The following is a 56135-nucleotide window of genomic DNA, read 5'->3' on the forward strand; positions in this document are numbered from 1 at the left end:
ACCCTCGGCCTCGGGATTGGGCGAGAGGCTCTGCATCCGCAAAGAGAGTTTCAATCGTGACCTCTGCAATGCGATCGAGCATTTCGCCGAGGCCAGTCGGTTGCCGCCAGCTTATTTCGCTCGGCTCATCTGGCGCGAAAGCACCTTTCGCCCCGACGCGGTCAGCTTCAAGGGAGCGCAGGGCATTGCGCAGTTCATGCCTGGAACGGCGAAACTTCGCGGCCTCGAAGACAGCTATCAGGCGCTGGAAGCCTTGAGGAAATCGGCGCAATATCTTGACGAACTGCGCAACCGTTTTGGCAATCTCGGCCTTGCCGCCGCCGCCTATAATGCCGGCGAAAACGGTCTTGCGACTTATCTTACGTCAGGGAGGTTACCCTACGAGACGCGGGGCTACGTGATGGCGATCACCGCACACACAGTCGAGGAGTGGAAGGACAATCCGCCTGAGGATGCGGCCGTCCCGCTCGACAAGGACAAGCCCTTCCTTGACGGCTGCGTGGCGCTTGCCGAAAGCCGAATATTGAAGGACACGCCCTGGCGTCAGGAGGGCATTTGGGCTCCCTGGGGCATTCAACTTGCGGCGAATGCCGATATAGCGGTGGTCCGGCGGATGTTTCGCGATGCCGTGCAGGATCTACCGGCGCCATTGAATGCGGAGCAGCCGTTGATCTTGCGCCAGCGCGATCGCAGCTTCGGCTTTCGACCGCGTTATGCCGCCCGTATCGCCCGGCAGACACGCATGGAGGCCAACGACCTCTGCAATCAGATCCGCAAGCATGGCGGCACCTGCCTCGTTTTCAGGAACCAATAGCGGGCCTGCCCCCTTCGCAGCGAAAAGTCTGCTTGCAGGATCGCTGGACGGCGCAGCATAGTCGCAGCGCGTCATGCCATTGGGAGGGAAGATAATGCGCGTTTTGGTCATCGGGGCAACGGGCCACGTCGGAACCTATCTCATTCCCCGTCTGGTGGAGGCGGGTTACGACGTCGTCACCATCAGCCGCGGCGCGGCAAAGCCTTATACGGCAAACCGCGCCTGGGGCTCCGTCGATCAGCGACAGATGGATCGGGTAGAGATGGAGCGGAAGGGTGATTTCGGTCCGGCCTTGCGGGGAGTGAAAGCCGATATCGTCATCGACATGATCTGCTTCACGCTGGAAAGCGCCGAGCAGCTGGTGACGGCGCTGTCAGGGCATGTCGGCCATTTCCTGCATACCGGCACGATCTGGACACATGGATATCCGGTGGCCGTGCCGACACGGGAGGAAGCGCCGAAGTCTCCGTTCGGTGACTATGGCATCCGAAAGGCGGCGATCGAGACCTATCTGCTGCAGCAGGCAAGACTCCGGGGCTTTCCGGCGACCGTCATCCATCCCGGCCACATTGTCGGCACCGGATGGGCGCCGCTCAATCCGGCCGGCAATTTCAATCTGCAGGTCTTTTCGACCCTTGCCCGCGGAGAGGCTCTGGCGCTGCCCAATTTCGGTCTGGAGACCGTTCATCATGTCCATGCCGATGATGTCGCAGCGATGTTCATGGGTGCGATCGCCCATTGGAACGCATCGATCGGCGAGAGTTTCCATGCGGTTTCGGAACAGGCGTTGACGCTTCGCGGCTATGCGGAGGCGATGTCGCGATGGTTCGGGCATGAGCCGAAGCTCACCTTCTCGCCCTTCGACCGCTGGGCCGAAGGCCAGACGGCCGAGGATGCGGAAGCGACATGGGAGCATATCGCCCGCAGCCCGAATTGCTCGATTGCCAAAGCCGGGCGCCTGTTGGGCTACGCACCGAGATATACCTCCCTACAGGCGGTGCAGGAATCAGTCGGCTGGCTGGTCGGGCAGGGGCGGATCAAGACCTGATCGCCGGTTAATCGTTCATGGGCTTTAACGGATGAGGATCGCTCGGAAATCGTTGACGTTGGTTCCGGTCGGACCGGTCTCGAAGAGATCGCCGATCGCCTTGAACGCTGAGTAGCTATCATTGCCGTCGAGCAGCCGGCGCGGATCGAGCCCGGCGGCGCGAAGACGTTTCACCGTCCCGCCATCGGCAAAGGCGCCGGCATTGTCTTCCGAGCCGTCGATCCCGTCCGTGTCGGCAGCCAGCACATCGATGTCGTCCTGTCCATCGATCGCAATCGCCATGGCAAGGGTGAATTCGCCATTGCGTCCGCCCTTCCCGCCCTTGGCTCTCAGCGTCACCGTCGTCTCGCCGCCGGACAGGATGACGACCGGCTTTGAGAATGGCCTGTTCCGCCCCAGGACCTCGCGGGCGATGGCCGCATGCACCAGCGCCACGTCACGCGATTCGCCTTCGATGGCATCCGAGAGGATTGCCGGCGTGATCCCTTGCAATTTCGCCTCGGCGGCGGCCGCCGCCAGCGAAACGCCGGCAGAGGCGATGATGTGATGCTCGTGCCGCAGGAATACCGGATCGTCCGGCCGCGGCGCATCGGCTTTCGGCGAGTTCAGGTGGTCGAGCGCGGCCTGCGGCAGCTGCAATCCATATTGCCTGATAATCTCGAGCGCGTCGTGCCGCGTTGATTCATCAGGAACCGTCGGCCCGGAGGCGACATGGGCCGGGTTGTCGCCAGGAATGTCTGAAACAATCAGGCTGATGACTCTCGCTTTGGTCGCCGCCGCCAGCCTTCCGCCCTTGATGGTGGAGAGATGTTTGCGCACCACATTCATCGCCGAGATCGGCGCTCCTGAAGCAAGCAGCATTTCGTTAAGCGCAATTTCGTCTTCGAGCGTCAGCCCCTCCGGCGGAGCGGGCAGCAGCGCCGAGCCGCCGCCGCAGATCAGTGCGATCACCAGATCGTCTTCCGTCAGCCGGTTCACCGTTTCGGTCAACCGCTTGGCCGCAGCGAGCCCCGCAGCGTCAGGCACCGGGTGGGCTGCCTCGACGATCTCGATGAAGAGCGTTTCGCAGCCATAGCCGTATCGGGTGACCACCAGGCCCTCGAGCGGTCCCTTCCATGCACTTTCGAGCGCCCGCGCCATCTGCGCCGCGCCCTTGCCGGCGCCAATCACGACGGTTCTTCCCTTCGGTTTCTCCGGCAGGTGCGATTTGATGCCGGTCAGCGGATCGGCGGCGCGAACCGCCGCGTCGAACAGGCTTTTCAGGAAATCGCGGGGAGCGGTTATCGTCATCGTTGGTCTCTGCTGCCTCAAGGTGTCGATCATGATGGGACTGTCGACGCATCGGCGTAGCGACGTCAAGGCCGAAGATGCGGTGATCTGACGGCAGTGACGCAGAGTCTCGCCATTGAAACAGGCGAACGAATAGAAAGCATTAACCATCCTCCCGTAGACAACATATAGGATCAAAGGAAACCTGTGTTCGATGGCCACTGAAACGACCCGCCGCCCCGCCGCCTCTCACGAAGGCAAGGTTATTGCCTTTCCCTCCGCAACCGGAACCGCCAATATCGAGCGCTGTGCCCGGGAACTCGGCCGCCGGCATGGCGCGGACGCGATCGAATTCTGGAAGGCCGAGTGCCGCAGGCTTGCCGATCAGCTTCTAGCCGCGGGAATGCCAGAGAGCGATGTCGGTCAGCGGGTGATGGAGTTTCAACAAGATGTCCAGATCGAACTGGTCCTCAGCCACCAGAAGCAGGCCGTTGCCAAATCGCGGAAACGCTGATTCATCAGGTTGAATCCGACGCGTCCGACCTGCAATCTCATGCATTGAGCAGACGGTCCGGATCGACCTCGACCGCATGAGGAACTTCCGCCCGGATCTGGAGTTGATGTTGTCGATTGACAGCATTGATGCTGCGGGAGCCTTCTCGAATGTCGAACAAATCCAATTTCTTCTCTTCTTTCGCAACCGCCGTCGCCGAGCTGTCGGGAAGGCCGTTCACCTTCATCGCAGCTCTGATGCTCGTCCTCCTCTGGGCGATATCAGGCCCTTATTTCGATTATTCCGAAACGTGGCAGCTTGTGATCAACACGACGACCACCATCATCACCTTCCTGATGGTGTTTGTGTTGCAGAACAGCCAGAACCGTGACGGAAAGGCTCTGCAGGCCAAGCTTGACGAGCTCATTCTGACGAGCCAAGCCGCCAATAAGTTCGTCGGCATCGAAAAGCTGGACGAGGGCGAGCTCAGGGAAATGAGCAAGACGCTTTCAGAAAAGGCTGAAAGCGTCGAGGAAAAGGCCGAGGAGAAATCCGCCGCAGAGGCGTCCGGCTAGCGTATCGGCCCGTCCGAAAGGGCGCACGGCGCTCTAATCGCGGTGCACTGCTTCATGCGCGCTTCTGCGAAATCTGGTCTTGATGCTGCTGGCGCATGGCTTCAATGGCGCCGACATCCTTCTTCTCCGCCGCAATCCAATGGTTTCCCGCCTCACTTGATCGGATCAGTTCGTCGAGCTTGGTGTGGAGTGCCTTCACGTCCCGATTTTGGGTGTGCTGCACCAGCAGCAAAATGAAGAATGTAATGAGTGTCCCCACCATGTTGGTCAGCAAGAACCACTGCCGGGGAAAGGAAAAGATCAAACCCACCGCGGTCCATATAGCTGTGAACGCGATCAGCGCGGCAGGAAGCACATGATGCCCTGCCCATGATACGGCGAGGTCAGAAATCTGTTGAAAGCGCCAGCGCATACGGCTCTCCACAGCCCGTACAAGGGAAGATGGAGCAGATCGGGGCCGTGTCCATCAACCAAGGCGCGTTGCATGTCGTTACCGCAAGACGCGGCCTGGTTTTGCGCGGCAGTTGCCCGGATGGTCGCGGATAATCCAACTTCGGGAAAGCCGGGATATCCAACTGAGGGGCGCAGCATTCAGCTTGCGCCCCATGGGTGCATCCATCAGATCCGGGAAGTGACGACGAGATCTTCCTCTGCGTCGCGTTGCGAACCTCCCAGGGCCGCGGCCGCAGCGGCTATGAAAGCGCCGACCAGAAGCGATAAGGATCCAAGCAATGCCGTGGTCGCGGCGGCTTTTCGTGCCTCGTCGGCAGCCTTCTGGGTGGCGGCCTTGGCGTCGTCGATACGTTTCAGCACCGTATCGACGCGGGCGCGCGCATCGGCTTCGGAAAGACCGGTCCGCGCAGAGACGATGGTGGCAAGATAGGCCTTGTCGTCATCCGGAATTTGTCCTTCGGCAGCGCCATTGAGGAGGATGCGGGAGACCTCCGATGTTGCCGCAGCATCATTGGATGTCGCTGCCGCACGCGCCTGGTCAGGACGCAGCAATGCATCGGTAAAATAGGCGGTGGAAAGATCCAGCGGCGAAGTTGCCGACGATGCCGCTGCCGTACCGGCGGCCGAGCCTACGGCTTGCGCGGTCGACCCCACCGCCTGTGCACCGGCACCGGCAAGCGATGTCAGCGACGATGCAAGAAAGCCGGCGACGAAGATCGTTGCCAGAGCCCAGCTTATGAAACCGTGCGCGGTGTCGCGGAAGAAAACCTCATCGGTATGGACGGCGGCCCATTTTGTGCGCAGACGGCCGGTTACATAGCCTCCGAGTGCGGAGGAGAGCCATTGCACGACGACGAGCCAGATCGCCGCTGTGATGCCGAGCGTGCCGAGCGAACTGCTTTGTCCTGACCAGGGCGACACCATCGTCAGCCCAAGCCCGGATCCCAGAAGCAGAAGGATGAGGGTCACTCCGATCGCGGCGGCTGCGCCACCGAAGATGGGTCCCCATGTCATGGCGGATTTGGAGGATTCGACCGGAGCAGCAACCTGTCCGGAATCTGTCATTGAAACCGACATGATCCGTTCCTATCGCATAAACAGAGCCAGAAGAATGATGATAGGCAGTGGAACACCGAGCAGCCAAAGTAGAATACCGCGACCCATGAGAGACCTCCTGTCAAAGGCGACGTTACGTGGTTGATGCCACACAACTTTTAAGCAAAGCGTTTGTTCCCGGCCGGTGAGAGCGGTCGGTTTGACGTGCACGATTTCCTGTCAATCGCGCGGCAGCATTTGAAGGAGCAGCAGATTGCCGGAGCGGTTGCCGCATCCTTGGCATTGAAGGCGTTTGGCCAGACTGGCGAGAGACAGGTTCTGGCCGCAGCGCCGGGCAATATCCCGCCGGTCGATAAACGTCTGGCGGCGACATGCGCGGCAACGGCCATAAATCACGAACCACTCCGGTAACGTCGCCAATGTTGCCTTTTCGATTTCGACGGCGTGGCGATCAGGGGGCGCGAGGCCGATACCGCGACGATGTCTCATGGCCCTTCAAAACGTGTTGTCCGTTCACATGCGATGGCGCGGCTCACGTCCTTATCTCTCAGGGCAAGCTGAAGTCGCAGATGATGGCAATCCAGCAGCAGCGTCGTAATGGCGGCACGGCTGTCCCCTTGGTGAAAAGCGACAACTGCGTCGACTTCTTCTCTCAACGTTTCTTCTGCCAATTTCTCGGCTGCCTGCGGACGCACGACCTTTATCTCCTTCAGAGCTTTCAATCCGATTTTCACCTGCCGCCTCGCCGATGTTCCTATTATGTTCTCATCGGTCTCCGAGTCAAGAATGAAGGCCTTTCCGCGGGCCGTTCGGTCAGCAACCGAGGCGGTGCGCGACGCAGGGACGTTCCTGTACGCTTTCGAACCGAAACAATCTCTAGAGGCTTTTGTTTGCTGCCTATCGGCAATGAAGCAGCGAGGAGGATATCCAATGCTTCTGAGAGTGATGGCAGTAACAGCAATCACGATTGGCCTGGCAACGTCGGTAATGGCGCAATCAGGTGGAGGCTCGGGATCGGGCAGCGGAGCTTCAGGTTCCGGCAGCGGCACCATGTCTGGTTCGGATACTGGCGGTTCCGGCAACACTAACTCCAACGGTGCCGGCGCAAATACGACTATCGGCGCCGGTGCGACCGGTGCGACCGGCTCCGGCGGCGATCCGAACGACTGTCAGCGCCAGCAGGCCGGCGGCACCGGCAACCCGGCTCCCACCTCCGGCAATAACTCGACACAACCCGATGCGGCAAATGCGTGCCGTTGAACGTTGGCGTCGCTTCGTCAATTTGCCCCGGAAATCAGTATCGCTTCCGGGGCGTCGTTTGCGTCGTGGTATCTTGTAATATCGGGGGAACGGCCAGCGATATCAGCGTATTGCACGCAAATTTATCCCGACCGGCACGAATTTTGGCGGCTGGGGCTGACGTCCGTTGAAAGGCGCGCCTATATCTTCAGGCGCAGAGCGATTTCGGAAAAGATGACCCCGGGAAACACGGCCGTGGTTCTCGAAGGAGCGGCTCTCGCTAATCGAGCGCAGCGGAATGGGAGAAGCATCCATGAGCAGATTTCGAGCATTTTTAGCAGCCGGAGCAATTGGCCTGTTGGTCATTGCCTCAGCTTGCTCGACACCGCCAAATTCATATGGCTCGGCATCGGGATACCAGCCGGGCGATTCCATGAACCCGGCCTGCGCCGACGGCTTCCGACCCGGCGACGGCCGTTCGTGCAGCTATTAGGTCAGGCGCCGCTTCAAATCTGATGCGGACACAGAACCCGATATCGAGCCCTCCGGCGGCATGAGCGATCGAGGGCGAATCCTGTCACCCGCTGCCATATGAATTTTGGTTCTGCAATGGTTGGCGACTTGCCGAAGCGGAACCCTTATCGCTCCTCTCCGTTCCTCTATCCTAACGACAGGAGGAATAAGCCATGGATTGGAACCGCGTCGAAGGTAATTGGAAGCAGGTGAAAGGCAAGGTCAAGGAGCAGTGGGGCAAGCTGACGGACGACGATCTTGACGTCATCAACGGTAAGCGCGATCAGCTCGAAGGCAAGATCCAGGAGCGCTACGGCTACGAGAAAGACCGTACCCGGCGAGACATTGATGATTGGTACAATCGCCAGACCTGGTAATTCGCATCATCGGGGAACGGAGCGGTAACTCGGCACGCCCAATTTGATGGGCGTGTCATTTTCGCATCTATATCCGACAGATACCAGCAGCGCGTGCGCGCCGCGTCGATAGCCGGTCGCGGCCGGCTGACTGCCCGTGGGCGCTTGTTCTGTCGCCTGCGCACAGCATGAACACTAATGGCCGGCTCGAGCATCACAGCGGCCACACCAGCGGCGCGTCGGCTGGTGTTTTTTGTAAGCAGGCAGTCGTTCATCGGAGGTTAATGCCTATTAACCCAGAATCGCGGCTTGAAAGGATGCGCCGATGAAGATGCTTTTTGCCTCGCTTGCAGCCATTGTCTTGTCTGCATCTTTCGCCATGCCGCTAAACGCCGCGCCGATTGTCGTGTCGAAAGCGGTAGCTATGCACACCGCCGACGTCGAGCAGGTCAAACACCGTCGCCACGGCAATAGACATGCGTATGGTCACTGGAAGAAACACCGGTACGCTTACCGCGACTGCCGGTATTACGGCTCGTGCTATCGCCCGCGGTATTACGGCAGCCGCGACTATTACGGCTATCGCGACTATTATCCCTATCGTCATCGGTCGGGTGTGACCGTGTATTTCGATTTTTAATCGACAATGCCACGGAAGCGCGCCGCCGGTCTCAGCGGCCGGCGGCTTTGCCGATTCTCGCTCTTGCAATAAAGGGGACAGATGAAGGCACCGACAGATAGCTGCCGCCAATGAGAATGCCCTGTTCGCGCTCGATCCGGGTCCCAAAGTAGTTCGTTGATGCTTCCGCCCGCCTCAGCGATAACCGCTGATAGCCGGTTCCTCATCCGCACGCCATCAGGCAACAATTCGCTTCGCTTGACGTGATCAACGAAAAACGGCTGGCAAAAGTGGGTAGGGAAAGCGGGGGCGAAGTAAGTGCCTGCCTTCGGATTGCTCAACAAGCAGGCACTTATTTCTAGAATTGGCTCCCCGGGCCGGATTCGAACCGGCGACCTGTCGATTAACAGTCGAATGCTCTACCGCTGAGCTACCAGGGATCACTGCTTGGCGCGGTGTGAGTGGGCTAATACAAATGCTTGCCCGATTTGCCAAGCGGTTTTTTCAAAAAAATGAAATGAACTTGTATTTGGACGGCCTGTGCCCATCTCTGGGAAATGACAATTAGGAATGATCGCCAAGAGACAATGGGCAACGAAAAGCGCAGAAGGCGGGCAGGGCGCTTCGGTATCGACCACGTAAACCACAGGCTTGTGCTCGGCTCTTTCAGCATCGGCATGCCGCGCTCACGCATCGGGCGGATGGCAATCGGCACGGCCCTCGTTTTCTGTGGATTGCTGGGTTTCCTGCCGGTCCTCGGTTTCTGGATGCTGCCGCTTGGCCTCCTGGTGCTCTCGCATGATCTTTCCATTGCCCGCCGGCTTCGGCGCCGGCTGGCAGTCTGGTGGCACAGGCGGCGAAAGCCGGCCGGGTAGCGGCGGTCGCCGGAGACGTCCTGCGGGAACCGTGGATCGTTTTCTGCATTGGTGGTTTATGGAGCTGAAACGCACCACGATGATCCGGGTGAGGATATGAAGCCGTTGTTTATTGCAGTTTTCTCGGTGGCAGCGATCGTCTCAGCCACATCAGCCGAGGCCCAGGCCGTCGACAGTCGCGGTTTTGACGCAAGCGGTATCTGCCGCCGCCCCGAAGGCTGCGTCATCGATCAAGGCCAAGGCGGCTATAACGGGCCTCGCAACTATCGCAATTTTAACGGCCGCAACGAGCGCGACGGCAGCAACGATCGTGGTCGGGACGATCGCCGCTTCCGTTCCCAGAACAGGACCTCGCTTGAGAGCGTCGGTATCATCGTCGGCTGATCACGCAGGTCCGGTTGTCGAGTTCGACCTGTATGCATCCGGATGAATGCGATTCTAATTCGATCGCAGTTCGCTTTCCTCGAAAATCCCGCCATGGCCCTGATCGAGCTCAGTTGCCATCAAGAGACTGCAGGCGGCAAGAAGCAGAACGAGCTTCAGTCCGTGGACTGCCATCGAGACCGGTTGTCGACGGGCCGGTGAGACGCGCGATGGCGCGATATAATACCGGTAATAGAAGTGTGGATCGTCCGTTTCCAGAAGGTTCTGGTAGACATGTGGCGGAATGTTCGCATGTCTCACCGGCGCGGAACCAGCGAACTTTACGTGGAGATCCCGGGTCTCGACATCATATGCCGCACGTCCCTGCCTTTCTCTGAGGGCAGCCCATTCCATCGCAGCTCCTATCCCTCCCACGGCGATAAGATGGCGGGCAGGCGCTCTAAGTCAAGTTGGGAATTTGTTCAAATGCCGCCGGTGGTTCTTCGTGTCCCGAGTGGCAGGCAATTCACCAGGATCGGCCGGCGTCGAAATCTTCGCACTCTTCCTCTGTCATCTGGCGGTGGACAAACTTGCCGTCGACGACCTTGCGCATCACGTAGCCGGTAATCGGCATCTTCGTGTTGATGTCGGTGACAGGTTCGGTAACGAGGGCATAGCCCCACTCGTCTTCCTTGCCTCCGTTCACATAGATCATCGAGATGCGTTTGAGCGTGGCAAGCAGTGAAAAGAAGATGTCTTTGGCGGTCCCGCCGAATGTCGCGTCGTGCATGATTTCTCCCCAGAAAATGGGGATTAACCAAATCGGTTCGCGTTACAATCCTAACTATTTGGGGTGATGCCGAAAGGCCGGACTTTTATTGGTAATAGTTAATCGGCTATCATCATCCAAGCATAGAGCCGGTCCCACAGGATTGTCCGCAAACGCCTATTCGGAATGAAAAAAGGATCACATTCAGAATGAAAGGTCTTGCGCTCATTCTAGAGCTGGTCTAAATCGCGGCCACCACACGATATTTTTCGATGTCGGTCACAGGTGAGGCCTCGTGGCGGAGTGGTGACGCAGAGGACTGCAAATCCTTGTACCCCGGTTCAATTCCGGGCGAGGCCTCCAAAATATTCCCTGAGAAAAGCAGCGGCTTAGCAAAAGGCTCGGGGCTTCCGGGGCCTTTCATGTGCCATTCATGTGTGCCACAAAATTTTACCAACAATTACAACGAATTTTCCGCGAGGCACATTTGGCTCCCGGCAGCTCCACGGCACATGCCTGAGCGTGATGTTCAGCGGCACGGTCCACCGTCAACATCTATCGCACGAACGGGAGGAGATCGGGAAGAAGCTGCTGACGGAAGGCATTGCTCGCAGCTGGAACCCGAGGCGACGCAACGATTGGTGTGGCTGAGGTCGAAAAGGGATGGCCGCCCACCCCGCTAAGCTGCGGCGGGTTTTTTTTGTCCAGCTCCGGAACCGCATCGGGACAATAATGGTTAACTCCCCGGATCGCGGGAGAAAGCCAGTACCTTCAGATCGCATAATGCCTTCCTCTTAGCGATCCACCCCATCCTAGAGTGAGGTCGTGCGGAGGCAATTTTCCGGTCAGCTCCCAAAGCGACGCTCCGCGCGACCCGGCACTTTCGATATTTCACGCACCTTGTTTTTCGCCAGTGACGCGATGATGGCGTCGAGCTGTCGGGTCGTTTCCTTCGGCCGCGCGCTAGAAATCGACCCGAAAACGTTAAGGAAGCGCTATCGCCGCGAGCTGGTCATCGGCGCCCCGAAACTGGAAGCTGCTCTGATCGGCCACCTTCTCCGCCTTGCCGACGACAAAGGTGATGTTGCGTTGGAATGTCGATGCCGGATCTATCGACCGTGTTCGGCCGAAACGCCAATGCCAAAAAAAGCCCTGCCTTAGGTAGGACGGGGCTGGTTATGGGTTGCGATGGGCCGCACATCGAAGTGTCGAGCGGCTGCTGTGGAACAAATCTCAGCACGGCCCGAGGTCTTACGATCGGCGGTGCCCATTGTAGTTCTTTTTATAAGCCTTTCGGCCGGCCATGTAATTCCAGCAGCTTTTCGTAGTGCTCCTCGACCCTCCTACATGCCTCCGGGACTGCACTTCCACCGCCGGTAATACATCAAAAGGACGCCCCGATCGTCCTTTGAGCAATCTGGCAAAAGCGCATCGTCAGAACTAAGCTGTACGGGTTCGTGTTTGGAGCAGGGCCATGGAGCTGGTCGAATACTGCCTGCACAAGCTTGGAAGTTTTTTTTACGGCACTTACTATCTGAATGGTAGGGCAATGGCGCTCAGTTTCGCCATTTCCATTGGCCTGGTCCTGACGGTTTTCGCGGTGGAACTCACCTGTGTGGGGTTCGGCAATTCCGGATTCCGTCGGGTTTTCTTCGAACGCAGCAAATCCACAATCACCGACATCGTCTATTTCGTCCTTCAGGCGACGGGAATGATTACGCTATTCGCGGCGCTCGCATCATTTGGTCTGTCCTATGCCATCACCCGCGCGGCTCAGGATGCCCCCCACCTGGACCTTGCCCGGAGGCTGCCAGGTTGGGCACATGTTCTCTTGTTCCTAATGCTGTCAGACTTCTTGAGTTACTGGCAGCATCGGTTGATGCACCGGCTGCCGGCACTATGGCGGCTGCACGAATTTCACCACGCAGCCGAAGAGTTCAACGCGCTGACTTCGTCGCGGGAGCATCCGCTGGAGAAGGCCATAAACATGGCCATTATGGTCGTTCCGGCGCTGCTTATCGGCCTGCCAACGGCCGAATTCGCCATCGTGACCATCACCTTTGGCGCCATTGGTCTGGTCAAGCACAGTGCCATTCCCTGGCATGGCTGGTTTGGCAAATACGTGATCCAGTCACCACGCGACCACTTCATCCATCACTCCCGAGTGCCGGAACATCACGACAAGAATTTCGCCAATTATTTCCCGGTCTGGGATCATTTGTTCGGCACCTATTACGAGGGCGATGCAGGCGGTGCAAAGCTCGGTCTGGACCGCGACTACTTCAACCAAACCGATCCGTTCCGCGAAAGCATCGCCACAGAAATCCGTTTCTTCCAACGCGCGGGGCAAGCTGCCAAGGCCAAGTGCGGCATAAGTCCCATAAGCGGAAAACCTGCCTCGCCGCCGGGGCTGTCGGGCCCGGAACAGCGCCGATAGCGCGAAGCTGGCATCGCTCTTCCGCCGGAGTTGCTTCGGCGCTCGATCTCCTCAGGTCGTTTCACCGTCCAGCAGCCCGCAGCAGAAGATGCCGACGAGCGCTGCGACGATAAGGAAATCGAACAGCGTGAAATATTCGAAAATCGCAGACATTGGCCTGCTCCTCCTAATTTCCTCCGCTGCAAATCATAACATGAAGGGGCAGGGCGTTCCACGCTTGCGTTGCAGCCCTTGCCCTCCTGTGGCGCGAAAGAGCCGCCTGGCGGATTCTTTTCGCCGACCGTTGCCAAGCCTTGAAAGCATCCGTGGCGGAGATTAAGAGACAAGGGACAGGAACCGCTTTTCAAGAGCGAGAGGACATGATGGATTTCGAAGCAGCGCGCGCAAAGATGGTCGACACCCAAATCCGCACCACGGATGTTACCTCGCATTCCGTGCTGACGGCTTTTCTCGCGGTGCCGCGCGAGGCTTTCGTGCCGGAGAAGTCAAAGCTTCTCGCCTATATCGACAACGACGTCGAAATATCGGCCGCCGCACCGGGCAAGCCGGCCCGCTTCCTGATGGAGGCCTCGCCGCTCGCCAAGCTGCTGCAGCTGGCCGCCATCGGCAAAGACGATTTCGTGCTCGAGGTCGGGTGCGGCACGGGATATACATCGGCGCTGCTGTCGATCATCGCTGGCTCGGTGATTGCACTCGAATGCGACGAGGCGCTGGCTGCCGAAGCGAAGGCAAAGCTTGCCGGCTATGGCAAGGTCGAGGTTGTGACCGGCCCTCTCGAAAAGGGCTACGCCGCCGGCGCCCCTTATGATCTGATCTTCGTCAACGGCGCGGTCGAGGAGGTTCCGGCCGCTCTTCTCGGTCAGCTGCGCGATGGCGGCCGTCTGGTCACCGTCGAAGGGCACGGCAATGCCGCTCGTGCCAAGGTCTTCGTCGCCGAGCGCGGCGCCATCTCGGAGAACGTCTTCTTCAACGCTTCGGTCAAGCCGCTGCCGGGTTTCGCCAAGGCGCGCGAATTCGTTTTCTGACACTCTTCTCCCAGTTGGATTCGAGCGACGGGCGCCATTGGCGCCCGTTTTTGTCAGTGCTGCGGAAAAGCCTTCACAAACATCATTTATTCTGAGGCTGTCGTCTCCGAATGCCGGCGGCAAGCATTGGGTAACAAAACTGTGCATGGCCGCATTCAATTGATTCGCGATGATTTTTTTCGCGTCTGGGGTATTCTAAAGTCGTGGTGATTCGGATGAACGCTCCACACCGTCCGATCGTTGTGTTGGGATAACGGGGATAGATATGGCTCAGCCAAGTGTAGCGCGTGAACCGTCCATGGAAGAAATTCTGGCCTCCATCCGCCAGATCATCGAAAGCAATGAACCCGGCGCCGGCAAGGCGATTTCAGCTTCCGTGCCGCCGGTTTACGGCGCCGACGACGACGAAAACGGCTCCGAAATCCATCTGACGGTGGATGACACCTATGCCGGCGTGGAGTTTCCCGAACCGGCCATGCGCTCTTCCGATCCGCGTTTCGTCGCCGCCAATTCGGCCGGCACCGCCCCTGAGGCCGAAGCTCCGGCCCGCGCGCTGTCGCTTGCCGATGTCGCAGCCCGCGTGCGCGCCGCCTCCGAGCGCAGCGCCGTGCAGGCCGGTCAAGCCTTGCGAGAAATTCCGAGCGGCTTCCGCCAGCCGGAGCCGCAGCCAGCCGTGATGCCGGAGCCGCCGCGCGCTACAAGTCCACAGCCGCAGCCGACACAGCCCGTTTTTGCCGCTGCCGCAGCAGCCGTTTCCTCTGGTCCCGTCCAACAGCCGGCAGAACCGACGCTTGCCGAAACACCGCGTGTCGCCGTCGCCGAGCAAGCCGCTGCTGCCGCCGAAACTGCGCCGCCGGCTTTGGAGCCCGCTCCTTCGTCGACCGAGCGTTTCCTGCCGAGCGTTGTCGAGGAGGTCCAGCCGGCCCTGCTTTCGGAAGATGCCGGTCTGCAGATCAGCCGCTCCTTCGAGGAGCTTGCCGCGGCGATCGACGGTGCCGAGCGCCGCTCGCTGGACGAGATTGCCGAGGACATGCTGCGACCGATGCTGCGTGAATGGCTTGATGACAATCTGCCGACTCTGGTCGAACGGCTGGTGCGCGAGGAAATCGAGCGCGTGGCGCGCGGCCCGCGCCGCTGATCGGATTGATTTTTCCTGGAAAAGCCGCTCCGGTTTCCGGGGCGGCTTTTTTATTGACTTGGCCGTGGCCATCCTATTTACAAACGCCCATCCTCGAACCTCGAAATTGGTCAGAAAATGCTCGACAAGACCTATGATTCCGCTGCCGTCGAACCGAAAATCGCCGCGAAATGGGATGAGGCGGATGCCTTCCGCGCCGGCGCGAACGCCAAACCGGGGGCCGAGACCTTCACCATCGTGATCCCGCCGCCAAACGTCACCGGTTCGCTCCATATGGGGCACGCGCTCAACAATACGCTGCAGGACATCATGGTGCGCTTCGAGCGCATGCGCGGCAAGGACGTGCTCTGGCAGCCGGGCATGGATCACGCGGGCATCGCCACCCAGATGGTCGTCGAGCGCAAGCTGATGGAGCAGCAGCTGCCGGGCCGCCGCGAGATGGGCCGCGAGGCCTTCATCGACAAGATTTGGGAGTGGAAGGCAGAATCGGGCGGCCTGATCTTCAACCAGCTGAAGCGCCTCGGCGCGTCCTGCGACTGGTCACGCGAGCGCTTCACCATGGACGAAGGCCTGTCGCAGGCCGTTCTCGAGGTTTTCGTCACACTCTATAAGGAAGGCTTGATTTACAAGGACAAGCGCCTCGTCAATTGGGACCCAAAACTCCTGACGGCGATTTCCGACATGGAGGTCGAACAACACGAGGTGAAGGGCCATCTCTGGCATCTGCGTTATCCGCTCGAGCCGGGTGTCACCTATCAATATCCAATCGCCTTCGACGAGGAAGGCAAGCCGACTGAGTTCGAGACGCGTGACTATATCGTCGTCGCCACGACGCGGCCGGAGACGATGCTCGGCGATACCGGCGTTGCCGTGAACCCCGAAGACGAGCGTTACAAGCCGATCATCGGCAAGCACGTCATCCTGCCGATCGTCGGCCGCAGGATTCCGATCGTCGCCGATTCCTATGCTGATCCGACGGCCGGCACAGGCGCGGTGAAGATCACACCTGCCCATGATTTCAACGACTTTGAAGTCGGCAAGCGCGCGAAGCTGCGGGCGATCAACGTCATGAACGTCGATGGCACCATTGCCATCAAGGACAATGAAGATTTCCTTGAAGGTCTAGACAATCCTGCGGCGCTGCATGGCGCCTGGGACCGTCTGGAAGGGCAGGACCGTTTCTATGCGCGCAAGGTGATCGTCGAGATCTTCGAAGAGGCCGGCCTTGTCGACAAGATCGAGCCGCACAAGCATATGGTCCCGCATGGCGACCGCGGCGGCGTGCCGATCGAGCCGCGGCTGACGGAACAATGGTTTGTCGACAACAAGACATTGGGGCAGCCTGCCCTGGAGTCCGTTCGGGAGGGAAGAACCAGATTTATTCCCAGGAACTGGGAAAACACTTATTTCAACTGGCTGGAGAACATCGAGCCCTGGTGCATTTCCCGCCAGCTCTGGTGGGGCCATCAGATTCCCGCATGGTATGGTCCCGACGGTCAGGTCTTCGTCGAAAAGACCGAGGAAGAGGCGCTGCAGGCTGCGATCCAGCATTACCTCTCGCACGAAGGGCCGATGAAGGCCTATATCGAGGACCTGCTCGAAAACTTCAAGCCTGGTGAAATCCTGACGCGTGACGAGGACGTGCTCGACACCTGGTTCTCTTCTGCACTCTGGCCTTTCTCGACGCTCGGCTGGCCCGACGAGACGCCGGAACTTGCGCGTTACTACCCGACGAATGTCCTCGTCACCGGTTTCGATATCATCCCGTTCTGGGTCGTTCGCATGATGCAGATGGGCCTGCACTTCATGAAGGACGAGAATGGCGACCCCGTCGAACCCTTCCATACAATCTATATTCACGCACTGGTGCGCGATAAGAACGGGCAGAAGATGTCCAAGTCGAAGGGCAACGTCATCGACCCCCTGGAACTGATCGACGAATACGGCGCCGACGCGCTGCGCTTCACCCTGGCGATCATGGCCGCACAGGGCCGCGACGTGAAGCTCGATCCTGCCCGCATCGCCGGCTACCGCAATTTCGGCACCAAGCTCTGGAACGCCACGCGCTTTGCCGAGATGAACGGTGCCAAGAGCGATCCACACTTCGTGCCGGAGGCCGCCGAGCTCACCATCAACCGCTGGATCCTGACGGAGCTTGCCCGTACGGAACGTGACGTTACGGAAGCGCTTGAAGCCTTCCGCTTCAACGATGCCGCCGGCGCGCTCTATCGTTTCGTCTGGAACGAAGTCTGCGACTGGTATCTCGAGCTTCTGAAGCCGGTCTTCAGTGGCGATGACGAGGGCGCCAAGGCCGAAGCCCAGGCCTGCAGCGCCTATATTCTCGAAGAGATCTACAAGCTCTTGCACCCCTTCATGCCCTTCATGACCGAAGAGCTTTGGGCGCATACCGCAGGCGAAGGCAAGGAACGCGACATGCTGGTCTGCCATGCCGAATGGCCGGCGCCGTCCTATGCCGATGACGCAGCCGCTGACGAGATCAACTGGCTGATCGATCTCGTCTCCGGCATCCGCTCCGTGCGCGCCGAAATGAACGTGCCGCCGTCGGCGACCGCACCGCTGGTCGTCGTCAAGGCCAACAATCTCACGCGCGAAAGGCTGTTCCGCCACGACGCCGCCATCAAGCGGCTTGCCCGCGTGGAAGCGATATCGCTCTCCGACGATGCGCCGAAGGGCGCAGCCCAGATTGTCGTCGCCGAAGCCACCGTCTGCCTGCCGCTCGGCAATCTGATCGACCTTGCTGCCGAAAAGGCCCGCCTGGAAAAGGCGATTGCCAAGATGGACGGAGAAATCGCCCGCATCAATGGCAAGCTTTCCAACGAGAAGTTCGTCGCCAACGCCAATCCCGAGGTGGTCGAGGCCGAGCGCGAGCGTCTCGATGAGTTGAAGGGGCAGATCGCCAGCTTGAAAACCGCGCTTTCCAGGGTCAGCGAAGCCGGATAAATTTCATTGCCAATTTTGGTAAGTTATTTCAAAGGCGCGCCCGCTTCGGGCGCGTCTTTTGTCGTGTGAGGCACGCTTGATTCGGTCTGGAGCGCGGCTGATTTGAGGCGCTGAGCCTGTGGATTTTGGCTTTACGACTATCCATTTGGTGAAAACTGCCACTGTTGTCGGATTGATACAGCTTCTGCAATGTTTGGAATGAAAACCCAAAAGCATACCTCAAAATCGATAGCTCTAGAATAAAATTTTATTAACCAGATTTTTTGACGTGTCCGTCAATTTCTTTACGTAAGTTAGCCACTGCAATGCCTGGGAGCGCCGCGGTGGGGCGCGTTGCCATGTCGAGTGAACGCTTACTAAAGTGGCGTACATCAATTGCTGGAGTGGGGGAGACACAATGGCATCGCGTATGTTTTCCAAGGGCGTAACGTCGCTCGTTCTTCTTTCGGCGCTTGCCTCGCCGTCCTTTGCCGGCGGCCTGGAGCGCGGCGGCTATAACATCGATCAGCTGTTCGATACGTCGCCTTTCTCGTTTCAGTCGGGCGTGACCTACGTCACGCCGCAGCGCAAGCTGAAGGATGTCCGAGACGCGAATACGTCGATACTGACAGGAGGCGGCAATCTGAACAGCCGTCCAGCCACGGCTGACGATACCTCAAATTACACCATCCCCTATATTGGTTTTAAGGCTGGTTTTGGCGATGCAGTCGACTGCCTCGTTGACTATTCGGAGCCCTTCGGCGCGCATACCGACCCCGGCGTGAACTGGGCCGGCGCCAACGATAACATTGAGACAGAGATCAAAACCCGCAACTATGGCGGCACCTGCTCCTATCGTTTTGATGTCGGCCCTGGGCAGCTTCGCTTCATTGGCGGCGCTTTTTATCAGGAAGTCGAAGGCTTCAAGGAACGTCTGGTTTCAACGCTTCCGCTTCTGCTCGGGACTGGCACCGGCGTCGGTCGCCTGGATATCGACGATAGCGGCTGGGGCTGGCGCGCCGGTCTTGCTTACGAGATTCCGGAATATGCGATGCGTGCGAGCCTCGTCTATAACAGTCGCGTCAAGTACGATGACCTGTCCGGGACTGTTGATCTCCGTCAGGTTCCGGTTGTGCCGCTATATGGGGGCCTAGTCACACCTGTTTCCGGTTCCGCCGAAGCGCCGGATTCGCTGGAGCTGAAGCTGCAAAGCGGTATTGCTCCGGATTGGCTTGCATTCGGGTCGGTTAAATGGACGAATTGGAGCGTCCTGCAGTCGGTAGCATTCTGCCCGACCAACGGCTTGCCTTGCCCAGCGGGTGGTCTAACCTCGCTCGACCTTCTTTATCGTGATGGTTGGACGATCTCCGGCGGTGTGGGCCACAAGTTCAATGAGCAGTGGGCCGGTGCAGTCAGCCTGACATGGGATCGCGGCACCAGCCAGGGCTATGGCGCGCAGACAGACAGCTGGACACTCGGTCTCGGTGCGGCCTATACGCCGACCGAACATATCGAATGGCGTTTTGCAGGTGCCGTGGGCGTGTTGACGAGCGGTTCGTCTGGTGCTGTGACCCGGAATGGCGTCACATACGGAGATGATGTCTCCTATTCCTTTGACGATGATCTGGTCGCTGCACTGTCGACAAGTATAAAGATCAAGTTCTAATTCCACGTTTTGAAGAATTGAGGAGCCCGGCACTGCCGGGCTCTTCTTTATGTGCGCCCATTAATCATGTTATTTTCTGGTCTCGTTTTGTGACGATTCAGCAACAGTTTTTTACGATGAATGGCGTATGGTGGCGATGGGGTGAATTTGTCCATTTCCCGCCACAAAGAGAGCGCAGCGGTATTTGCGGGCGAGGTGATGGCAGACTTACGGTGCGTGTAATCAGTAGCATGAGTCGATTTTTTTCCGGTAACAGCAGATCGTACGGCGCAAGTGGCGACAGCCGCATGATTGCGGCCGTTTTTCTTTCCGGACAAGGCTATTGCGACCATAAATTCGACCTCACGATCATGCCATCTATCCATCCATCGCCGTCGTTCTTTGCCCGTTCGAACAGGCAGGCGAGCTTAACGGCAGATGCCGATACCGGTTTGGTCACATTTGGTAATTACGAATGCGATAAAGGCGGGAAGGCGGATGGCGCGCCCGTCGAAAGAGCGCCGAGAAGGTTGCAGGCGGGCCGTGCCGGGAGCCGGGTGGTCCTGAATGATGTGCTGAAAATTCGGCCTTTTGGAAAAGGCCTATGGGCTGGATGCGACGCGGGCAAAGGGGCCATGGAGCTCGCCGCGGGATCGCTCGCCTTGAAAGAACACATCCGCGGTATGCCCGGCGTCAGCGCCGGCTGCGCGCGATGAACGAAAGAAATCGGTTGAAATGGTAACGTCCGAGTTCAAACTGTTCAAATTCATGCTGGTGAGCATGTGGGTGGCAATATCGCTGTCCGGCCCGGTTCACGCTTTCGACATCAAGAGCGACGTCAGCAAGGAGTCCGGTCCTTTCGATCTGTTCAAGTTCGGCTTCAAGGCCTACAAAAACGGACAGAAAGAGGAGGCGGTCGAAGCCTACAAATACGCCGCCGAAAAAGGCCATACCGGCTCGCGCTGGGCGCTCGCCAACATGTACGCCGACGGTGACGGTGTTACCCAGGACGATTTTGAAGCCTTCAAGATCTACAGTGAGATCGCCCAGCAGGGTGTCGAACCCGGCTCGGAAGATACCGGCTTCTTCGTCAACGCGCTCCTCTCGCTCGCCAATTACTACAAGCATGGTATTGCCGGCAGCCCCGTCAAGATCGATCTCGCTCAGGCGCGCCAGCTCTATTTCCAGGTGGCTTCCACCTTCGGCGTTCCCGAAGCACAGTTCCAGCTGGCGCAGATGATGCTGGCCGGCGAGGGCGGCAACGCTAGTCCGCAGCAGGCGAAAAAATGGCTGAACCAGGCTCGTAAGAGTGGTCATCCCGGCGCCATGGCGATTTTCGGAAATATCCTATTCGACGAAGGCCAGACGGCCCGCGGTCTCGCGCTGATGACCGCCGCTCTCGACCGCTGCAAGCCGAAGGATTGCAGCTGGATGGAAGCGCTGCAGGAGCAGGCCTTCTCGGTTGCCAATGAGGCCGACCGTCGCACGGCAGTTTCGCTGTCGCACGCCATTGCGAGCGGTTCCGACTGACGCTTTCCGTTCAGCGCCACGCGGCATTCAACCGGTGCATCTCCATCGCGCCCCTGAAATGACGCGCAGCCATGGGCTCGGAATGTCAGGCTACGAAATCGAAATAGGCGATCACCGGTACGTGGTCGGACGGCTTTTCCCAGGCCCGTACATGTTTTTCGATTGCCGCGGACGTCATCCGGTCGGCCGCTTCCGGTGACAGCAGCAGGTGGTCGATGCGGATGCCGTTGTTCTTCGGCCATGCACCTGCCTGATAATCCCAGAAGGAATAGAGACGCGTCGCGTCCGTCGTCGCGCGCACCGCATCGGTCAAGCCGAGATTTTCAAGTCTGCGGAATGCCTGCCGCGTCTGCGGCAGAAACAGCGCATCGCTTTCCCAGACCCTGGGATCGAAGCAGTCGTGCGGTTCGGGGATGACGTTGTAATCGCCGGCAAGCACCAGCATCTCTTCATAGGCCAGCCGTTCGGCCGCAAAGCTCCTCAGACGCTCCATCCAGGCGAGCTTATAGGGGTATTTCTCGGTGTCGGCGGGATTGCCGTTCGGGAGATAGATGCAGCAGACGCGCAGGATGCGCGTGTCGGGCAGCGTGAACACCGCTTCCAGGAAACGCGCCTGTTCGTCCAGCGGGTCGCCGGGCAGGCCGCGGTTGACTTCAAAAGGTGAAGTCTTGGAGAGGATCGCGACGCCGTTGAATCCCTTCTGGCCGTGCGTCTCGACATGATAGCCGAGCGCTTCGATCTCCAGCCGGGGAAAGCCTTCGTCGATCGTCTTGATCTCCTGCAGGCAGACGATATCGGGATCGGAATCCTTGAGCCATTGTGTGAGATTGTCGATGCGCGCCTTGACGCCGTTGATGTTCCAGGTCGCGATCTTCATGCTCTGTCCCGTTCGCTAGGGCATGTCGCGCAAAACTGTGCGGCGGTTTTTGCGATTCACGACACGCGGAAAATCAAAGAGCTAAAGCGTGGTAAGCGAATCTGAAAGATCGCGACGCGCTTCAGTGCGCTCCTTTTATCGCGGTCTTTCGCCGCTGGACAAGCCGATAAACCGGCTGGAAGCAATTCTTCCGCCGGTCGTTGGGGACAACGCTGTATGTTCGGATATTCAGATCGAGAAGCTGGTGCCGCAGCCGCAGCTTGCCACCGCATTCGGGTTCTTGATCTGAAAAGATTGGCCAAGCAGGTTGTCGACGAAGTCGATCTCGGACCCTGCCATATAGACGAGCGACAGGCTGTCGATCAGCACCTTCGCGTCATTCTTTTCGACGACGACGTCGTCATCCTCAGCGCTGTCGGCAAGGTCGAACTTGTAGGAAAAGCCCGAACAGCCGCCGCCTTCGACGGAAACGCGCAGCGCGCTCTTGCCGGCCTCAGCACTGATGATGGCGGCGATACGCTTTGCCGCGGCATCCGAAAGAGTTACACTCGTATCCGTCATATTTCCTCCTGCCGGGGTCAAGATCCGGAGAGAATGGGTTTTGGCACTCGAATGTTCAAATGCCTGATATCAAAGGAACTTACCATGATCTTCGCGAAAAGGCCATGATGCGCCGAAGCGGTCGGCGAACACCGCTTTGCCGTTTCGTCGGGCTATAGGTATGAAGAGGGCAACGCGGCGTCAATGGGCAGATGCGGCAACAGGCAGAATGGCGGTGAAGAATGACGGTTGACAGGCGAGCTTTAGGTTTCGGCGGCAGCGAGAGGGCGGTCTATGCGGCCGACCCGTGGACGACGCGTGGGCGTCTCTATCCGGAAGACAGCAGTCCGACTCGCTCCGATTTCCAACGCGACCGCGACCGCATTGTCCATACCACCGCCTTCCGCCGGCTGAAGCACAAGACCCAGGTTTTCATCGCCCAGGACGGCGATCACTACCGCACTCGGCTGACGCATACGATCGAGGTGGCGCAGATTGCCCGTGCGCTTGCCCGCGCCCTGAAACTCGACGAGGATCTGGCCGAGGGCGTGGCGCTGGTGCACGATTTCGGCCACACGCCGTTCGGCCATACCGGCGAGGACGCGCTGCACGAGGTGCTGCTGCCCTATGGTGGCTTCGACCACAATGCCCAATCGCTGCGCATTGTGACCAAGCTGGAGCGGCGATATGCCGAATTCGACGGCATCAATCTGACATGGGAAAGCCTCGAAGGCCTCGTCAAGCACAATGGTCCGTTGCTGACGCCGGAAGGGGCCGGCACGCGCGGCCCGGTTCCGCAGCCGATCCTTGATTATTGCGAATTGCACGATCTCGAGCTCGCGACTTATGCCAGCCTGGAAGCCCAGGTCGCGGCGATCGCCGACGACATCGCCTATAACACCCATGATATCGACGACGGCCTGCGCTCCGGCTATCTGAGTTTCGACATGCTGGAGGAAATTCCCTTTCTTGCCGGGTTGATGGCGGAGGTGAGGGGGCGCTATCCGCATCTGGAACCGAGCCGATTCACCCACGAGATCATGCGCCGCCAGATCACCCGCATGGTCGAGGACGTCATCGGCGTCGCGCAGCAGCGCCTTGCCCTTCTTCGTCCCGAGAGTGCTGCCGACATCCGCGGCGCCGACCGGGTTATCGCCACCTTTTCCGAAGAGATGGCCGAAACCGACAGGCAGATTAAGGCGATGCTCTTCAAGCGCATCTACCGCAATCCCGATATCATGCGCATCCGCGCCGGTGCTGCCCAGATCGTCACGGACCTCTTTGCCGCCTACATGGCCAGTCCCAAGGAGATGCAGAGCCATTACTGGGTCGATCATATCGCGGGGCTCGCCGATGCGCCGAAGGCTCGCCATGTCGGCGACTACCTCGCCGGCATGACCGACACCTATGCGATCAGTGCCCATAGGCGATTGTTTGACCACACTCCGGATTTGCGATAGGCAGCGGTCGCCCGCCGAAGGCCGATTAGCGCCTTTGGCACAGCCTATGCATGGAAGAGTGCGATGAACCTTTTTACCGACTTCGAAGCCAGGATCAAAACCGCCCTTGAACAGATCGATCTGGTCAGGGAAAAGCGATCTGAGCTCGATTTCGGCCGCATCGCAGTCGAACCGCCGCGCGATGCGAGCCACGGCGACGTTGCGACCAACGCCGCGATGGTGCTGGCGAAGCCGCTCGGCACCAATCCTCGCGCCCTTGCAGACGTCATCATCGCAAAGCTTAAGGAGGACGCCGACGTCGCCGATGTTTCGGTGGCAGGTCCCGGTTTCATCAACATCCGTCTCGCCGTCGGCTATTGGCAGCGGCTGCTGGCTTCCATCATCGGCGCCGGCATCGACTATGGCCGCTCGACCCTCGGCGAAGGCCGCAAGGTCAACGTCGAGTATGTCTCGGCCAATCCGACCGGCCCGATGCATGTCGGTCATTGCCGCGGCGCCGTCGTCGGCGATGCGCTCGCCAACCTGCTTGCCTTTGCCGGTTATGGCGTCGAAAAGGAATATTACATCAACGATGCCGGTTCGCAGATCGACGTGCTGGCCCGCTCGGTCTTCCTGCGTTATCGCGAAGCGCTCGGCGAACGGATCGGCGAAATCCCTTCGGGCCTTTATCCCGGAGATTATCTCGTGCCCGTCGGCCAGTCGCTTGCCGCCGATTACGGTGTCCGGCTGCACAATATGCCGGAAGAGGAATGGATGCCGATCGTCAAGGATCGCACCATCGACGCGATGATGGTCATGATCCGCGAAGATCTGGCGGCGCTGAACGTCCATCACGACATCTTCTTTTCCGAGCGCACCCTGCATGCCAATGGAGCGGCGGCGATCCGCACGGCGATCAACGACCTGACCTTCAAGGGTTACGTCTACAAGGGCACGCTGCCGCCGCCGAAGGGCCAGCTTCCTGAAGACTGGGAAGATCGCGAGCAGACGCTGTTCCGCTCGACCGAGGTTGGCGACGACATGGACCGGCCGCTGATCAAGTCGGACGGCTCCTATACCTATTTCGCCGCCGACGTCGCCTACTTCAAGAACAAGTTCGATCGTGGTTTCGACGAGATGATCTATGTGCTTGGCGCCGACCATGGCGGCTACGTCAAGCGCCTGGAAGCGGTTGCACGCGCCGTTTCGGAGGGTAAGGCGAAGCTGACGGTGCTGCTCTGCCAGCTCGTCAAGCTCTATCGCAACGGTGAGCCGGTGAAGATGTCGAAACGTTCGGGCGATTTCGTCACGCTTCGGGACGTCGTCGAGGAAGTCGGCCGTGATTCGGTCCGCTTCATGATGCTTTACCGTAAGAATTCCGAACCACTCGACTTCGATTTCGCCAAGGTGACGGAGCAGTCGAAGGATAATCCGGTTTTTTACGTGCAGTATGCGCATGCCCGCTGCATGTCGGTCTTCCGGCAGGCAAGAGAGGCTTTTCCCGGCCTCGATGTTTCGCCCGAGGATCTTGCGAAAGCCGTTGCAGGCATTGGCGATCCGGCCGAATTGCAGCTGGTCGCCAAGCTTGCCGAATTCCCGCGTATCGTCGAGGCGGCAGCCCAGTCGCAGGAGCCGCATCGCATCGCATTTTACCTCTACGACCTCGCCAGTGCGTTCCACGCGCACTGGAACAAAGGTAAAGATCAGCCGGAATTACGATTTGTTAATGATAAAAACCGAGAATCAAGTATTGCCAGACTTGGGCTGGTGTACGCCGTCGCGTCGGTTTTGAAGTCGGGACTTGCCATTACAGGCACTGCCGCACCTGACGAAATGCGATAACGTCACCATTTACCCACAATGCGCTGGCATTTGAGCGTTGGCGTTTGCGAGTGGGATAGGCATGGCTGAGAAACAATTTGCGTATGATACGCGCGGAAAAGACGATCTGTTTGCCGACGACGATCCGTTGGCCGAACTTGCCCGGATCGTCGGTTTCGAGCCGCGTGTTGCAGCGAATACCGTAAGCGACGCCGCCCGGCGCGAACCTGCCTTCGATCTGGAGGATGAGCTCGGGCGGGAATTCGATCGCTACGATTCACCACGTCCGCTGGCCGAACTCGATCGGCCGGCCGAGCCGATCTCCGACGGCGTCGCTTCCGAAGACTATGTCGAGCCCATTCTCGATGTTTCTCCCGCTGCCGTAAGCGTGGATGTTCCGGAGCCCGTCTCCGTTGGTCCCGTCGCCGCAGAAGAGGCTGCCCAGCCTTCGGCAAGGAACTGGGACGTTGCCGCTGCCGACCGGGCGGCCGGTCCGCAGCAGCTGTCCGTCGATCCTGTTTCCGAGGTGCCAGCTCAAACCGCTATCGGCGGCGCCCGCGACCTGATCGAGGAACTCGAATTGTCGATCGGTACAGCGCCGGTCTCTTCGCTGGCGCAGTCCGCCAAAGCCCCGCAATGGTCGGCTGCGAGCATCAGGCTGCCGCTCGCCAATTTTCACGCCCCGAAACGTGAGGAGCCGGTGACGGTTGTCGAACCGGCCCCCGAAGCAGTCGCTGCGCCTGCGACTGAAGCAGTCGCTGAACCGATGGCTGAAGCAGCGGTTGCCGATCTTGCCTCGGCGGAGCCGGAGCCCGTTATCGAGCAGTCGGCGCCCGTTGCCGCTGTCGAACCTCCCGAGGAGTTCGAATCCGCGACGCCGTCGTTCGGCTTCCCCGCCGAGCTCGATCGCCACGATGAGGCAATTGCGCCGCAAGAAACTGCTGAAGCCCAGGAATTCGTTGAAGTCGAGGATGATCTGGAAGAGTTCGGCTCCGACGCCGGTTTCGATCTTGCAGCCGCCATCGACGGCGAGATCCAGGCCGATGCCGCGCTGACCGAGGTCGGACCTGAAGTTCCGCATACCGCCGGCACCTTCGATGTCGATGACCTGCTGGCCGACGTCTCGCGCTATCCTGTGCCCCGCCCGGTATTGCAGCGCGCCAATCTGGCGCCGGTTGCGCCGGAGCCCGCTCCCGTCGAAGTCGCCCCGGTCGCTGCCGCACCGGTCCAGCCCGAGGCGATCGCGCCCGCGCCGATCCTGTCCGCTCCTATCGAAATGGCGCCTGCCTATGCTGCCGAAGCCGCAAGGCCGGTCGCGCCACAGCCTGCCGCGGTCACGCAGCCCCGACCTGTCGCAACGGCCTATTCACGGGCGCCGCAGCCCGCGCCGGAAGCCGATGATCCCTTCGCGGGCCACGATTTCGAACTGGACCTCGCCGGTATCGAGCTGGAACTTGCCGATCTCGATTTTTCCGAAGCAGCCGAGCCTGCGCCGCGGCCAAAGGCGCAGCCGGCGCCCGCCGCGCCCCAGCAGGAGGCAACGCCTGAGTACCCGCAGGCCACTGTCCCGGCGCAGCCCGCGCCGGCCCCGGTTTCCGAGCAGCCGGCCCCAGCTCCGGCTCCGGCTTTCAACTGGGCACCTGCCGCAGAGGCGTCCGCCGCTGAATCGACCGAAGATCTGCCCTTCGATCCGGCGATGATCTCCGATCCGGAGGATCGTCCCGAGACGGTGGACGACATGCATGTGCCGGCGCTGCCGCCGGTCGAGCAGCCCGCTCCGATCGCGAAAACCGCAGATTTCGATTTCGATCTCGATGCAGAGATTGCGAGCTTTTTCGAGCCGGCCAAACCGCGCCAAACGGCGGCGTCCGCCCGTAATATGGCTGCCGCTGCGGCAACGCCGGTCAAGCCGACCATTGCCGACGGTCTCGACGATTTCGAACGGGCGCTGGAGGAGGATTTCCGCCGCAGCGTGCGCGAGCCGGTCGAACGCCGGGAGACCTCCGAGGTCCATATCGAGTCGGCAAGCCAGGCCGCTGATTTCAGCCGCGCCCGGTCGATGCGCCGGCTGCTGGCCGGGGCCGTCGTGCTGGTGGTCTTCGCTGGCGTCGGTTATGGCGTCTATTCCTCCGTCTGGAACGGCGAAGGGCTCGGCATTGTCTCTTCCGGCGAGCCGCGTGTGATCACGGCCGACAAGGAGCCGGTCAAGGTCGTTCCGGAAAATCCCGGCGGTAAGACGGTGCCGAACCAGGATAAGGCCGTCTACGACCGCGTTGCGGGTTCTGCCGAGGAGCCGAAGCAGAAGGCGCTCGTCTCCTCGGACGAGGCGCCGGTCGATGTTGTCCAGCGCACCTTGACGCCGGAAGCATTGCCGGAAGATGACGAGAGCGCCGGCGCTGATGATCGGGTCACGCCGACCGCAGTTGGCGAGACGGAGGATCCGCGTCTGTTGCCGAACCACGCCAACGCCGACGACGCTTCTGCAAGTGACGCCGACAAGACGCCATCCGTTTCGCCGCGCAAGGTCCGCACGATGATCGTCAAGCCTGACGGCACACTGGTCGCCCGCGAGGAGTCCGCACCGGTCGACCAGCCGGCGCCGCCTCCTCAGCCGATGCCGTCAGTTACGGCGCAGTCGGCCCCGTCTGCGCCGCCGGCTGCCGGATCGGCTGCGAGCTTCCCGGCAAGCGCCGAGATTGCTTCCGCCGATGCGCGTTCTGCAGCACCAGTTCAAACCGCGCCGGCACAGCCGTCGCCTGCCGCAAGTGCCGATGGGCAGGCGGCAAATCCCGCACCGGTCGATGCGCCGGTACGGCCGGTCAAGACGGCAACGATCGCCGATACGGCCCCGGTTCCGATCGCCCGCCCGGCCGATCAGCCTGTCAACGTCGTTAGCACTGTTACCGATAAGGGCAATGTCCGCACGCCCGCGCAGCAGCCGAAGCCGACGCAGGTCGCCTCGGCAACGCCGGCCGCCGCCCAGCCGCAGCAAGCCGCATCCGCAGGCGGCTACGGCCTCCAGATCGCTTCGCTGCCTTCGGAGGACGAGGCGAATAAATCTTATGCAAACCTGTCGAAGAAATTCGCGGGCGTGCTTGGCGGCCGCGCCCATGAGATCCGCAGGGCCGATATCGCCGGCAAGGGCACTTTCTACCGTGTCCGCATCCCGGTCGGCTCCAAGGATGAGGCCGCAGCGCTCTGCGAACAGTATCGCGCAGCGGGCGGAAGCTGCCTGATCTCCAAATAACATCGGCCATTGAGTTATGAGAGCGGCGAGCCGGATCGGCCCGCCGCTCTTTTTTGTGCATCGCGCCCGCGCTTGCTCGCATTTGGCCAGCCGCTGTTTATGATTCTTCTATGACCGAATCAAAAGCGATGATCCTTGGCTGCAGTGGCCTTGCCCTCACATCCGAAGAAAAGGCCTTTTACCGGGACGAACGGCCCTGGGGCTTCATCCTCTTCGGGCGCAATATCTCCGAAGCGGGCCAGATCACCGATCTCGTCGCCGAACTGCGTGACAGCGTCGGCTGGCATGCGCCGGTGCTGATCGATCAGGAGGGCGGTCGCGTCCAGCGCATCCGTCCGCCGGTTCTGCCGCGTTATCCCTCAGGCCAGGCGCTCGGCGATGTCTATCGCCGCGACCCGGCGCTCGGGCTGCGCGCCGCCTGGGTGATGTCGCGCCTGCATGCCTTCGACCTGTCGAACCTTGGCATCAATGTCGATTGCCTGCCGGTTCTCGACGTGCCGGTCGAAGGCAGCAGCAACGTCATTGGCGACCGCGCCTATGGTGGCGATCCAAAGACGGTTATCGCAATGGGACGGGCGGCCGGCGAGGGGCTGAAGGCCGGCGGCTTGCTGCCTGTTATGAAGCATATGCCCGGCCACGGTCGCGGCTTTGCCGATTCACATCTGGAGCTGCCTGTCGTCACCGTCTCGCGCGATGAGCTGGAGGCCCATGATTTCCCGCCTTTCATCGCGATGAAGGACGAGTTGATGGCAATGACCTGCCATCTCGTCTTCACATCAATCGACCCTGGCAATCCGGCGACGACCTCGCGCAAGGTGATCGACGGCGTTATCCGCGAGCACATCGGTTTTAGCGGTCTGCTGCTTTCCGACGACAGTTCGATGAATGCTCTTTCCGGCACGATCGGTGAACGGGCGGCGAATATCATTGCAGGAGGATGCGATATCGTGCTGCATTGCAATGGCCATATGGACGAGATGCGGGATGTCGTGGCAAATGTTCCGCCGCTCACCGGTTTTTCGCTTGCCCGCGCAAAAGCGGTAGAAGCAGGCTTTGCCGCTCCGGATGCTGCCGATGAGGCGGAGTTGAGGGCGGAATTCGAGGCGATGTTTGTGTCGGTGTGATCGTAGGAGAGCAGGGTGGTGAGCACGGTCAAGGGCTCGGAACGTCCGCAGGCGGCAACGCCGATGGACAAGCTGTGGCAGGACAACGGCGCCGAGCGTGCCAGCCACGAGCCGGCGCTGGTGATCGACGTCGCCGGTTTCGAAGGCCCGCTCGACCTGCTGCTCTATCTCGCCCGCAACCAGAAGGTCGACCTGTCGCGCATTTCCGTGCTGGCGCTCGCCGAACAATACCTGCAGTTCGTCGAAAGCGCTCGGCGCATCCGCATCGAGCTTGCCGCCGATTATCTCGTCATGGCGGCCTGGCTTGCCTATCTCAAGTCGCGGCTGCTCATTCCTCAGCAGGTCAAGGATGATGGCCCCTCGGGCGAGGAGATGGCGGCAACGCTTGCCTTCCGCCTGAAACGTCTCGAAGCCATGCGCCAGGCGGCGGAAGGCCTCGTCAACCGCAACCGTCTCGGCCGCGATATCTTCGCGCGCGGCGCGCCCGAGCATATTCCCGACCGGCAGCAGTCGGCTTATGTGGCGAGCCTCTACGATCTCCTGACCGCCTATGCGGCGCTGCGCCAGCGCCACGCCATCACCCAGGTGACGATCGAGAGGCGCAATGTCTGGTCGTTGACCGATGCCCGCGAGCTGCTCACCCAGATGATCGGCGAGGTCGGCGACTGGACGGCGATGGAGCATTATCTGCTGCGTTATCTCGCCGCGCCCGAGGAGCGCGTCACGGCGATCGCCAGCGCCTTCGCTGCGTCGCTGGAACTGGTGCGCGAGGGCAAGCTCGAAATCCGTCAGGACGGAGCCTTTCAGCCGATATACATGCGTCGCGGCCCGAAGCATGCCACCTTGCAGGTGGTGGAACAGGAGCGGTCAGCTTGATCGATCTGGAGAACGACGAGGATTTCGGGGACGAGGGCCGCGACTTGCAGGCCGAGATCGAGGCCGAGCGCATCGCTGAAGCCTTGGTTTTCGCCTCCTCGCAGCCGGTCCCCGAAAGCTTCCTGGCCGAACGCCTTCCCAGGGACACAGACGTGCGCGCGGTCATGCTGCGCCTGAAAGAGCAATACGCGCCACGCGGCGTCAATCTCGTGCAGGTCGAGGGCGCCTGGGCCTTCCGCACCGCCGCCGATCTCTCCTTCGTCATCCGCCGCGATGACAATGAGGTAAAGAAGCTATCGCGCGCCGCGCTGGAGGTGCTCGCGATCATCGCCTATCACCAGCCGGTGACGCGTGCCGAGATCGAGGATATCCGCGGCGTTCAGACCTCGCGCGGCACGCTCGACGTGCTGATGGAAGCCGGTTGGGTGCGGTTTCGCGGCCGCCGGCGCACGCCCGGCCGGCCGGTGACTTTGGGCACGACGCGCGATTTTCTCGACCATTTCGGCCTGGAAGAATTGCGCGATCTGCCGGGTCTCGAAGAATTGAAGGGAGCGGGCCTGCTGTCTGGCCGTATCCCGGCGAACTTCAATATTCCCTCGCCGTCGATGAACGACGAATTGACCGAGGACGAAGACCCCATTACCCAGATGGATCTCGAAGAACTGGGGTTGCTTGCCCCGCGTTCTACCTCCGAAGATTGAAGGACTTCGTCTTGCTTTTGCCATGCATGACGAAAACAATGGTGCGCACGATTTTTCGACGGGTCAGTGGCTTGTCATAAAGGGCTATACCGTGACATTAAGCGCAGTTCAAAGGGCTTGATGTTGGAAACGGTGTTAGAAATCCTTACATCGTGGGAACATCGAAACAGGGAGTTAGAGTGATGGGTTCTCTTAGCATGTGGCACTGGCTGATCGTTCTGGTCATCGTGCTGTTGTTGTTCGGTCGCGGCAAGATTCCGGAACTGATGGGCGATGTCGCCAAGGGCATCAAAAGCTTCAAGAAGGGCATGACGGACGAGGACGCGCCGGAAACGGCAAAGACCGTCGATCACAAGGCCGACGAAACGAAGTAATCAAGTCCGGGAAAAAGCGCAGCCCCCGCGCTTCCCGTCCAGGAGCCTTGCATGTTCGATATTGGCTGGACCGAGCTTTTGGTCATCGCGGTCGTGCTGATCGTCGTTGTCGGTCCCAAGGATTTGCCGCCGATGCTGCGCGCTTTCGGCAAGATGACGCAGCGCGCCCGCAAGGTCGCAGGTGAGTTTCGGGCGCAGTTCGACGAAGCGTTGCGCGAAGCCGAGCTTGACGACGTGCGCCAGACGATCAGCGACGCCCAGAAGCTCAACCCGGTCAACAGCCTGCGCGAGGCGATGAACCCGCTTCGCCAGATGGGCAACGAGATCAAGGCCGACTTGCAGAAGACGACTGCGGCTCCGGAAAACAAGACCGAAGTGCCGCCGGCTGCCGTCTCGGCCCCGACGCCGTCGATGAGCCTGCCGGAAACGCCGCCCCTGGTGCCGGCGCCTGCGCAGCCTGAGCCCGTCGCAGCAGCGATTGCCCAGGCCGATACCGTCGCCGACAAGCCGAAGGCCGTGCGCAGGCCACGCGTCAAGGCTGCCGACAAGGTCGATGCTGCCGCAGCCGTTGCCGTACCGGTGGAAAAGCCGAAGCGGGCCGCGGCAGTCAGGAAGCCTGCAACGCCGAAGAAGCCGGCGCAGACGAAGAAGAAGGACGAGGCATGAGCGGTGACATCGAAGACAAGCCGCAGCCGCTGATCGAGCACCTGATGGAGCTGCGCACGCGGCTGATCTGGTCGATCGGGGCGTTCTTCATCGCCTTCATTGTATGCTTCTTTTTTGCCAAGCATCTCTTCAACTATCTGGTCATCCCCTACAAGACGGCCGTGGAATGGGCGCATCTCGACGTCGAGAAGGCCCAGCTGATTTATACCGCGCCCCAGGAGTTCTTCTTTACCCAGGTCAAGGTGGCGATGTTCGGCGGCCTGGTGGTCGCTTTCCCGATCATTGCCGCCCAGGTCTATAAGTTCGTGGCGCCCGGCCTCTACAAGAACGAGCGCCAGGCCTTCCTGCCGTTCCTGATCGCGTCGCCGGTCCTGTTCCTGATGGGGGCTGCGCTCGTCTATTTCTTCTTCACGCCGATGGTCATGTGGTTCTTCCTGTCGATGCAGCAGGCGCCGGGTCATGACGAGGTGGCGATCTCGCTGATGCCGAAGGTCTCGGAGTATCTGAGCCTCATCATGACGCTGGTCTTCTCCTTCGGCCTCGTCTTCCAGCTGCCCGTCATCACGACCCTGCTTGCCCGCGTGGGTCTGCTGACGTCACAATGGCTCGCCGAAAAGCGCAAGTTCGCCATCGTGCTCGCCTTCGTCGTCGCCGCCGTGCTGACACCGCCGGATCCTATGTCCCAGATCGGTCTTGCGCTACCAACGATCCTTCTCTACGAGATTTCCATCTATGCGGCGCGACTCGTGGAGCGCCAGCGTGCCCGGCAGGCGCTCGAAAAGGAAACCGGATCCGCGGACGTTGCCAAGACCGACAGCGTCTGAGGCGATCCGGAGCCCTTTTATGACGCCGTCTCATCCGGTCGAGGCCCGGTCAGGCTTTGGCCGGGTCATTTCTGTTGCAACGACCTGGAACGACGATGCTCGATATCAAATGGATCCGTGAGAATCCCGAAGCGCTCGATGCCGCCCTTGCCAAGCGCGGCGCGGAGCCTCTGGCCCAAAGTCTCGTCGCCCTCGATGAAAAGCGCCGCGCGGCCGTGCAAAAGGCGCAGGATCTGCTCTCCCGCCGCAACGCGGCCTCCAAGGAGATCGGCGCAGCGATGGCCCAGAAGAACGGCGAGCTTGCCGAGAAGCTGAAGGCCGAGGTCGCCGAACTAAAGAACCTGCTGCCGGCGATCGAGGAAGCGGACCGTCAGCTGACGGCCGAACTCAACGACGCTCTCTCGCGCATCCCGAACGTGCCTTTCGACGACGTTCCTGTCGGCAAGGACGAGCACGACAATGTCGTCAGCCGCATCGTCGGTGAAAAACCGCGTTGGAACCACACGCCGAAGGAGCATTTCGAAATCGGCGAAGCGCTCGGCTACATGGATTTCGAGCGCGCTGCCAAGCTCTCCGGCTCGCGCTTCACCGTGCTGACCGGGCCGCTCGCCAGGCTCGAGCGCGCGCTCGGCCAGTTCATGATCGATCTCCACACGCGCGAGCACGGCTATACCGAAGTCAGCTCGCCGCTGATGGTGCGCGCCGAAGCGGTGTTCGGCACCGGCAGCCTGCCGAAGTTCGAAGAGGATCTCTTCAAGACGACGGATGGCCGCTATCTCATTCCGACGGCCGAGGTGACGCTAACCAATCTGGTGCGCGAGGAAATCCTCGACCAGGAAAAGCTGCCGCTGCGCTTCACTGCATTGACGCCGTCCTTCCGCTCGGAAGCGGGCTCGGCCGGCCGCGACACCCGCGGCATGCTGCGCCAGCACCAGTTCTGGAAATGCGAACTCGTCTCGATCACCGATGCCGAGAGCGCCATTGCCGAGCATGAAAGGATGACCGCCTGCGCTGAAGAAGTGCTGAAGCGCCTTGGCCTGCACTTCCGCACGATGACGCTGTGCACCGGCGATATGGGCTTCGGCTCGCGCAAGACCTACGATCTCGAAGTCTGGCTGCCGGGGCAGAATGCCTTCCGCGAAATCTCCTCCTGCTCGGTCTGCGGCGATTTCCAGGCGCGCCGGATGAATGCGCGCTACCGCGGCAAGGACGACAAGACCAACAGGTTCGTCCACACGCTGAACGGTTCCGGCACCGCCGTCGGACGCTGCCTGATCGCTGTCCTCGAAAATTATGTGAACGAGGATGGTTCCGTCACGATTCCGGACGTTTTGCTGCCTTATATGGGCGGACTGACCAAGATCGAACGGGCGGCCTGAGGCGATGCGCATCCTGCTTACGAATGACGACGGCATTCATGCGGAAGGCTTGGCCGCGCTGGAGCGGATCGCCCGCACGCTGTCCGATGACGTCTGGATCGTCGCCCCCGAGACCGACCAGAGCGGTCTTGCCCATTCGCTGAGCCTCTCCGAACCTCTGCGGCTGCGCAAAATCTCTGACAAGCATTTCGCCTTGCGCGGCACGCCGACCGATTGCGTCATCATGGGCATCCGGCAGGTGATGGACATCAAGCCCGATCTCGTTCTCTCCGGCGTCAATTCGGGCTCGAACGTCGCCGACGACGTGACCTATTCCGGCACGATCGCCGGTGCCATCGAAGGCACCATGCAGGGCGTGCGCTCCTTCGCACTCAGCCAGGCCTATCTCTACGAGGACGGCGCACGCATCGTGCCCTGGGAAGTCTGCGAGGCGCATGCCCCGGCTCTTCTGGAAAAGCTGCTGGATCTGGACCTGCCGGAGGGCACGTTCCTCAATCTCAACTTCCCGAACTGCTGTCCCGGCGAGGTCGACGGCGCCGAAGTAACCATGCAGGGCAAGCTCGCCTTCAATCTGCAGGTCGATGCCCGCTCCGACGGCCGCGGCTTTCCCTATTACTGGCTGAAGTTCGGCGAACGCGCCGGCGCCTTCATCGAAGGCACCGATATTCACGCTCTAAAGCATAACAAGATTTCGGTAACGCCTTTGAAACTGGATTTGACCGATTATTCCGTGACGGACCGCGTGGCGCGGGCCCTGGGATAGGGAGCACAGGTTTGACGGCAAGACTGGCGGAGAAGGAGGGCTTTGCGGCGCTCGTCCTCAGATTGCGTGCCGAAGGCATCTCTGACCTCGATCTGCTGACGGCGGTTGAGCAGACGCAGCGCTCGCTGTTCGTGCCGGCGCAATTTGCCGACGACGCCTATTCGAGCCGGACGATTCCGATCGAATGCGGTTCCTTTCTCGAAGGCATCGATTTTGTCGTCCGCATCCTCCATCACCTGAAGCTCAAGCCGGGGCAGCGCGTCCTGGAAATCGGCACCGGCAGCGGTTTCACTGCCGCCGTTATGGGGCGCCTGGCCGAGCGTGTGCTGTCCATCGACCGCTACAAGACACTGACATCGGCAGCGCAGCGGCGCATGGAATCGCTTGGCCTGCGCAACGTCGTCATCCGCCATGCCGACGGCAGCGCCGGCATGCAGGGGGAGGGCACCTTCGATCGTATCCTGGTGACGGCGGCTTTCAATGCGATGCCGCGCTTTTATACCGACCAGCTCGTTTCCGGCGGCTCGATGATCGCGCCGCTGATGATTTCCGAAAACGAATGTCGTATGGTGCGGCTGACGAAAACCGGCAGCCGCTTCGAACGCGAGGAATTGTTCGAAGCGCCTTATCTGCCGATCATTCCGCGGCTTGCCTCGCTGCTCTAAATTAGGCTTTTTTGGGACTTACGTCGGTGCTCGCCGTGCGGACTTTCCGCAACGGATGGCGAGCTGCAAGGGAAGGTTACTGGTCCCGGCTGCCGGAGCAAATCTTCAATCGCTCGATCAGCCAGCGGCCTGCAGGCCCTGGTGGACCATCCGAGCGATAAGCCGCCGACATCGGCAGCCTCAGCCCGCCGACAGGTATTTCTTCGACCGCGAGTTCCAAGAGACGCCCGGCCTCAATATCCGCCCTGACTGCATGCTCAGGCATTCCGCCCCAGCCAAGTCCGTTGATCAGGAACGTATGTTTGGCGAACAGGTCGGCCAGTCGCCAAGTATGAGGCGACATTACACCGAACTCACGCCCCTTCGACAGCTCGGTTCGATCGGTCAGCACGAGCTGGACATGCTTGGCGAGTTCGCTTCGGGGGATTGTTCCCTTGATAGCGGCAAGCGGATGATCCGCCGCAGCAACGACCAGGAACGTTACGCCGGCAAGCGGCTCCGTCACGACGCCGGGCGGCATTGCAGGCAAGGAGCCCACGATGCCGAAATTGGCTCGTTGTTCGAGAACGGGTTGGACGGTACCGCCGAGCGCCTCCACGAACAGCCGCAGCGGCACCTCGGGAAACTGCTGCCGGAAATCCTTAGCGGCCTCCGCGACGACATGAATGGGGAAAAATACGTCGACGACGACGGACAGCTCCGGTTCGAGTCCCGCAGCCATACCCTTTGCCTGCGATTTGAAGAAATCGACCTTGGCGACGACCTCACGGGCAGTCGCGACCAGCATATTTCCGGCTGCCGTCAGCTGAGGATAGCGGCCACTTCGGTCAAAGAGGGTGACGCGGAGTTGCGTCTCGAGGTTGCGAACCAGTTCGCTGACGGCCGATTGGGCTCGCCCGAGCTTGCGCGCAGCGGCGGAAAAGCTGCCTTCGTCAACGGCAGCAATAAATGTCCGTAACTGATCAAGCGACAAACCATCCAGCACAGCCGATCTCCGGTAACATTGATGATGGATTCCTGCGGCCACACTAGCATGTATCGGACCAACCGATAGATTGTCTAAGAAAATAACGGCTTTTCGGTTGGGTGCAATCGTGGCATCGAAACGCCACGCGAGCGTCGCGGCTCGGAAATACCCGACTCGGCCTCCGGTTGAAGCGCACCAACCGCGCCAATACGCGGCAACACAGGAAAAGGTCACCGAAGTTGGCATCATCGGCTCAATTGAACAAAACTGAAAAGATCGTCTCCTGGAGCTTCCGCGGTCTTGCCGCTGCCGCGTTTCTCGCGGCCGGCGGCGCCAAGCTCGCGGGCGTGTCGATGATGGTCGCGATCTTTGATCAGATCGGCGCCGGTCAGTGGCTCCGCATCCTTACGGGGGCCGTGGAAGTCTGCGGCGCGATTGCCCTTCTGGTTCCGACGACGGCTGCATTCGGCGCCTTAGTCCTTGCTGTCACCATGATCTTCGCCGTGTTGACCCATCTCTTCGTCATTGGCGGTAGTCCCGTGCCGGCTATTCTTCTGCTTCTGCTCACGGGCACGGTTGTGTGGCTGCACCGTCGCGCCTTCGCAACGATCCTTGACCCGTTCCGCTGAGCCAGGACGCCAAGTTGCGTCGGTCCCGTTAACGCCGCAGCCCTTCTTCGAGGCTTCAATGTTTCGCTTCGCCGTCCTCCTGCTTGTTTGCGTCTCCGTCGCCGGATGTCACACGACGCAGTTTGGCCAGTCGCTCGGCTGGCCAGAACCGCAGCGCACTCCCAGTGCCTATTGAATGGGATGCGTATATCCGAACAACCGAACGCGAAGGACTGAGCAGTGGAAATCGGTATCGACAGTTTTGCTATGCTTGCGAATGACCCGAAAACGGGACGGATGCAGTCTGCAGCCGACCGCATGGAAAGTGTGCTTGCCGAGGTGGAACTCGCTGATCGCGTCGGTCTCGACGTCTTCGGCATGGGTGAGCATCACCGCGAGAACGCGCTCGATTCGGCTCCTGCGGTCATCCTTGCTGCTGCGGCCGCGCGAACGAAAAGGATCAGGCTGACAAGTGCTGTTGCTGTCATCAGTGCTGCCGATCCGGTGCGCGTCTTTCAGGAGTTTGCGACTCTCGATCTTATCTCCCGGGGACGTGCCGAACTGGTGGTCGGCCGCGGCTCCTTCATCGATGCCTATCCGCTTTTCGGTTACGATCTCAGGAACTATGACGCTTTGTTCGTCGAAAAGCTCGATCTCCTGCTCAAGCTCAATGAGGCGGCGCATGTCAAATGGCAGGGCCGCTTCCGTCCTCCGCTGAATGGCGAGGGGGTCTATCCGCGTCCGCATCAGGACCGCCTGCCTGTCTGGCTCGGCGTCGGCGGCACGCCCGAATCTTTTGCCCGCGCAGGTACCCTCGGCCTGCCACTGATGGTCGCCATCATAGGCGGCAGCTTCGAGCGCTTTCGACCTCTCGTCGATCTTTATCGGCACGCCTGGGCTGCCGCCGGCCATCCGCCCGAACAGCAACGGGTCGGCGTGCACGCAATGGGCTTCGTTGGCGACACTGACGAAGCCGCCAAGGACGCCTTCTTTCCCGGCTGGCAGCAGATGATGTCCCAAGCCGGCAAGGAGCGAGGCTGGCTGCCGCCGTCCCGCGCCCAGTTCGAGGCGACGTGCGGCCCTCAGGGAGCATTCCTGATCGGCAGTCCGCAGACGGTCGTAACCAAGACGCTCGCAGCGAGCGTGGCATTGGGCGGCGTTTCCAGAGTGACGTTTCAGATGAGTACCGCGGCGCTCGAAACGGCAGCCATGGCTCGCTCGATCGAATTGCTTGGCACCGAGGTCGCGCCATCGGTGCGGCGAGCCTGCGAATAAACGGCTGCATGCCGCTTTCCAGAAACACGCTGCCAATTCCCGGCATCATGCTCAAGGCACTGCGATTTTTCACCCGTAAGCTATGGTTATCAACTTCTCAAAAATATTGCACTGATTCCAGCATCTTAACCGCGTGGTAATACTAACGCGTTTTAATAGACTCACAAATGGTTGCGTTCTCAGTGGGTCGAGTCAATGCGTTTCAGTCTTTCGCCGAAGTTCGGTAAGTCGGCCGGTAATCTTCTGGTTGTGGGCCTGCTGGCGAGTGCCGCAACGGGCTGCAGTTCCGATGTGACACGGTTTGGCGGTTTGTTTTCCTCCTCCGGGCAGGACCAGATCACCACAAGTTCCATTCCGCGCCGGGGCGGCGTTCAGGGCGATCCGGTGCCGCGCGCCGATCTCGGCGGTACGGCTGTCGCCAGCCAGTCCGGTTACGGCGGCAACAATGCGATGAACCAGCCCTATCCGGCGAACCCGGGTTACGAGCCGGTCCGTCCGTCCAGCGCACGCCTGGCTTCTTCGCCGGTCTCGATCCAGCGTTCCGAGCTTGCCGCGCCGACGGCTGTCGCGCCATCCCGCCAGCGGGAAAAGGACGTGGCGCTGGCCCAGCCGTTCCCGGCTTCGCCGCAGGCTCAAAAGCCGCGGCTCGTGGCGCCGGCGGCACCGAAGGCAACGCGCGATTCGTTGACAACAGGCACGACGCCGAAGATTTCCGGCTGGTCCTCGACCAATGCACCTTCGGTGACGCTGCGCCCGGGTGAAAACATCGCCACGCTGTCCCGGCGCTTTGGTGTTCCGGAAAAGGAAATCCTGCGCATCAACAATCTGAAAACCGCCTCTGCCGCTCAACCCGGCCAGGCGATCCTGATCCCGACCTTCAATGGCGGCAATGCCGCCAAGGCGGCGTCGCAGGCGGCCGATCTTGCCAAGCCCGGCAATATGCCGGAGCCGGCCAAGGCGCCGGAGCAGAAGGTGGCCGTCGTCCCTGGCGCCAATTCCGCCCGCGACAAGACCATGGCGAGTGCCGATCCGGCCGCAAAGGTTCCCGCCGGCGCCGGCAAGGATCCGAAGGCGGCTGCCGGTACTTATGTGGTCAAGCAGGGCGATTCGCTGGCAAAGATCGCCAAGGCGACCGGCGCCAATATCGACGATCTCAAGGCCGCCAACAATATCTCGGCGAGCTCGCTGCGTGTCGGCCAGGCCCTGAAGATCCCGAACGGCAAAACCGACACGATCAAGACCGCCTCGATCCCGGCAGAGAAGGTCGAGTCGAAGCCGGCTGATCCGGCGCCTGCCCAGCAGACGGCGTCCGTTCAGCCCGCGCCCTATAAGGCGCCGGCTGCCACCCAGACCGTCGACGAGGTCGAAAAGAAGGCCGACGTCAGCTCGGACGCGCCGGAATCGACCGGCATCGGCAAATACCGCTGGCCGGTACGCGGCCAGGTCATTGCCGCCTATGGCGCCAACGTCAACGGCAGCCGCAATGACGGCATCGATATTTCGGTCCCGCAGGGCACGCCGATCAAGGCCGCCGAAAACGGCGTCGTTATCTATGCCGGCAACGGCCTGAAGGAACTCGGCAACACGGTTCTCGTCCGTCACGACGACGGTACCGTCACCGTCTATGGCAATGCCGACACGCTGAGCGTGGCCCGCGGCCAGAAGATCCAGCGCGGTCAGACCGTCGCCGTCTCCGGCATGAGCGGCGACGTCAAGCAGCCGCAGGTCCATTTCGAGGTGCGCAAGGATGCATCCCCGGTCAACCCGATGACTTTCCTGGAATAGGTAGAGCGTACCAGGAGGCGCAAAAGCCCGGCCGCCAGCCGGGCTTTTGTCATTTTGGACCGTCTTGTATCGAACCGGAAGCCTGTCTACGCCCGGTCGATATGAACGCGCATGCGCCCCGCCAGATCCTGGATGTATTGCCAGGCAACGCGGCCCGAGCGCGCACCGCGCGTCGTTGCCCATTCCAGCGCCTCGGCGTGCAGCGTGTCGCGCGCGAGCCCGAGCTTGAAGTGATCGGCATAGCCGTCGATCATGCCGAGATAGTCTTCCTGGCTGCATTTATGGAAGCCGAGCCAAAGACCGAAACGATCGGACAGCGAAACCTTCTCCTCGACGGCTTCGGACGGATTGATCGCTGTCGACTGTTCGTTTTCCATCATGTGACGCGGCAGCAGATGGCGCCGGTTCGAGGTGGCGTAGAAGAGCACATTGTCCGGCCGCCCTTCGACGCCGCCGTCGAGCGCCGCCTTCAGCGACTTGTAGGCGGTGTCGTCGTGATCGAAGGAGAGATCGTCGCAGAAGACGATGACGCGATACGGCGTGTCTTTCAGGAGGTCGAGCAGGTTGGGAAGGCTGGCAATATCCTCGCGGTGAACTTCGACCAGCTTCAGCGCGACGCCGCTTTCGCGCCTGACATCCTCGTGCACGGCCTTGACCAGCGATGATTTGCCCATGCCGCGCGCACCCCAGAGCAAAACGTTATTGGCCGCATAACCTTCAGCGAAACGCACCGTATTTTCGTGCAGGATATCGCGCACATGGTCGACGCCGCGGATGAGTTTCAGCGCCACCCGGTTGGGTTTCTTGACGGGTTGCAGATGCTGGCGCTGCGGCGCCCAGACGAAACAATCGGCCGCGTCCCAGTCATTGACGGCGGGTGCCGGTCCGGCAAGGCGCTGGACGGCATCGGCGAGCCGTTTGAGCTCGCCAAGCAGGGCGGTGTTGATTTCCTCGGTCATCGCAAGCTCCTAATTTCTTGCTGCGGCAATCCGCTTTATCTTTCGATGCGGGGTAGCATGGCGTTTTGTCGCCGGAAAGGTTATGAGGCAGCGGAATCGGTACTGTTTCCGGCTGTTTCTGTTGCATTCATCGAAGCGGCAACTATAGTCCGGCAACCTGAAAAATGAGGCGCAGTTCCGCCGCCAAGCCTGAGGAGTTTAGCATGTTCATCACCCCGGCATTCGCCCAGAGTGCGACCGATACCGCAACCGGTTTCGGCGGCTCCGGTTTCGAAATGATCATTCTGTTCGTGCCGCTGATGGTCGTCTGGTACTTCCTGCTGATCCGTCCGCAGCGCGCGCAGGCCAAGAAGCGTGAGGAAACCCTGAAGGCGATCCGTCGCGGCGACCAGGTCGTGACCGGCGGCGGTCTCGTCGGCAAGGTGACGAAGGTCGTCGACGACAAGGAAGTCGAAGTCGAGATTGCCGAAGGCGTTCGCGTGCGTATCGTCCGCAGTGGCATTTCGGAAGTTCGCGTCAAGGGTGAACCTGTCAAGGCCGACGCGGCGTAACAAGCGATAGCGGCAAACCGCCGGATCGGAAGATCGTCGAGAGAATGTTGCATTTTTCCCGCTGGAAAACACTTCTGATTTGGCTGGTTGCGTTTGCGGCCGTCGTCATCGCTGCGCCCAATCTGCTGAGCGAGGCACAGCGTGCCTCGCTGCCGGACTGGCTGCGGCACGATCGCGTAATGCTCGGCCTCGATCTGCAGGGCGGTTCGCATATCGTTCTGAAGGTCGAGCGTTCCGATATCGTCAAGGATCGTCTGGAAGAGGCAGTCGCGAATGTGCGCAACGCGCTGCGCGGCGCCGGCATCCGCTATACCGGGCTGACCGGCAACGACCGGACCGTTAGTGTCCGGATCACCGATCCTGCTGAGACGCAGAAAGCTGTCGATCGTCTGAAATCCGAGACGACGACCGGCAGAGATTCCGCGCCCGAGCTCACGCTGCAGCAGGGCGGCGAAGGGCAGCTTTCGCTGCAGATTTCCGACGCCGACATTACCGCTGATGTTGCCTCCACCCGGACCCGGTCGCTCGATATTGTCGGCCGCCGCATCGCCGGATTCGGCTACGAGAATTTCCTCGTTCGTCCCGAGGGCGACGACCGGATCACCGTGCAGGTGCTGGGATCGGTCGATGCCGAGCGGCTGAAGAATCTCCTCAACCAGCCGGCCAAGCTTTCTTTTCATTTGATCGATGAAAGCATGTCGGGGCAGGAGGCGCTGAACGGCCGCTGGCCGGCGACATCGCAAGTGCTCTATTCGCTGGACGATCCGCCGGTTCCCTATCTTGTCGATCGCACGGCTTTCGCCAGCGCCGGCAACATGGTCGATATCCAGCCGGTCGTCGATCCGCAGACGCAGGATACCTCCATCGCCTATCGTCTCGATGCCGAAGGCACCAAGCGGTTGGCTGAGGTGACGGGACAGAATATCGGCAAGCACCTTGCCATCGTCTTCGACGATCAGGTCATGTCGGCGCCCGTCATCGATGCCGCCATCACCAACGGCGAGGGCCGGATTTCTGCGAATTTCTCCGAAGACGGTGTTCGCGACCTTGCCGTGATGCTGCGTGCCGGGGCCTTGCCGGCGACGCTGACGAGCGTCGAGGAGCGCAGCGTCAGCCCGACCTTCGGCGGCGAATCCATCGTCTCCGGCCTTGTTGCCGGCCTCGTCGCCGTCGTGTTGGTCGCAGCGCTGATGATCGCGCTCTACCGCATCCTCGGCGTCATTGCTGTCGTTTCGCTCTTCTTCAATCTGATCCTCATAATCGCGGCGCTCAGCCTTGCCGGCGCGACGCTCACCTTGCCCGGCATTGCCGGCATCGTTCTTATCGTCGGCATGGCGGTCGATTCGAACGTGCTGATTTACGAGCGCATCCGCGAAGAAGAGAAAACCGCCCATTCCTTTGCCGAGGCCGTCGGTCGCGGTTTCTCGCGTGCCTTTGAGACGATCGTCGATGCGAATGTCACGATCTTCATCGCCGCCGTCATTCTCTTTTTCCTCGGGAGTGAAGCCATTCGTGGATTCGCCGTGACGCTGGCGGTCGGCATTCTGACGACCGTCTTCACGGCATTCACGCTGACCCGCTCGATCGTCGCCGTCTGGCTGGCGCGACGCCACCCCCGGCACCTGCCAAAAAGCGTCCTCACCCATCTCTTCGAGCACGCCAATGTCCGGTTCATGGGGATCCGCCGCTATGTCTTCACCGCGTCGGCTGCGATTTCGCTGATCGCCATGGCGGCTTTTGCCACCGTCGGCCTGCAGCTCGGCATCGACTTCACCGGCGGCTCGCTCATCGAGGTGACGGCGAAACAGGGCAATGCCGACATCGCCGATCTCAGATCGCGCCTCAACGATCTCAATCTCGGTGAGGTCGGGGTCGAACGCACCGGCGGCCCGGCGAACGCGCGGATCCGCATCGCCTCCCAGGGCGGCGGAGAGAATGCCGAGCAGTCGGCAGCGACGCTGGTGCGCGGCGAGCTCGAGGCGGATTATGATTTCCGCCGCGTCGAAGTCGTCGGCCCCGCCATCTCGGGCGAATTGACGATGATGGCGACGCTCGGCATCGTTGCCGCGCTCGCGGCAATCCTGCTCTACATCTGGATCCGCTTCGAGTGGCAGTTTGCCGTCGGCGCCATCGTCGCAACGCTGCACGACGTCATCATCATGCTGGGGCTTTTCGTGCTGACTGGCATCGAATTCAATCTGACGAGCATCGCCGCGGTCCTGACGATCGTCGGCTATTCCCTGAACGACACTGTCGTCGTCTATGACCGGATGCGCGAGAACCTGAAGCGATACACGAAGATGCCGCTGCCGATCCTGATCGATGCCTCGATCAACCAGACGCTGTCGCGCACCGTCCTGACGGCAGCGACGACGCTGCTTGCCTTGCTGGCGCTCTACCTGTTCGGCGGCGACGTCATGCGCTCATTCGCCTTTGCGATGCTCTTCGGCGTCGCTCTCGGCACTTTCTCTTCGATCTATATCGCCGCTCCCGTGCTGATCGTCTTCCGGCTGCGGCCGGAGAGCCCCGACGGGGAAGAGAGCAACAAAACGGATGCCGGTGTAAAATCCGGCACGGTGGTTTGAAAACATGGCCAAAGGCATAGAAATCCGCGCCGCGCATTTTCCCGGGCGCGCCCCGATCGATACTTACGGCAATGGCGGTTTCCGTTTTGCCGACATGTCGCATCGCGGCTCGATCCTTTGCCTGCCCTCCGGCATTCATGGCTGGGACATGGACATGTCGAAGCCGCTGTCGCCTGAAAATTTTCGCCGCGTGCTGGAGGAGGCCGCCGATATCGAGGTTCTGCTCGTCGGCACAGGAACCGAGCTTCGCCGTCTGCCCGAGGAATTGAAGCAGGCGCTGAAGGCGCGCGGTATCGCCTCCGATCCGATGAGCACGGGTGCCGCAGTGCGCACCTTCAACATCATGCTCGCCGAGCAGCGCGCCGTCGCGGCGGCATTGATTGCGGTCTGACGATGGCGGAAGAAAATATCGCGACGAACCAGGATATCTGCCTGGCGATGTTGCGCGACAATGATCGCGACCGATATCTCGCCTGTCTTCTGTCGCCGGAGGAGAAGCGCGGCGCGCTAGCGGCCCTTTACGCGTTCAATGCGGAGCTTGCCCGCATCCGCGACCTGGTGCACGAGCCGCTGCCGGGTGAAGTGCGCATGCAATACTGGCGCGACCTGCTGGAAGGCAGCGCGCATGGCTCGACGGCGGCCAATCCCGTCGCCGCCGCACTTCTGACCGCGATCGAAACCCATCGCCTCCCGCGCAAGACGCTGCTCGATATGATCGAGGCTCGCACCTTCGACCTCTACGACGATCCAATGGAGACGCGGATCTCGCTCGAAGGTTATGCCGGCGAAACGGCCTCCGCGCTGATCCAGCTCGCAAGCCTCGTGCTTTCGCCGGAGGAGGCCCCGCGATCGGCGAATGCGGCCGGCCATGCCGGCGTCGCACAGGCGATTGCCGGGCTGTTGCTGCTGATGCCGCTGCATCGCCGCCGCGGCCAGCTCTATATTCCGCTGCAGATCCTTTCCGCCACCGGGCTCGACCGCGGCGCCTTTCTCGCCGGCGAAGACCGGCCGCGCGTCTCCGCCGCCATCGAGGCCTTCGCCGGTCTCGGCCTTGAGCATCTGGCAAAGGCGAGAGGGGCAGGGTCGATTGCGCCAGCCGTGTTCCCTGCCTTCCTGCCCGCGACCCTGGCCGAACCGGTGCTGCTGAAGGCGCAGAGGCGGGGCGCTCTCCTGTTCGACCGGCCGCTGCAGTCGCCGCAATGGCGCCGCCAGCTCAGAATGGCGCTGGCGGCGGGCCGCCGGAAAATCTGAAATCGGTCAAATTCGCGCAAGTCTCGCGCGCTACAAGGTCCCGATCCTACCCTTTGAACGGAGACTCGGCGTGGGCATTATCGTCTGGTGCGTCCTTTTCGCCATCGTCATCTTCTTTGCTTTCGTGGCCACACGCATGGCCGCGCAGAACAAGGAAGACAGTCTGCACGACACCGGTCTGGCCATTATCGAGTTCGGCCGCGCCTTTCCCAACGAGGCGATCCGTCAGTTGCAGGCGACGGAAAACAGTCAGGCGATCTTCGTGCGCCTGCACGACAACAAGGCCGGCCTCGTGCGCAACATGGCACGCCATTTCTCCTGTCATCTGATCGAGCCCGGCCGTGTGCGTGCCGTAAGCACGGAGACGGGCAAGGGGTTGATGATCGAATTTCTGGATGCGCCCAGTCACAACGGCAGATTCGAGTTTGCTTCGCCGAAGGAGGCTTCCGAAGTGGCGCTCTGGCTGCTCGGCAATTACATCGCCGAGCCGGATAAGGATCTGCCGTCCGACAGTGTTTCCGCCGCCAACAAGCAGTAGAACAGCTGCTTAGGCACTCTCGGCAAAGGTCGGTGTCTGGCCGAGCCAGGCGGCGCAGTCTGCAAGCGCCCGACGCGCGATCAACTGCCGTTTCATGATCGTTTTGTCCTTGCCGCGAAAGCGCTTGACGCCTTCGGGCTTGACGATCGAGCCGGGCTCGAGCTCCGGAAACAGCCCGAAATTGATGTTCATCGGCTGGAACGATCGCTTGCCGGGCTCCTCGTCGGTCACGATGTGTCCGCCGGTTATATGACCGAGCAGCGAACCGAGTGCCGTCGTCGCCGGCGGCAGCGAAATCGCCTCGCCCTTGCGTTCGGCGGCGGCAAAACGGCCGGCCATCAGCCCGACGCTGGCGCTTTCCACATAACCCTCGCAGCCGGTGATCTGGCCGGCGAAGCGCAGGCCGGGCCGCGACTTCAGCGTCAGCGACGGATCGAGCAATGTCGGGGAGTTGATATAGGTGTTGCGATGCAGGCCGCCGAGGCGGGCGAATTCGGCACTTTCCAGGCCTGGGATCATCCGAAAGATTTCCGCCTGCGCGCCGTATTTCAGCTTCGTCTGGAAGCCGACCATGTTGTAGAGCGTGCCGAGCGCATTGTCCTGACGCAGCTGTACGACGGCATAGGCCTTGACTGTCGGATTATGCGCGTTCGTCAGCCCCATCGGCTTCATCGGCCCGTGGCGCAGCGTCTCGCGGCCGCGCTCGGCCATCACTTCGATCGGCAGGCAGCCGTCGAAATAGGGCGTGCCTTCCCATTCCTTGAAGCCGACAGTATCGCCGGCGATCAAAGCGTCGACGAAGGCGTTGTATTGCGCTTCGTCCATCGGGCAGTTGATGTAATCCTTGCCCGTGCCGCCGGGACCGACCTTGTCGTAGCGCGACTGATACCAGCAGATATCCATGTCGATGCTCTCTCGGTAGACGATCGGCGCGATGGCGTCGAAGAAGGCGAGCGAATCCTCGCCCGTCTGCGCCTGGATGGCGCTGGCAAGTGACGGCGCCGTCAGCGGCCCGGTGGCGACGATGGCAAGGTCCCAGTCGCGCGGCGGCAGGCCGGTGATTTCCTCGCGCACGACGGTGATCAGCGGGTGGTCGTGGATCGCCTTGGTCACGGCTTCGGAAAAGCCGTCGCGATCGACGGCCAGCGCGCCGCCGGCCGGCACCTGATGGCGATCGGCGGCTGCCATGATCAGCGAGCCCGCCATGCGCATCTCGGCATGGATAACGCCGACGGCATTGCTGGTCGCATCGTCGGACCGGAAGGAATTGGAGCAGACGAGTTCGGCGAGACCATCGGTCTTGTGCGCATCCGTGCCGCGCACGCCGCGCATTTCATGCAAAATGACGGGAACGCCGGAACTGGCGATCTGCCAGGCGGCTTCCGAACCGGCAAGCCCACCGCCGACGACGTGAATAGGAGCATAGGAAATCGTGTTCATTCCGGGCTGATATCATGTCGGCAGATGCGATCCAACACCTGGAATCAAAAACGGCGCCTGATGGCGCCGTCTTGAAGCATCGTGCCGGTTACCCGCTATTAGCGGAACGAGCGGGATGCGATATTGCGGATGTCGTAGCGGCTGACGCCGATGTCGGACAGGGTCTGGTTGGACAGGCTGCCGAGTTCGTTGAGCGTACGGCGGTAGCTAATCCAGCTCTTTGCAATGCGGATCGGGTTCATTGTCATCTTCCTCGAACAAAAGTCCGCTTGACGGCGGGATCGCCTGTCTCTCTGCGGTTGATGTTTATATAGGCGAAAACCCTCTCATTGTGCAGTGCAAATAAAAGGCGTCTGCCATGCAAATGTGCAATATGATGCTTGAGAAATAAGCGGTGAACATTTTTTGAGCGGGCCAAGGAAACCGTAAAGATCCTGCAACCGCGACGGCCGGCAATCGCCGTAAACGAAAACGCCCGCTGCGGTACAGCGGGCGTTTTAAGCTTGGGCGGATCTGCTTGGGAGGAAGCAGAAACCTTTGAATTAACGCGAAGAAGCTTCGCGGGCGACGCGATGGATATCCGAACGGTCGATGCCGAGGTCATGCAATTCGCGGTTGGTCATGCGGCCGAGTTCGGTGACCGTCTGACGATACTTGCGCCAGTTGTTGAAAGAGCGAGTGATGTTCATGTTAAGCCCCTTTCCGAGGGTTTGATCTGCCAGCAGCCACCCATCGGCGCTGACCTCTATTTGATGACCGGAATGTATGTTGCGGTGCGAAGAAGGAAAACAGCCAAGTTTTCAGGTCACCTATGCGACATATGCAATGCTTTACACAATCTTACCGCAGTCTGGCCAACGAATAGGCAAAGTGACTTGAGGGAATACCCGACCTTTGACGCCGCGGAGAGGTTGCGATGAGGATAACCTCGCCTCCGGCGGATTGCGCGCTGGGCAGATTGGTCCGAGACCGGTTGGACAAGCCATCAGTTATCGTGATGGCCCGCAAGGCGGCGCGATCACGAATGCGACGCCGCGCCTTGATGCGAAGAAAAATCCGGTGGAGCTTGCTTTCCCGGCGGCACGGCGCAGCCAGCCTCGGTTGTGCTAACGCCTTGAACTTACGCATGATGTTGTAATCAAATAAAACGCCCGCCGGGGGAGGATCCGGCGGGCGCATTATAGTGACTGGCAACTGGGAGGAGGAGTGTTGCCAGTCCATCGCAGCGCGCTTGGGGAGGAGGAGTGTGCGGCTGCGAATCTCGTCACGGACAAATAATCCGTGGGCGTCCGGCAGTGCCGGGCCGGGGCGCCATCCCCGTGCTTCGATATCTCGGTAAATAGTATGACTAATTGATATTTTGCAGTGCAATAAATACATGATTGGTATGCTATAAACGCATACCTGTTCCCTCGTACGCTCATACTAGCAGTTTCCACGTTAGCGCCCGGTTAACATCTGACCCAAATTAGACCAATGAGGAATTCGCATATTTAGCCCTGAGGCGTTTGCGAAGCTGCTTGCTGCGTCTATAAATGACGGAAGCCACAGCGCCGGAGCGAGCGCCGCGGAACCAAGGGGTGGGAGCATGTATCGCGGCAGATTGGAGCGGGATCTCTCGCTCTGGGTGGGCAAAGGTCTGCTTGGAGAAGAAACGGCCGGCGCGCTTCTCGCCGAATATGACAGCCGCCCGGCCAGCTTCAGCCTCGGCCGGGTGCTGATGGCGCTGGCGGCGGTGCTGCTTGCTGCTGCTGTTCTGCTGGTCGTCGCCTCCAATTGGGAGGCCATTCCGCGCCTCGTTCGCGTCGGCGCCATCCTCGCGCTGATTTGGTCTGTGCACATTGCCGCCGCCTCCATGTTTGCCCGGGGTGCGACAGCGGCAGCAAGCGGGCTGCTGGTCATCGGCACGATGAGCTTCGGTGGCGCGATTTCGCTGGTCGGGCAGATGTATCATCTCTCCGGCGACGAGCAGACCGTGATGTATCTCTGGTTCGCGATCGCGACGATCTCGGCGATCCTGTTCCGTTCGGGCGCGGTGGTCGTCGTCGCGGGCTTTCTCTCCTGGGCGTCCTTCGCCGTCTACCTCGAGAACAACGACACGCATTGGATCGGATTTGATCCCTGGACGGCGCCGGTCATGGCGGTGATCACAATCGCGCTGGTGCGTTACACCGGTGCCGAGCGGGCCCGTCATCTCGCCTATCTGCTGCTGATCGGCTGGCTCGCCTGGCTCTACACTCTTTATGAGGAGATCGCCGTGGCGCTGGCCTTCGCAATCGGCGGCATGGCGGTTTTCGCGCTGACGGCGTTGCCGCACCCCCGTATCGCTTCCCTCGTCAGGAGTGCCGGCGCAGCGCCGGCTTTCTACAGCTTCCTTATCGCCGTGATCGGCTTGCTGCTGCTGCATATCGAGATCGAGCAAGGCTGGCGGCTGGTGGTGCTCGGGGTGGCGACGCTCGCCGCTGCCGTGCTGGCGATCGCGCTGCATGGCAGGGATAACGGCGCGGTGCGTTATGTCGCGTACACGACCTTTGCCGCCGAGATGCTCTATCTCGCCTCCGTCACGGTCGGATCGATCCTCGGCACGTCGAGCCTCTTCCTGTTCTCCGGTCTCGTGGTGGCGCTCGTCGCCTGGATCGTCATCCGTCTCGAGCGGCGCTTTTCACGGGAGGCGCGCGCATGAGCTCGTTGATGGCAAGGCTGCAGTCCGGCAAGGGATATCTCATTTCGGCGATCATCGTCGCCGGCTTGCAGACTTTAATCCTCGGCACGATCATCCAGAGCCGTGCGTCGATCCTCAGCAGCGGCGCTGAGGTCCTGCTGAAGACCGCCCCGGTCGATCCTCGCGATTTCCTGCGCGGTGATTATGTCGTCTTGAATTACGACATTTCCACCGTGCCGGTGCAGACGGTCTCCGGCGGCATTCCCGCAGAACCCGGCGAACGCACGCTGTGGGTCCGGTTGAAGAAGCAGGCGGACGGTTTCTGGACGGTGAGCGAATCGTCTTTCCAGGCGCTGCCGCCGCAGCCGGAGACGGTGATCCTGCGCAGCAGGCCTTTCTACAGCGGCGGGCTGGCCGCGGGCGACAGCATCCGCGTCGAATACGGCATCGAACGTTATTACGTCCCCGAAGGTCAGGGCAAGCCGATCGAGGAGGCCCGCAACGATGGCAACGTCGCCATCGCGGTGCGGGTCTCGCCGGATGGACGCGCGCAGATTCGCAGCCTGCTCGTCGACGGCAAGCCGGTTTACGACGAACCGCTTTACTGATCCCTCAGGCCTTCGGGGCAGGGCGGCTTTTGGGCCTTGAATAGCCTGTCATTGGACGTTCATTTTTCCTTTGCCTCGACCAAATCGGGTGATATAGAGACGCCGCGCTCCGGAAGGCCTCATGCGCAGGCATAGGCATGCGGTTCTGTGAACGCGGGTATGGTGAAATTGGTAGACACGCCAGATTTAGGTTCTGGTGCCGCAAGGCGTGGGAGTTCAAGTCTCTCTACCCGCACCAGGCTGTTTGCAGGGGGAGGCTAAGAAATTTTAGTCCCCCGATACCCGGAAGCGAATGCCGTTCCCCCTTGGGCGGAATGATGCAGGAATTGGGAAAAGCCACGCGCGGCACGCAGCCGGCGTCGTGCTCATCGAAACGAACGGCGTCTGGGCACGGCCGCCACGACATGAAGGTAGGAAGACATGCAGGTTATCGAAACGCTCGCTGAAGGGCTGAAGCGCGAAATCAAGGTCGTTATCCCGGCCAAGGACATGGAAGACAAGATGAATGAGCGTCTTGCCGATGTGAAGGACAAGGTCCGCATCAACGGCTTCCGTCCGGGCAAGGTCCCCGCTGCTCACCTGAAGAAGGTCTATGGCAAGTCGATCATGGCCGATCTCGTCAACGAGATCGTCCGCGAACAGCCCGCCGCCATCCTGTCCAGCCGCGGCGAAAAGTCGGCCACGCAGCCGGAAATCGCCATGACGGAAGACAAGGACGAGGCCGACAAGATCCTCACCGCCCAGCAGGATTTCGAATTCACGCTTTCCTATGAAGTGCTGCCGCCGATCGAACTGAAGTCGGTCAAGGGCATCAAGGTCACGCGCGAAGTCATCGACATCTCGGATGACGAAGTCACCGAGCAGGTCCTCAAGGTTGCCGAAAGCGCCCGTTCCTACGAGAGCAAGACCGGCAAGGCCGCCAACGGCGACCGCGTCACCATGGATTATGTCGGCAAGGTCGACGGTGAAGCCTTCGAAGGCGGCACCGACCAGGGCGCCGAGCTGGTGATCGGTTCCGGCCGCTTCATCCCCGGCTTCGAAGACCAACTCGTCGGCGTCAAGGCTGGCGAAGAGAAGACCATCACCGTGACCTTCCCGGCCGACTATCCGGCCAAGAACCTTGCAGGCAAGGAAGCGACCTTCGACATCACGGTCAAGGATGTCGCAGCCCCAGGCGCTGTCGAAATCAACGACGAACTCGCCTCCAAGCTCGGCATCGAATCCGCCGACCGCCTGAAGGAGATCGTCCGTGGCCAGATCGAATCGCAGTACGGCTCGCTGACCCGCCAGAAGCTGAAGCGTCAGATACTCGACCAGCTTGACGAGATGTACAAGTTCGAGACCCCGGCTTCGCTCGTCGATGCCGAGTACAACGGCATCTGGAGCCAGGTGAATAACGACCTCGCTCAGTCAGGCAAGACCTTCGAGGACGAAGACACGACCGAAGAGAAGGCGCGTGAGGAATACAAGACGCTTGCAGAGCGTCGCGTCCGCCTTGGTCTCGTTCTCTCCGAAATCGGCGAAAAGGCCGGCGTCGAAGTCACCGAAGACGAGATGCAGCGCGCCATCTACGATCAGCTGCGCCAGTATCCCGGCCAGGAAAAGCAGATCCTCGAATTCTTCCGCAGCCAGCCGGGTGCCGCCGCTTCGATCCGCGCCCCGATCTTCGAAGAGAAGGTCATCGATCACCTGCTGACCGAAATCGACGTCACCGACAAGAAGGTGACGAAGGAAGAACTACTCGCCGAGGAAGAAGGCGAAGCCAAGGCTGAAACCAAGAAGGCCGCCCCGAAGAAGAAGGCTGCCGCCAAGGCTGAAGCTGCTGATGCCGGCGAAGGCGAGGAAGCTGCTCCGAAGAAGAAGGCCGCTCCGAAGAAGAAGGCTTCCGAGGACGGCGCCGAGTAATCGCTCGCCCGTTCTGAAAGTTTGGAAGGCCCCGCCAATCGTGCGGGGCCTTTTCCTTTTCCGACTACCCGGACAATTCCTTCCCTTCTCCACGATGGAGTCATCCCTAGCTGCAACAACAAATAGTTGAAATAAACTATAATTCGATGCAGATTTACTAGGTGGCGGGGAGGGCCTGAAAATGACTGCCAAGCAAGACATGAAGAAACTGGTAGAGGAAATCTATGCTGTGCGCGACCGCGGCGATGTAGAGGGTACGCTCACGCTGATCGGCGACGATTGCACTTTCCGAATGGTCGGCAATACACGGCTGGCGCCTTTTTCGACTGAAGCGAGCGGGAATGCCTTTCGTCAGGCGATAACGCAGCTTATCACAGCGTGGGATCTATCCAACGTCAGGACAGCCGGCATCTATGTCGACGAGGACGAGGATATGGTCTTCGCCCATCGCGAGGGTGAAGTAAGGCACATTCCATCGGGTGTGAGCTTCTATACGGAATTCGTCGACAAGATTCATTTCAGGGATGGAAAACCGGTCAAGATCGTCGAATTCGTCGACACGCTGCAAGTGGCCGAGACGACCCAGATGATCCAGATCGCTTAGACGCCTGCAAGACCGGAGCTTCCGGGCTTCGACCTTGACGCCGCTGCGATTTCGGCTCAGCTGGCATCAGCCGCCGTTGCGTGAATTGCAACTCAATTCCCGCTTCGTGTCAGTTGCGCGACTTTCCTGACATGACTGACGGCTGCGGTTCCGCCGGATGTTTTGGTGAAGAGGCTGAGCGTGTCTTCCTCATCATCGGCGACCGGCGTCAGCGCCTGATCCATGTAGCTCTTCGATTTCGCATCTCTTGAGATCAGGAACGCCGAGATCGTCAGAGCGATGATCGTGCCGGCGAGTGAAGCATGTTTGCGGACGGTTTCCCATGCAAAGCGCGGCCAGAAAAGCAGCGGATGTTCGCGCGGGAGTTCCGGACGCCGCTCCGACGGCGTCTTCAGGCGAAAGAGGCCGCTCTGCAGCGGATGCACGTTTTCCAGCGGCACCGTGGTTGCGAAGGAGACGAGAACCTTGACGAGCCTTGCCAGCGGCACCCCGGTCGCCACGGCGCGGCGCAGCAACGTCTTCATATGATGAGGCGAATAATAGAGCGACCAGGCCTCATGGTAGATGTCTTCCCATTCCTGCTTGCTCATTTTGGGGTGGGCGGTGCAGACATGCTCGACATCGTAGATGTTGAGATCATCATTCATCTCGACACCCTTCTTCCAGAGAACTTGATGGTCCTCGGAACCGGGCAGCGGCGTCAAGATGAAGAATTCGATCACGTCGAGCGGCAGCTCTTCCTGGATGATGGCGATGTCGCGGCGGATCGATTCCGGCGTATCGGCAGGAAAGCCCAGGATATAGCCGGCAAGCGTCATGATGCCCTGCGCCTTCCAGGCGAGCAGCATCTTGCGATATTCGGTGATCTTGTTCTGGTTCTTCTTGGCGGCGGTCAAATTGTCCGGATTGACATTTTCGAGGCCGATGAAGACGCGGGTGACGCCGGCGCGCTTGGACTTTTCGATGAAATTGGGGATCTTGTGACAGAGCGTGTCGACCTGGATCATCAGGCCGAGCGGAATGCCGTCCCGCTCCTTGAGCTCGATCAAGCGGTCGAAGATCGCCTCCCAGTCCTTGTTGCGGGCGAAGTTATCATCGGTAATGAAGAATTTGTGGATGCCCTGCGCCCAGTTCATCCGCACGAGTTTTTCGACGTCGTCGGCCGAGCGGAAGCGCGATTTGCGACCCTGCACGTTGATGATGGTGCAGAACGAGCACTGGTAGGGACAGCCGCGTCCGGCATCGAAGCTGGTGCTGAGGCCGAGCGTGCGCTGGATGTTGTCCTTCGGCAGGAAAGGAACCGGCGTGCCGCCAATGCCGGGAAGGTCGTTCATGAAATTATAGAGCGGCTTCAGCTCGCCGGCAGCAGCATCGCGCAACACCATGTCCAGCCGCCCCTCGGCCTCGCCGGCGAACATCGAGATGCCCATGTCGCGGCAGGCGTCGAGCCCGACCGCCTGGCCGTCGAGCATCGACAAGCAGCCGGACACGTGGAAGCCGCCCATCGAAACCGGCAGGCCGGCATTGCGGAAGGGGCGGGCAATATCGAGGGCGCGCGGATATTGGTTGGACTGGACGCCGACCAGCGCGACCATGCCGAAATTGCCGTGGCGCCTGAACTGGGCGAGCAGCCCGGCAAAATCGATCCGCGTATTCGTTTCATCGATCACGGTAATGTCGATCGCGGTATCTGGCCCGAGCACCTTGCGCTCGGCGCATTCGGCAGCGATGCCGTATATGGCCGCGAGCGAATTGGAAGGGATCATCGCCCGCCACCAGCGGATGACGTAGCCGTCATCGTCATAATGCGACGGCTTGATCAGGATGAGTTGAAAACGTCTGCGCACGGCTTCCGAAGCATGGGGCAAGAGTATCTATCTTTCTTTAGAAACGTCTGCCCGGAGGCAAAATGGCGTTGAAGGCACAAATCAGGCACGGCGTATC

Annotated in this window: 55 protein-coding genes and 3 tRNA genes (1 of these 58 only partly in view); 43 read left to right on the top strand and 15 right to left on the bottom strand. The window is 60.6% G+C overall.

Annotated elements, in window-relative coordinates; all coding sequences use genetic code 11:
- Positions 1–814 carry the 3' portion of a lytic transglycosylase domain-containing protein gene (locus tag Tal182_RS09910; protein ID WP_085859314.1) on the top strand. The gene continues 143 nt to the left of window position 1, outside the view, so only the last 814 of its 957 coding nucleotides appear in the window; its start codon lies off the left edge, out of view; it ends in the stop codon at positions 812–814.
- Between the two features lie 94 nt (positions 815–908).
- Positions 909–1862, top strand: a complete 954-nt coding sequence (locus tag Tal182_RS09915) for an NAD-dependent epimerase/dehydratase family protein (protein WP_085859315.1) — start codon at positions 909–911, stop codon at positions 1860–1862.
- A gap of 24 nt (positions 1863–1886) precedes the next feature.
- Here Tal182_RS09915 and Tal182_RS09920 read toward each other — a convergent pair whose 3' ends face one another.
- Positions 1887–3152, bottom strand: coding sequence for a glycerate kinase (locus Tal182_RS09920; protein ID WP_085859316.1), 1266 nt, complete (start codon positions 3150–3152; stop codon positions 1887–1889).
- A 193-nt stretch (positions 3153–3345) separates the two neighbouring features.
- Between Tal182_RS09920 and Tal182_RS09925 the strand changes: the two genes are divergently transcribed.
- Together Tal182_RS09925 and Tal182_RS09930 are read left to right on the top strand one after the other, a co-directional pair.
- On the top strand, positions 3346–3645 hold the full coding sequence (locus tag Tal182_RS09925; RefSeq protein WP_085859317.1) for a DUF6074 family protein: 300 nt from the start codon (positions 3346–3348) through the stop codon (positions 3643–3645).
- Positions 3646–3794: 149 nt separating this feature from the next.
- On the top strand, positions 3795–4199 hold the full coding sequence (locus Tal182_RS09930) for a low affinity iron permease family protein (RefSeq protein ID WP_085859318.1): 405 nt from the start codon (positions 3795–3797) through the stop codon (positions 4197–4199).
- Positions 4200–4251: 52 nt separating this feature from the next.
- Here the strand turns inward: Tal182_RS09930 and Tal182_RS09935 are convergent, their stop codons facing one another.
- From Tal182_RS09935 to Tal182_RS32680, 3 genes are all read right to left on the bottom strand, one after another.
- Positions 4252–4611, bottom strand: a complete 360-nt coding sequence (locus tag Tal182_RS09935) for a low affinity iron permease family protein (RefSeq protein ID WP_085859319.1) — start codon at positions 4609–4611, stop codon at positions 4252–4254.
- 206 nt (positions 4612–4817) lie between these two features.
- Positions 4818–5729, bottom strand: coding sequence for a hypothetical protein (locus tag Tal182_RS09940; protein ID WP_085859320.1), 912 nt, complete (start codon positions 5727–5729; stop codon positions 4818–4820).
- A gap of 464 nt (positions 5730–6193) precedes the next feature.
- Complete coding sequence (locus Tal182_RS32680) at positions 6194–6760, bottom strand: hypothetical protein (RefSeq protein WP_245344842.1); 567 nt, start codon at positions 6758–6760, stop codon at positions 6194–6196.
- On the opposite strand from Tal182_RS32680, the gene Tal182_RS32685 reads away from it, so the two are divergent.
- The 4 genes from Tal182_RS32685 to Tal182_RS09970 all read left to right on the top strand — a co-directional run bounded on the left by Tal182_RS32685 (position 6759) and on the right by Tal182_RS09970 (position 8456).
- A complete protein-coding gene (locus Tal182_RS32685) occupies positions 6759–6968 on the top strand; it encodes a hypothetical protein (RefSeq protein WP_237352969.1) in 210 nt (69 codons plus the stop codon). The two genes, Tal182_RS32680 and Tal182_RS32685, sit on opposite strands and share 2 nt — an antisense overlap.
- A gap of 292 nt (positions 6969–7260) precedes the next feature.
- Positions 7261–7440: a hypothetical protein gene (locus tag Tal182_RS32690; protein ID WP_085859324.1), complete on the top strand. Its 180-nt coding sequence runs from the start codon at positions 7261–7263 to the stop codon at positions 7438–7440.
- A gap of 193 nt (positions 7441–7633) precedes the next feature.
- A complete protein-coding gene (locus Tal182_RS09965; protein WP_085859325.1) occupies positions 7634–7837 on the top strand; it encodes a CsbD family protein in 204 nt (67 codons plus the stop codon).
- A gap of 304 nt (positions 7838–8141) precedes the next feature.
- Positions 8142–8456, top strand: a complete 315-nt coding sequence (locus tag Tal182_RS09970; RefSeq protein WP_085859326.1) for a hypothetical protein — start codon at positions 8142–8144, stop codon at positions 8454–8456.
- Between the two features lie 344 nt (positions 8457–8800).
- On the opposite strand, the gene Tal182_RS09975 is transcribed toward Tal182_RS09970, so the two are convergent.
- Positions 8801–8875 (bottom strand) — tRNA-Asn (locus tag Tal182_RS09975).
- Between the two features lie 117 nt (positions 8876–8992).
- Between Tal182_RS09975 and Tal182_RS09980 the strand changes: the two genes are divergently transcribed.
- A complete protein-coding gene (locus Tal182_RS09980; protein ID WP_085859327.1) occupies positions 8993–9310 on the top strand; it encodes a hypothetical protein in 318 nt (105 codons plus the stop codon).
- Between the two features lie 96 nt (positions 9311–9406).
- The gene (locus tag Tal182_RS09985) at positions 9407–9694 is read left to right on the top strand and encodes a hypothetical protein (protein WP_085859328.1); all 288 of its coding nucleotides are present in this window, start codon (positions 9407–9409) and stop codon (positions 9692–9694) included.
- 54 nt (positions 9695–9748) lie between these two features.
- On the opposite strand, the gene Tal182_RS09990 is transcribed toward Tal182_RS09985, so the two are convergent.
- Positions 9749–10087 carry a KTSC domain-containing protein gene (locus Tal182_RS09990; protein WP_085859329.1) on the bottom strand — a complete coding sequence of 113 codons (339 nt, stop codon included), beginning with the start codon at positions 10085–10087 and terminating at the stop codon, positions 9749–9751.
- Between the two features lie 112 nt (positions 10088–10199).
- Positions 10200–10463, bottom strand: a complete 264-nt coding sequence (locus tag Tal182_RS09995) for a hypothetical protein (RefSeq protein WP_085859330.1) — start codon at positions 10461–10463, stop codon at positions 10200–10202.
- Between the two features lie 268 nt (positions 10464–10731).
- On the opposite strand from Tal182_RS09995, the gene Tal182_RS10000 reads away from it, so the two are divergent.
- The 8 genes from Tal182_RS10000 (at position 10732) to exoR (ending at position 21157) form a co-directional block, all read left to right on the top strand.
- Positions 10732–10805: transfer RNA gene (locus tag Tal182_RS10000), tRNA-Cys, on the top strand.
- 1111 nt (positions 10806–11916) lie between these two features.
- Positions 11917–12879 (top strand): sterol desaturase family protein, encoded by a 963-nt coding sequence (locus Tal182_RS10010; protein ID WP_085859332.1) that lies wholly within the window; start codon positions 11917–11919, stop codon positions 12877–12879.
- Between the two features lie 359 nt (positions 12880–13238).
- Positions 13239–13904: a protein-L-isoaspartate O-methyltransferase gene (locus tag Tal182_RS10015; protein WP_170965919.1), complete on the top strand. Its 666-nt coding sequence runs from the start codon at positions 13239–13241 to the stop codon at positions 13902–13904.
- A gap of 265 nt (positions 13905–14169) precedes the next feature.
- The gene (locus Tal182_RS10020; protein ID WP_085859333.1) at positions 14170–15042 is read left to right on the top strand and encodes a DUF2497 domain-containing protein; all 873 of its coding nucleotides are present in this window, start codon (positions 14170–14172) and stop codon (positions 15040–15042) included.
- Between the two features lie 117 nt (positions 15043–15159).
- Complete coding sequence (locus Tal182_RS10025) at positions 15160–18003, top strand: valine--tRNA ligase (protein ID WP_085859334.1); 2844 nt, start codon at positions 15160–15162, stop codon at positions 18001–18003.
- A gap of 397 nt (positions 18004–18400) precedes the next feature.
- Positions 18401–19648: an OmpP1/FadL family transporter gene (locus Tal182_RS10030; RefSeq protein WP_085859335.1), complete on the top strand. Its 1248-nt coding sequence runs from the start codon at positions 18401–18403 to the stop codon at positions 19646–19648.
- 287 nt (positions 19649–19935) lie between these two features.
- Positions 19936–20343: a hypothetical protein gene (locus Tal182_RS10035; protein ID WP_245344843.1), complete on the top strand. Its 408-nt coding sequence runs from the start codon at positions 19936–19938 to the stop codon at positions 20341–20343.
- Positions 20344–20362: 19 nt separating this feature from the next.
- Positions 20363–21157 carry an exopolysaccharide production regulator ExoR gene (gene exoR / locus Tal182_RS10040; protein ID WP_085859337.1) on the top strand — a complete coding sequence of 265 codons (795 nt, stop codon included), beginning with the start codon at positions 20363–20365 and terminating at the stop codon, positions 21155–21157.
- Positions 21158–21242: 85 nt separating this feature from the next.
- Here the strand turns inward: exoR and xth are convergent, their stop codons facing one another.
- Both xth and erpA read right to left on the bottom strand, forming a co-directional pair.
- On the bottom strand, positions 21243–22034 hold the full coding sequence (xth, locus tag Tal182_RS10045) for an exodeoxyribonuclease III (RefSeq protein ID WP_085859338.1): 792 nt from the start codon (positions 22032–22034) through the stop codon (positions 21243–21245).
- A gap of 228 nt (positions 22035–22262) precedes the next feature.
- Complete coding sequence (erpA, locus tag Tal182_RS10050; RefSeq protein WP_064810183.1) at positions 22263–22595, bottom strand: iron-sulfur cluster insertion protein ErpA; 333 nt, start codon at positions 22593–22595, stop codon at positions 22263–22265.
- Positions 22596–22816: 221 nt separating this feature from the next.
- On the opposite strand from erpA, the gene Tal182_RS10055 reads away from it, so the two are divergent.
- The 12 genes from Tal182_RS10055 to Tal182_RS10110 all read left to right on the top strand — a co-directional run bounded on the left by Tal182_RS10055 (position 22817) and on the right by Tal182_RS10110 (position 36453).
- Entirely contained in the window at positions 22817–24034 is a 1218-nt protein-coding gene (locus Tal182_RS10055) for a deoxyguanosinetriphosphate triphosphohydrolase (RefSeq protein ID WP_085859339.1), read from the top strand.
- 63 nt (positions 24035–24097) lie between these two features.
- Positions 24098–25855, top strand: coding sequence for an arginine--tRNA ligase (gene argS / locus Tal182_RS10060; RefSeq protein WP_085859340.1), 1758 nt, complete (start codon positions 24098–24100; stop codon positions 25853–25855).
- 61 nt (positions 25856–25916) lie between these two features.
- Entirely contained in the window at positions 25917–29081 is a 3165-nt protein-coding gene (locus tag Tal182_RS10065; RefSeq protein WP_085859341.1) for an SPOR domain-containing protein, read from the top strand.
- Between the two features lie 110 nt (positions 29082–29191).
- Positions 29192–30205 carry a beta-N-acetylhexosaminidase gene (gene nagZ / locus Tal182_RS10070; protein ID WP_064802110.1) on the top strand — a complete coding sequence of 338 codons (1014 nt, stop codon included), beginning with the start codon at positions 29192–29194 and terminating at the stop codon, positions 30203–30205.
- A gap of 18 nt (positions 30206–30223) precedes the next feature.
- Positions 30224–31081 carry a ScpA family protein gene (locus Tal182_RS10075; protein ID WP_085860903.1) on the top strand — a complete coding sequence of 286 codons (858 nt, stop codon included), beginning with the start codon at positions 30224–30226 and terminating at the stop codon, positions 31079–31081.
- A complete protein-coding gene (gene scpB, locus Tal182_RS10080) occupies positions 31078–31782 on the top strand; it encodes an SMC-Scp complex subunit ScpB (RefSeq protein WP_064810189.1) in 705 nt (234 codons plus the stop codon). The genes Tal182_RS10075 and scpB overlap by 4 nt, the downstream gene beginning before the upstream one ends.
- A 182-nt stretch (positions 31783–31964) precedes the next feature.
- Positions 31965–32156 carry a twin-arginine translocase TatA/TatE family subunit gene (locus Tal182_RS10085; protein ID WP_011425113.1) on the top strand — a complete coding sequence of 64 codons (192 nt, stop codon included), beginning with the start codon at positions 31965–31967 and terminating at the stop codon, positions 32154–32156.
- 51 nt (positions 32157–32207) lie between these two features.
- Entirely contained in the window at positions 32208–32822 is a 615-nt protein-coding gene (gene tatB / locus Tal182_RS10090) for a Sec-independent protein translocase protein TatB (protein ID WP_085859342.1), read from the top strand.
- On the top strand, positions 32819–33646 hold the full coding sequence (gene tatC / locus Tal182_RS10095) for a twin-arginine translocase subunit TatC (RefSeq protein WP_064802115.1): 828 nt from the start codon (positions 32819–32821) through the stop codon (positions 33644–33646). Before tatB ends, tatC begins: the two co-directional genes overlap by 4 nt.
- Before the next feature lie 95 nt (positions 33647–33741).
- Positions 33742–35025 (top strand): serine--tRNA ligase, encoded by a 1284-nt coding sequence (gene serS, locus Tal182_RS10100; RefSeq protein ID WP_085859343.1) that lies wholly within the window; start codon positions 33742–33744, stop codon positions 35023–35025.
- 4 nt (positions 35026–35029) lie between these two features.
- Positions 35030–35788 carry a 5'/3'-nucleotidase SurE gene (surE, locus tag Tal182_RS10105; protein WP_085859344.1) on the top strand — a complete coding sequence of 253 codons (759 nt, stop codon included), beginning with the start codon at positions 35030–35032 and terminating at the stop codon, positions 35786–35788.
- Between the two features lie 11 nt (positions 35789–35799).
- Entirely contained in the window at positions 35800–36453 is a 654-nt protein-coding gene (locus Tal182_RS10110; protein ID WP_085859345.1) for a protein-L-isoaspartate(D-aspartate) O-methyltransferase, read from the top strand.
- Between the two features lie 76 nt (positions 36454–36529).
- Here Tal182_RS10110 and Tal182_RS10115 read toward each other — a convergent pair whose 3' ends face one another.
- Positions 36530–37438: a LysR family transcriptional regulator gene (locus Tal182_RS10115; RefSeq protein ID WP_085859346.1), complete on the bottom strand. Its 909-nt coding sequence runs from the start codon at positions 37436–37438 to the stop codon at positions 36530–36532.
- A gap of 239 nt (positions 37439–37677) precedes the next feature.
- Here Tal182_RS10115 and Tal182_RS10120 point away from each other — a divergent pair, with 239 nt between their 5' ends.
- The 3 genes from Tal182_RS10120 to Tal182_RS10130 all read left to right on the top strand — a co-directional run bounded on the left by Tal182_RS10120 (position 37678) and on the right by Tal182_RS10130 (position 41088).
- On the top strand, positions 37678–38049 hold the full coding sequence (locus Tal182_RS10120) for a DoxX family protein (RefSeq protein ID WP_237350457.1): 372 nt from the start codon (positions 37678–37680) through the stop codon (positions 38047–38049).
- A 219-nt stretch (positions 38050–38268) separates the two neighbouring features.
- Positions 38269–39303, top strand: coding sequence for an LLM class flavin-dependent oxidoreductase (locus Tal182_RS10125; RefSeq protein ID WP_085859347.1), 1035 nt, complete (start codon positions 38269–38271; stop codon positions 39301–39303).
- A gap of 195 nt (positions 39304–39498) precedes the next feature.
- Positions 39499–41088, top strand: coding sequence for a peptidoglycan DD-metalloendopeptidase family protein (locus Tal182_RS10130; RefSeq protein ID WP_085859348.1), 1590 nt, complete (start codon positions 39499–39501; stop codon positions 41086–41088).
- Positions 41089–41174: 86 nt separating this feature from the next.
- Here Tal182_RS10130 and Tal182_RS10135 read toward each other — a convergent pair whose 3' ends face one another.
- Positions 41175–42047 (bottom strand): ATP-binding protein, encoded by an 873-nt coding sequence (locus Tal182_RS10135; protein ID WP_064827472.1) that lies wholly within the window; start codon positions 42045–42047, stop codon positions 41175–41177.
- Positions 42048–42250: 203 nt separating this feature from the next.
- Here Tal182_RS10135 and yajC point away from each other — a divergent pair, with 203 nt between their 5' ends.
- The 5 genes from yajC (at position 42251) to Tal182_RS10160 (ending at position 46972) form a co-directional block, all read left to right on the top strand.
- Positions 42251–42598, top strand: coding sequence for a preprotein translocase subunit YajC (yajC, locus tag Tal182_RS10140; RefSeq protein WP_004678848.1), 348 nt, complete (start codon positions 42251–42253; stop codon positions 42596–42598).
- 44 nt (positions 42599–42642) lie between these two features.
- On the top strand, positions 42643–45183 hold the full coding sequence (gene secDF, locus Tal182_RS10145) for a protein translocase subunit SecDF (protein ID WP_085859349.1): 2541 nt from the start codon (positions 42643–42645) through the stop codon (positions 45181–45183).
- Between the two features lie 4 nt (positions 45184–45187).
- Complete coding sequence (locus Tal182_RS10150; RefSeq protein ID WP_004678846.1) at positions 45188–45574, top strand: Mth938-like domain-containing protein; 387 nt, start codon at positions 45188–45190, stop codon at positions 45572–45574.
- Between the two features lie 2 nt (positions 45575–45576).
- Entirely contained in the window at positions 45577–46434 is an 858-nt protein-coding gene (locus tag Tal182_RS10155) for a phytoene/squalene synthase family protein (RefSeq protein ID WP_085859350.1), read from the top strand.
- 70 nt (positions 46435–46504) lie between these two features.
- Positions 46505–46972, top strand: coding sequence for a hypothetical protein (locus Tal182_RS10160; protein ID WP_085859351.1), 468 nt, complete (start codon positions 46505–46507; stop codon positions 46970–46972).
- 9 nt (positions 46973–46981) lie between these two features.
- Here Tal182_RS10160 and trmFO read toward each other — a convergent pair whose 3' ends face one another.
- The 3 genes from trmFO to Tal182_RS10175 all read right to left on the bottom strand — a co-directional run bounded on the left by trmFO (position 46982) and on the right by Tal182_RS10175 (position 49101).
- A complete protein-coding gene (gene trmFO / locus Tal182_RS10165) occupies positions 46982–48412 on the bottom strand; it encodes a methylenetetrahydrofolate--tRNA-(uracil(54)-C(5))-methyltransferase (FADH(2)-oxidizing) TrmFO (protein WP_085859352.1) in 1431 nt (476 codons plus the stop codon).
- A 98-nt stretch (positions 48413–48510) separates the two neighbouring features.
- Positions 48511–48654, bottom strand: a complete 144-nt coding sequence (locus Tal182_RS33190) for a DUF1127 domain-containing protein (RefSeq protein WP_064802139.1) — start codon at positions 48652–48654, stop codon at positions 48511–48513.
- Positions 48655–48954: 300 nt separating this feature from the next.
- Complete coding sequence (locus Tal182_RS10175; protein WP_004678838.1) at positions 48955–49101, bottom strand: DUF1127 domain-containing protein; 147 nt, start codon at positions 49099–49101, stop codon at positions 48955–48957.
- Between the two features lie 899 nt (positions 49102–50000).
- Here Tal182_RS10175 and Tal182_RS10180 point away from each other — a divergent pair.
- From Tal182_RS10180 to Tal182_RS10200, 5 genes are all read left to right on the top strand, one after another.
- Positions 50001–51095, top strand: coding sequence for a DUF2157 domain-containing protein (locus Tal182_RS10180; protein ID WP_085859353.1), 1095 nt, complete (start codon positions 50001–50003; stop codon positions 51093–51095).
- The gene (locus tag Tal182_RS10185; RefSeq protein ID WP_064810202.1) at positions 51092–51682 is read left to right on the top strand and encodes a GDYXXLXY domain-containing protein; all 591 of its coding nucleotides are present in this window, start codon (positions 51092–51094) and stop codon (positions 51680–51682) included. Before Tal182_RS10180 ends, Tal182_RS10185 begins: the two co-directional genes overlap by 4 nt.
- A gap of 153 nt (positions 51683–51835) precedes the next feature.
- Positions 51836–51920, top strand: a tRNA-Leu gene (locus tag Tal182_RS10190).
- A gap of 182 nt (positions 51921–52102) precedes the next feature.
- Positions 52103–53587, top strand: a complete 1485-nt coding sequence (tig, locus tag Tal182_RS10195; protein ID WP_085859354.1) for a trigger factor — start codon at positions 52103–52105, stop codon at positions 53585–53587.
- Between the two features lie 181 nt (positions 53588–53768).
- Complete coding sequence (locus tag Tal182_RS10200; RefSeq protein WP_064802145.1) at positions 53769–54191, top strand: nuclear transport factor 2 family protein; 423 nt, start codon at positions 53769–53771, stop codon at positions 54189–54191.
- Positions 54192–54283: 92 nt separating this feature from the next.
- On the opposite strand, the gene Tal182_RS10205 is transcribed toward Tal182_RS10200, so the two are convergent.
- Positions 54284–56059 (bottom strand): radical SAM protein, encoded by a 1776-nt coding sequence (locus Tal182_RS10205; protein ID WP_085859355.1) that lies wholly within the window; start codon positions 56057–56059, stop codon positions 54284–54286.
- Positions 56060–56135 lie beyond the last annotated feature (76 nt).

It is taken from the genome of Rhizobium sp. TAL182 (genome assembly GCF_002117725.1).
Taxonomy (GTDB): domain Bacteria; phylum Pseudomonadota; class Alphaproteobacteria; order Rhizobiales; family Rhizobiaceae; genus Rhizobium; species Rhizobium esperanzae.

Bases quoted from the DNA above. Each gene is read 5' to 3' on its own strand.
- Tal182_RS10030 (WP_085859335.1), top strand. From the start codon at position 18,401: ATGGCATCGCGTATGTTTTCCAAGGGCGTAACGTCGCTCGTTCTTCTT.
- surE (WP_085859344.1), top strand. From the start codon at position 35,030: ATGCGCATCCTGCTTACGAATGACGACGGCATTCATGCGGAAGGCTTG.
- Tal182_RS10065 (WP_085859341.1), top strand. From the start codon at position 25,917: ATGGCTGAGAAACAATTTGCGTATGATACGCGCGGAAAAGACGATCTG.
- Tal182_RS10185 (WP_064810202.1), top strand. From the start codon at position 51,092: ATGAGCTCGTTGATGGCAAGGCTGCAGTCCGGCAAGGGATATCTCATT.
- secDF (WP_085859349.1), top strand. From the start codon at position 42,643: ATGTTGCATTTTTCCCGCTGGAAAACACTTCTGATTTGGCTGGTTGCG.
- Tal182_RS10130 (WP_085859348.1), top strand. From the start codon at position 39,499: ATGCGTTTCAGTCTTTCGCCGAAGTTCGGTAAGTCGGCCGGTAATCTT.
- argS (WP_085859340.1), top strand. From the start codon at position 24,098: ATGAACCTTTTTACCGACTTCGAAGCCAGGATCAAAACCGCCCTTGAA.
- Tal182_RS10180 (WP_085859353.1), top strand. From the start codon at position 50,001: ATGTATCGCGGCAGATTGGAGCGGGATCTCTCGCTCTGGGTGGGCAAA.
- Tal182_RS32680 (WP_245344842.1), bottom strand. From the start codon at position 6,760: ATGGTGCCGCTGCCGGAACCTGAAGCTCCGCTGCCCGATCCCGAGCCT.
- Tal182_RS10155 (WP_085859350.1), top strand. From the start codon at position 45,577: ATGGCGGAAGAAAATATCGCGACGAACCAGGATATCTGCCTGGCGATG.
- Tal182_RS10020 (WP_085859333.1), top strand. From the start codon at position 14,170: ATGGCTCAGCCAAGTGTAGCGCGTGAACCGTCCATGGAAGAAATTCTG.
- exoR (WP_085859337.1), top strand. From the start codon at position 20,363: ATGGTAACGTCCGAGTTCAAACTGTTCAAATTCATGCTGGTGAGCATG.
- serS (WP_085859343.1), top strand. From the start codon at position 33,742: ATGCTCGATATCAAATGGATCCGTGAGAATCCCGAAGCGCTCGATGCC.
- Tal182_RS32690 (WP_085859324.1), top strand. From the start codon at position 7,261: ATGAGCAGATTTCGAGCATTTTTAGCAGCCGGAGCAATTGGCCTGTTG.
- Tal182_RS09920 (WP_085859316.1), bottom strand. From the start codon at position 3,152: ATGACGATAACCGCTCCCCGCGATTTCCTGAAAAGCCTGTTCGACGCG.
- Tal182_RS10135 (WP_064827472.1), bottom strand. From the start codon at position 42,047: ATGACCGAGGAAATCAACACCGCCCTGCTTGGCGAGCTCAAACGGCTC.
- xth (WP_085859338.1), bottom strand. From the start codon at position 22,034: ATGAAGATCGCGACCTGGAACATCAACGGCGTCAAGGCGCGCATCGAC.
- Tal182_RS09995 (WP_085859330.1), bottom strand. From the start codon at position 10,463: ATGCACGACGCGACATTCGGCGGGACCGCCAAAGACATCTTCTTTTCA.
- Tal182_RS10200 (WP_064802145.1), top strand. From the start codon at position 53,769: ATGACTGCCAAGCAAGACATGAAGAAACTGGTAGAGGAAATCTATGCT.
- trmFO (WP_085859352.1), bottom strand. From the start codon at position 48,412: ATGAACACGATTTCCTATGCTCCTATTCACGTCGTCGGCGGTGGGCTT.
- Tal182_RS09990 (WP_085859329.1), bottom strand. From the start codon at position 10,087: ATGGAATGGGCTGCCCTCAGAGAAAGGCAGGGACGTGCGGCATATGAT.
- Tal182_RS09965 (WP_085859325.1), top strand. From the start codon at position 7,634: ATGGATTGGAACCGCGTCGAAGGTAATTGGAAGCAGGTGAAAGGCAAG.
- Tal182_RS09940 (WP_085859320.1), bottom strand. From the start codon at position 5,729: ATGTCGGTTTCAATGACAGATTCCGGACAGGTTGCTGCTCCGGTCGAA.
- erpA (WP_064810183.1), bottom strand. From the start codon at position 22,595: ATGACGGATACGAGTGTAACTCTTTCGGATGCCGCGGCAAAGCGTATC.
- Tal182_RS09925 (WP_085859317.1), top strand. From the start codon at position 3,346: ATGGCCACTGAAACGACCCGCCGCCCCGCCGCCTCTCACGAAGGCAAG.
- Tal182_RS09930 (WP_085859318.1), top strand. From the start codon at position 3,795: ATGTCGAACAAATCCAATTTCTTCTCTTCTTTCGCAACCGCCGTCGCC.
- Tal182_RS10015 (WP_170965919.1), top strand. From the start codon at position 13,239: ATGATGGATTTCGAAGCAGCGCGCGCAAAGATGGTCGACACCCAAATC.
- tatC (WP_064802115.1), top strand. From the start codon at position 32,819: ATGAGCGGTGACATCGAAGACAAGCCGCAGCCGCTGATCGAGCACCTG.
- nagZ (WP_064802110.1), top strand. From the start codon at position 29,192: ATGACCGAATCAAAAGCGATGATCCTTGGCTGCAGTGGCCTTGCCCTC.
- tatB (WP_085859342.1), top strand. From the start codon at position 32,208: ATGTTCGATATTGGCTGGACCGAGCTTTTGGTCATCGCGGTCGTGCTG.
- Tal182_RS10025 (WP_085859334.1), top strand. From the start codon at position 15,160: ATGCTCGACAAGACCTATGATTCCGCTGCCGTCGAACCGAAAATCGCC.
- Tal182_RS10085 (WP_011425113.1), top strand. From the start codon at position 31,965: ATGGGTTCTCTTAGCATGTGGCACTGGCTGATCGTTCTGGTCATCGTG.
- Tal182_RS10175 (WP_004678838.1), bottom strand. From the start codon at position 49,101: ATGAACATCACTCGCTCTTTCAACAACTGGCGCAAGTATCGTCAGACG.
- Tal182_RS32685 (WP_237352969.1), top strand. From the start codon at position 6,759: ATGTCTGGTTCGGATACTGGCGGTTCCGGCAACACTAACTCCAACGGT.
- Tal182_RS09980 (WP_085859327.1), top strand. From the start codon at position 8,993: ATGACAATTAGGAATGATCGCCAAGAGACAATGGGCAACGAAAAGCGC.
- Tal182_RS33190 (WP_064802139.1), bottom strand. From the start codon at position 48,654: ATGAACCCGATCCGCATTGCAAAGAGCTGGATTAGCTACCGCCGTACG.
- yajC (WP_004678848.1), top strand. From the start codon at position 42,251: ATGTTCATCACCCCGGCATTCGCCCAGAGTGCGACCGATACCGCAACC.
- Tal182_RS09985 (WP_085859328.1), top strand. From the start codon at position 9,407: ATGAAGCCGTTGTTTATTGCAGTTTTCTCGGTGGCAGCGATCGTCTCA.
- Tal182_RS09915 (WP_085859315.1), top strand. From the start codon at position 909: ATGCGCGTTTTGGTCATCGGGGCAACGGGCCACGTCGGAACCTATCTC.
- tig (WP_085859354.1), top strand. From the start codon at position 52,103: ATGCAGGTTATCGAAACGCTCGCTGAAGGGCTGAAGCGCGAAATCAAG.
- Tal182_RS09935 (WP_085859319.1), bottom strand. From the start codon at position 4,611: ATGCGCTGGCGCTTTCAACAGATTTCTGACCTCGCCGTATCATGGGCA.
- Tal182_RS10035 (WP_245344843.1), top strand. From the start codon at position 19,936: ATGATTGCGGCCGTTTTTCTTTCCGGACAAGGCTATTGCGACCATAAA.
- Tal182_RS10055 (WP_085859339.1), top strand. From the start codon at position 22,817: ATGACGGTTGACAGGCGAGCTTTAGGTTTCGGCGGCAGCGAGAGGGCG.
- Tal182_RS09970 (WP_085859326.1), top strand. From the start codon at position 8,142: ATGAAGATGCTTTTTGCCTCGCTTGCAGCCATTGTCTTGTCTGCATCT.
- Tal182_RS10150 (WP_004678846.1), top strand. From the start codon at position 45,188: ATGGCCAAAGGCATAGAAATCCGCGCCGCGCATTTTCCCGGGCGCGCC.
- Tal182_RS10010 (WP_085859332.1), top strand. From the start codon at position 11,917: ATGGAGCTGGTCGAATACTGCCTGCACAAGCTTGGAAGTTTTTTTTAC.